Origin of the sequence: Arthrobacter stackebrandtii, from assembly GCF_017876675.1 — a bacterium.
Lineage (GTDB): Bacteria > Actinomycetota > Actinomycetes > Actinomycetales > Micrococcaceae > Specibacter > Specibacter stackebrandtii.
Window position 1 is genome coordinate 1,953,271 of sequence record NZ_JAGIOI010000001.1, and the last position, 56,361, is coordinate 2,009,631.

The window sequence follows — 56,361 nt, forward strand, 5'->3', positions numbered from 1 at the left end:
GGAGCCCAGGTAGCTGGGCACGCGGCCGCGCGTCAGGACCAGGAAAAGCAGGGTGCCGATGCCGGAGAAAAACAACGTGGTGGCCGGCGGCATGCCGGTGATCAGCGGCACCAGGAACGTGGCGCCGAACATGGCCACCACGTGCTGCAGGCCGATCCCGATGGTCCGGGGCCAGCTCAGCCGCTCATCCGGGGTGACGACCTGCCCCGGGGCAATGCTCTTGCCGTCGCCGTGAACGGTCCATTTTGTGCCCAGCAAACTCATCAATGCTCTCCGTTATCCGCCAGCGCACCTGCGCGTGGCCCGCGGATAAGAATATCGGAGTGCGTGCCGCCGTGGGTGCAGTGCGCGGCTGCCCGGGCTCCGGCCCTGCCGTGCAGCACCGTTCCCGGCTAGGATCACGTTATGTGCCGACTATTTGGACTCCATGCGGGCGCCGGGCCGGTGAAGGCAACGTTTTGGCTGCTCAAGGCCCCGGACAGCCTGTCCGAACAAAGCCGCCGGGAGCCGGACGGCACCGGCATCGGCATCTTTGAGGCGAACGGGGAACCGGCCATTTTCAGGCAGCCCATCGCAGCGTTTGAGGATGCCGCCTTTGCCGCCGAGGCGCGGGAGCTGGAAAGTGCCACGTTCGTGGCCCACGTCCGGTACGCCACCACTGGCGCCCACACGGTGGAAAACACCCACCCGTTCGAGCAGGACGGCCGCATCTTCGCCCACAACGGCGCCTTTGGCGAGCTGGGCAAGATCGACTCGCGGATTGCCGGGCTCGGCGGTTCGGGGCTGGTCCTCGGCGACACCGACAGCGAGCGGATGTTTGCCCTGATCACCCTGGAAACCAGGCGCCGCGGCGGAGACCTCGAGGCGGGCATCACCGCCGCCGTGGCGTGGATTGCTGCGAACCTGCCCGTCTACAGCCTGAACTTCATCATCACCACGGCCACCGGGCTCTGGGCGCTGCGCTACCCGGAAACGCACGAACTCCATGTCCTCGAGCGTGCCCCCGGCGGCCACCGGGACAGCCAGCCGTTGGCGGTGGACAGCCCTCGCATCAAGGGGCGCAGCCACGACCTGGCCGGGCGGGGTTCGGTGGTCATCGCCACGGAGCCCATGGATGCCGACCCCGGCTGGCGGATGCTGGCTCCGGGCGAATTGCTCCATGTGGGGCCGGACCTGGCGCTTCACTGCACCGTCCCCGTGCCGCAGGACCCGGCGCGCAGGCTGGAACTGGCGGAACCGGTGGCCGGGTCCGCGCCGTAGCTCCGGGAGGCTGCGGCCGGGATGCAGGGGGCCGGCTCAGTGGTGCGGGATGTGGTTTTCGCTGGCCAGAAGCACGACGCCGAGGAGGTCGTTGAGTGCGTGGGCCAGGTCCGGATGGGCCAATTCATACCGGGAGCGGCGGCCTTCCGGGACTGCCACGGCCAAACCGCAGTCCCGCAGGCAGGACAAGTGGTTTGAGATGCTCTGACGTGAAACGCCCAAAGTCTCGGCAAGATCCGCGGGGTAGCGGGGCTCCTTGGCCAGCGCCATGAGGATCTCTGCCCTGGTGGGATCCGAAAGTGCGTAGCCAAAGCGGGCCAGGACCGCTGCGTTGCTAATGGGCTTCATTCTCAATATGGTACATCATTTGGTTAATTCAGCGTTCGATGTACTATTGAGGCATGTCAGGTCACGATCACTCTCATTCACATTCTCATGGCGGCGCGCCCGGCGAGAGCCACCACAAGCGCATTGCCATTGCCCTGGGTATTACGCTGGCCGTCTTTGTCTTCCAGGTCATCGGGTCAATCCTCACGGGATCCCTGGCCCTGCTCTTTGATTCGGCCCACGTCCTGACCGACGCCGGCGGGCTGGCCATGGCACTGCTGGCCGCCCGGCTGATGGTCCGCCCGGCCAGCAGCAAGCGCACCTGGGGATTCGCCCGCGCCGAGGTGTTGGCGGCAACAGCGCAGGCCGCGGTGCTTCTCGCCGTCGGGCTTGTTGTCTTGGTGGAGGGCATCCAGCGGCTGTTCAACCCCACGGAAATTGCGTCGCAGGAAATGATCTGGTTCGGTGCGATCGGCCTGCTGGGCAACATCATTTCGATGTTTGTGCTGATGGGCGGGCGCAACAAGAACTTCAACATGCGCGCCGCGTTCCTGGAAGTGCTCAACGATGCGCTCGGGTCGGTGGCCGTGATCGTCGCCGCAATTATCATCTCCACGACCGGCTGGCTGCAGGCCGACGCCATCGTGGCCATGCTGATCGGCGCCTTGATCCTGCCCCGCACCGTGAAGCTGCTGCTGGAGACCATCCACGTGCTGCTGGAATCCACGCCGTCGGGCCTTGACCTGGACGAGGTCCGCAAGCACATCCTCGGCCTGGATCATGTGCGCAGCGTCCACGACCTGCATGCGAGCCAGATTGCGACCGGGCTGCCGATTCTGTCAGCGCACGTGGTGGTGGATGACGAATGCTTCCATGACGGGCACGCGCCGCAGATGCTCGACGCCCTGCAAAGCTGCGTGGCCGGCCACTTCGCGGTCAGCATCGAGCACTCAACGTTCCAGCTGGAACCGGAAAGCCACGCCGAACACGAACTCGGCGCCCACCACTGACGTTGGCTGCGCAGCGGCCTGTGCGTGTTGAGCAGGTCAAGTTATGCGCATTGTTCCGCTCTGAGCCTGCGCATAGGCCAAGGCCGCTTGGCCTATGCGCTAACGGGGCACTCGGCGCTTGCGCATAAGGCCCCATGCGCACTGTGAGCACCCTGGGCTTGCGCATGGCAAAACTCCGGATTCCCTATGCGCCCGGTTGGGCGTGGGCGTGGCGCACAATGCATGGGCGGGCTCTGTAGCCGGCGCAGAGCCGGGTGCGTTTTCGCCGCAGCGGAGCAGCAAACGAAAAGTACGCCCGTTCCCCAATTAATGCGCCCCGTAGACCGGGCGCATTAATGGGGAACGGGCGCGGAAACGGGCGTTAGGAGATGACCCCGTCCACGAGGGCCTTCGCCTCGGCCTGGACCTGGGCGAGGTGCTCGTCGCCCTTGAAGGATTCGGCGTAAATCTTGTACACGTCTTCGGTGCCGGAGGGGCGGGCTGCGAACCAGGCGTTCTCCGTGGTGACCTTCAGGCCTCCGATGGCCGCGCCGTTGCCGGGGGCCTCCGTCAGCTTGGCCGTGATGGTTTCCCCGGCGAGCGTGGTGGCTGAAACGTCGGCGGCGGAGAGCTTGCCGAGCGCGGCCTTCTGGTCCCGGGTGGCGGCGGCGTCGATGCGCGCGTAGGACGGCGCCCCAAAGCGGGCGGTCAGATCGCCGTAGTGCTGGGACGGCGACTTGCCCGTGACGGCCGTGATTTCCGAGGCGAGCAGGGCCAGCAGGATTCCGTCCTTGTCAGTGGTCCAGACGGAGCCGTCCTTCTTTACAAAGGAGGCGCCGGCGGATTCCTCGCCGCCGAACACACCCTCGCCCGAGAGCAGGCCGGGCACAAACCACTTGAAGCCCACAGGGACCTCCACGAGCTGGCGGCCGAGGTCGGCGGCCACCCGGTCAATGATGGAGGAGGACACCAGCGTCTTTCCCACGCCGGCGGTGGCGGGCCACTGCGAGCGGTGCGTGTACAGATATTGGATGGCCACGGCCAGGTAGTGGTTCGGGTTCATCAGCCCGCCGTCGGGGGTGACGATGCCGTGGCGGTCGGCGTCGGCGTCGTTGCCCGTGGCGATGTCGAAGGGAGCCCCTGCGGACAGCTTGTTGATCAGGGAAGCCATGGCCGACGGCGATGAGCAGTCCATGCGGATCTTCTCGTCCCAGTCGAGGGTCATGAAGGCCCACTGCGGGTCCACGAGCGGGTTGACCACTGTCAGGTCCAGGTTGTGGCGTTCGCCAATCTCGCCCCAGTAGTCAACGGAGGCCCCGCCCATGGGGTCCGCGCCGATGCGCACGCCGGCGGCCCGGATGGCGTCGAGGTCAAGGACGGAGGGCAGGTCGTCCACGTAACCGGAAAGGAAGTCGAACTTGCCCGTGGTGGAAGCATCCATGGCCTGCTGGAACGGCACGCGGCGCACACCGCGCAGCCCGTCTTCGAGGAGCTCGTTGGCGCGGTTCGCGATCCAGCCTGTGGCGTCTGAATCGGCCGGTCCGCCGTGCGGCGGGTTGTACTTGAAGCCGCCGTCGCCGGGCGGGTTGTGGGACGGGGTGACCACAATGCCGTCCGCGAGCCCGTCCGTACGGCCCTTGTTGTGGCTGAGGATGGCGTGGGAGACGGCGGGGGTGGGCGTGTAGCCGTGGCGGGCGTCAATGAGAACCTCGACGCCGTTTCCCGCCAACACTTCCAGCGCCGTGTTCTGTGCAGGCTCGCTCAGGGCGTGGGTGTCCTTGCCCATGAACAGCGGGCCGGTGATGCCCTGTCCGGCACGGTATTCCACGATCGCCTGCGTGATGGCTGCGATGTGGCCCTCATTGAAGGAGGACTTCAGGGAGGAGCCCCGGTGCCCGGAAGTGCCGAACGCGACCCTCTGGGCCGGATCGCCCAGATCCGGGGTCAGGTCGTAGTAGGCGTCCATCAGTGCGGTGATGTCGACAAGGTCTTGGGGAAGGGCAAGTGTGCCCGCGCGGCTGGCCATAAACCCAGCATGACAGAACACTCCATCTTTTGGCATCCGATGCCCAGCTTGTGAACCAGCAATACGCGCGGGGAAATCCATGGCTGGATTACGATGGAAGGCACCCGCCGGGTGCGAAGTGTCCGGCGGTGACAGTCCAAGGAGTCCGTGATGACCCACTTTCAGCAGCCGCCGCTGCCCCCGCAGCAGCCGCAGCAGCCGGGCCCGCAAGCCTGGCAGGAGCAGTCGACGGCGTGGCAGCAGGAACAGCCTGTGCCGGCATGGCAGCAGCAGCCAAACGGTGCCCCCGCCCAGCACGACGGCGGCCCCGTCCCTGTGCGGAAATCCGGCGAGTCTCAGCAGTTGAGCCTGGCGAGCATGATCCTGGGCCTGGGTTCGCTGTTGTTCCTGGGCTGGCTGATGTTTCCGCAAGTCATCGGGATTGTCGTGGGCCACATGGGGCTGGCAAAGGAGAGCCCGCAGGGGCGCAGCTTCGCCGTCACTGGACTTGTCACCAGCTACCTGGCCCTGGCGATCTGGGGTGCGCTGTGGGCGTTCGGCCTGTTCTTCCTCGCCGCGCTCATGGGCTCGCTGGAAAGCGACTTCACCACCTACACCTGACGCACGACGGCGGCCTGGCAAGCGCCATGGGAAGGCCGCCCGCGGAGGCGCCACCCAAGCAAAGGCGGCACCCCACCCGGCGCCATAATCGCCAGGCGGGGTGCCGCCGTCGTGCTTCAGGGGTGGAGCCCCAAAGCGTTAAAGAACGCCCTGCATCAGCTTCTTGATGGGCTTCTTGGCCAGGAACAGCAGGACACCGAAGCCGATCGAGACCAGGCCGACAACGAGGAAGTAGGGGGTCTCGTTGGCGGGGTCGTACCACTGGGCGAGCACGCCCGACATGGCCGTGCCGAGTGAGACGGACAGGAAGAACAGCGCCACCATCTGCGTCTGGAAGGCGGCCGGTGCGAGCTTCGTGGCCAGTGAGAGGCCCACGGGGGAGAGCATGAGCTCGGCGACCGTGAACAGCAGCAGGATGAACACGATGGCCATCATCGGCACGGCGGCCATGCCCGCGAACGGGATGAACGTGAGGTAGGCCAGGCCCATGACCACCAGCGCCACGGAGAACTTCACCGGCGTGCCGGGCTGGCGCGTGCCGAGCTTCGTCCAGAGCGCGGCGAATACGCCGGCCAGGATGATGATGAAGACCGGGTTGATGGAGGTGACCCAGCTGGCGGGCACCTCCCAGCCGAGGATGCTGCGGTCCAGGCGCTTGTCGGAGTACAGGGCAATCACGGTGAACTGCTGCTGGAACAGCGACCAGAACACGGCGCTCGCCAGGAACAGCGGCATGAACGAGAACACGCGGCTGCGCTCGGTGCCGGTCAGGGTCTTGTTCGCCAGGATCACGGCGAAGTAGGCGACGGCGGCGGCGATGACCACGGCGACAATGACCCACTTGAGGTTCTCGGCCGTGATGAGTTTCAGGGCCACGGCCAGGATGATAACCACGACGCCGGCAATCGCCAGGGCGGCGAACTTGCCGTACTGCGCCCGGGGGAGCGGGTTGGGGACGTTGTGTGCCGAGGCGGGAAGGTTCTTGCGGGTCAGGCCATACTGCAGCAGGCCGAAGCCCATGCCGACGGCTGCCGCGGCAAAGCCGACGTGGAAGCCCCAGGTGACCTGAAGCCAGCCAGTCACGAGCGGGCCGATCAGGCCGCCGATGTTGATGCCCATGTAGAAGATGGAGAAGCCGGCGTCGCGGCGGGGATCGTCCTTGGAGTACAGCGTGCCGACGAGCGCTGTGGCGTTGGCCTTCAAGCCGCCGGAGCCAATGCCGATCAGGATCAGGCCCACTGCCAGGCCCGCGGCGCCCGGCAGGAATGCGAGCGAGAGGTGGCCGGCCATGATCATGATGGCGCTGTAGAACAGGACCCGTTCGGAACCCATGAGGCGGTCCGCGACCCAGGCACCGAGGATGGTGGAGAGATACACGCCGCCGCCGTAGGCGCCCACGATCCCCAGGGCCGTGGACTCGTCCATGCCGAGACCGCCGTCGGTGACGGAGTAGTACATGTAGTAGGCGAGGATGCCTTGCATGCCGTAGAAGGAGAACCGTTCCCACAGCTCAACGCTGAAGAGGTTCAGCAGCATCTTTGGCTGGCCGAAGAAGGCGGTGTCGTTGGGTTTCTTGGGAGCCTGTGCCGTACCGGCGGGGCTGTTTTGTGAACTCACACCTCCAATTTTTGCACTGACGTTATATTTCGTCACATTTGCATTCTGCTGCACGGGGTGTTTGCCTCCGGCGCATGGCTCCGGCCAGCCCCCGCTTCGCTCCGCACCGGCGCGGGGACTACGCTTGAAGCAGCTAAGGACTTTTTGTGTGCAAGGAGAATGCAGATGTCAGACATCATGAACGTAAATGTCAGTGAATTGGCCGCCGACTCGGTGATCCTTGACGTCCGCGAAGACTACGAATGGGAGGCCGGGCACGTGGACGGCGCCCTGCACATCCCGCTCGAGCAGCTGCCGGAGCGCCTGGAGGAACTGGATCCGGACGTTGACGTGAATGTCATCTGCCGCACGGGCGGGCGATCCTTCCGGGCCACCAGCTGGCTGGTCCAGAACGGCTACTCCGCGTTCAACGTAACGGGCGGCATGGGTGCCTGGTTCGAGGCGGACAAGCCCATGGTCTCCTCCAACGGCGAAACCCCGCGCGTCCTCTAAATCTGCACGCCCGCAGCCCCCATAACGACAGGTTCCCCATGACTTCCGCGCCCTTTGACACCTCCCTGCCCCTGACCTTCCTGGGCCCGGAGGGGACGTTTACGGAATCTGCCCTGCTGCAGGTTCCTGGCGCCGCCGGCATGGCACGGATCCCGTCAACGAACGCCGCAGCGGCGCTGGCCAAGGTGCGTTCCGGCGAGGCATTCGCCGCGATGCTGCCCATCGAGAACTCCATTGAGGGCGGTGTCCCGGCAACCCTCGACGCCATCTCCAACGGGGTCGAGCTGCGGATCCTCCACGAGGTGGTGGTCCCGGTCAGCTTTGTGCTGCTGGCACCGGACGGCGTCTCCCTGGCCGACATCACTGCCGTGGGCACCCACCCGCATGCCTGGGCCCAGACCCGCGACTGGTTTGGGGCGCACCTGCCGGATGCCAGCTACGTCCCGGCCAATTCGACGGCGGCTGCCGCGCACGCGCTGGTGGCCGGCACCGACGCCTTCCAGGCCGCCGTCTCGGCGCCCCTCGTGGCGGAGCAGACCGGGCTGAACATCCTGGCCGCGGGCATTGAGGACAACCTGGGTGCGGTGACCCGCTTTGTGCTGGTGGGACAGCCCGGAACCCTGCCCGAACCCACGGGGGCAGACAAGACCACGCTGGCGATCCCGCTGCCGGAAGACCATCCCGGCGCGCTCATGGCCATCCTGGAACAGTTCGCCAGCCGCGGCGTGAACCTGAGCCGCATTGAGTCCCGGCCCACCGGCCAGTTCCTGGGCCACTACACCTTCAGCGTGGACGTGGACGGGCACATCCGGGACGCCCGCGTGGCCGACGCCCTCCGCGGCCTGCACCGGGTCAGCCCGGGCATCCGCTTCCTTGGCTCGTACCCGCGCGCCGACAGGCAGCCGCCGCAGATCCGCTCCTACAACGCCGACGCCGCATTCGACGAGGCGGCGACGTGGGTGGACACCCTCCTGTAGCCCCTGTTCCCCTTCGGCTCGAGGGGGTGATGCGGTTTCACGCGGTCACGCCTGCCCGCTTTTTGCACCCGAATGAATCGAGGGGAGCTGGCACCGGCGCGTCCCTTTCCCCGCGCGGCGGCCGGGCCTATGCTTGGCGTATCCCCAGAGGGATGCGAAAACGTTGGTCCCAGCAGGGAAGAGGCGAATCGGACATGGACCCGCAGGCACGAAAAAATGAAGGCCGCATTGTCAATCCCAAGCACAATGAAGGCCCTGACACGTCCGTGGGGGACGAAGGCGACGACGCCAACGAACTGCGCTTCGACGAAGAGGAACGCCTCATCCGCGAGCAGTCGCAACGCCCGGAAACGGACTAGGCTCCCCGAACGGGAACAGGCACGGGCAACGCCGGCAGGGGGCAACGCGCCTGCCCGGGCCGACCGCCGGCCTATGCGCCGGGGTTGTTTGGCGCCGACACGCGCACCAGCACGGCCTTGGGCTCCACGCTGACCTTCACCTGCGTTGCGGAACCGGACGGGTCGCCGTCAATCTGTGTCTCCACCGGCAGCACGGTCCGGATGGTCACGCCCGTGGAGCGGTAGAAGTCGATCACCGGCAGGTGGTTCTTGTGCTGCAGCACCACCTTCCCCGCCATCGCCAGCCAGCCCAGGGCACTTCGGGGACTGACCACCACAATGTCCAGCACGCCGTCATCAATCAGGGCGTCCGGCACGAAATCAATGCCGCCGGGAAGCCGGCCGCAGTTGGCAAACAGCACGGAGCGGACCTTGCGCTGCTGGGCGGGTTCGTCGTCGAGCGTGATGCTGACCTTCTTCCGCCGCCCCGCCATGTGCCGCAGCCCGGCCTCGCTGTAGGCCAGCCAGCCCACGTGCTCCTTGAGCTTGGAATTGGTGTCGCCCATGACCTCGGCATCCATGCCCAGCCCGGCAATCACCATGAAGGAATGCTTCGCCACGGCGCCCGTCACGCCGTCCTCAATCTCCATGAGCCCCGCGTCGATGTGGCGCTGGTGGCCAAAAAGGGCAATCTGCACGCTCGCCGCAATGTCCGTGACATCCAGGTCCAGGTTGCGGGCCAGCAGGTTCCCGGTGCCCAGCGGAACAATCGCCATGGGCACCTCGGTGTGCCGCAGGGTCTGGGCCACGGCGCGCACGGTGCCGTCGCCGCCGCCCACAATGACGACGTCGGCCTTCGCCTCAAGCGCAGCCGTCGCCATCGCGACGCCCGGGTCCTCCGCCGTCGTCTCGAGGAAGATGGGCGCGGGCCAGTCGGCCTTGGAGACGGAGCGCGTGATGAGAGTCTTGGCGTCCTCCGCCCCGTTTTTGGTGGGGTTGTGGATGAACACGACCTGCTGGCGGGCCAGGTGGATTTTGTGCGGGGAATCGGCCACGGCGCTGCGGGTGTGCTTCTGCGCGAGCTTGCGCACACCCAGCCAGCTGAAGACGACCGCGAGGAAAATGGCGGCCACAATGACGACGACGAGGATTTCAGTTGGCATGATTCCCTAACCTTATCCGGTGAACTTGTTTTGATTGGATAGGCTTAGCGGGTGATCGATGTACGAGACCTCTGCGAAAATCCTGAAATCTACCGTGCCAGCCAGCGGGCCCGCGGTGCCGAACCGTCCCTGGTGGACGCCATTGTTGCGGCCGACGCCGACCGGAAGTCCGCGATCACCTCCTTTGAGGAGCTGCGCGCCGCCCAAAATGCTTTTGGCAAGAAGGTGGCCAAGGCCAAGGGCGAGGAAAAGCAGGCGCTGCTGGCCGAGGTGAAGGAACTGGCCGCCTCGGTGAAGGCCGCCTCCGCCGCAGCCGATGCCGCCGCCGCCGGGCAGGACGCCCTGGTGCGCAGCCTGCCCAACCTGGTCTCCGACGGCGTCCCCGAAGGCGGCGAAGACGACTACGTTGTGGTCAAGACCGTTGGCACGCCCCGCGAATTCCCCGACTTTGAGCCCCGCGACCACCTGGAGATCGGCGAGCTCATCGGCGCGATCGACATGGAACGCGGCGCCAAGGTCTCCGGCTCGCGCTTCTACTTCCTCAAGGGTGTTGGTGCCCGCCTGGAAATGGCGCTGCTGCAGATGGCCATGGACCAGGCCATCGAGGCCGGCTTCACCCCCATGATCACCCCCACCCTGGTGCTGCCGGAGACCATGGCCGGCACCGGTTTTGATGTGGAGCACGACGCCGAAATCTACCGTCTCGCCGACGACGACCTTTACCTTGTGGGCACCTCCGAGGTGGCCCTCGCCGGGTACCACGGCAACGAGATCATCAACGTGGCCGAGCCCGTGCGCTACGCCGGATGGTCCTCCTGCTACCGCCGCGAGGCCGGTTCGCACGGCAAGGACACCCGCGGCATCATCCGCGTGCACCAGTTCAACAAGGTGGAAATGTTTGTCTACACCTCCGTTGACAAGGCCGCCGAGGAGCACCAGCGCCTGCTGGCCTGGGAAGAGGAGATGCTCGCCAAGGTGGAGCTGCCCTACCGTGTCATCGACACCGCTGCCGGCGACTTGGGCATGTCCGCCTCCCGCAAGTTTGACTGCGAGGCGTGGGTCCCCACCCAGGACGCCTACCGGGAGCTGACCTCCACCTCCAACTGCACCACGTTCCAGGCCCGGCGCCTGAACATCCGCGAACGCCAGGTTGCAGCCGACGGCGGCAAGGGAAGCACCCGGGCGGTGGCCACACTCAACGGCACGCTGGCCACCACGCGCTGGATCGTGGCAATCCTGGAACACCACCAGAACGCCGACGGTTCCGTCAACGTCCCCGTGGCCCTGCGCAAGTACCTGGGCGGGCTGGAAGTGTTCCCGGTCCTGTAGCGGCCGGCTTTCCGTTGGCCTTGGTGAACACCGGGCAAATACTCACACTGTGCAAAGGGCTGTGGGTATTTGCCCGGTGTTCACCGCTTTAACAGCCAACGGTGTGTGCCATTGCCGGCGTTGCATGTTTGACTTGGGTCATGACAATGACAGCAAACACTGCAATCACCGGCATCGACGACCGGACCAGCCAGAAAACCCAATACCTTGTGGCCCTTGACGTGGACGGCACGCTCGTGGACCACGACGGCGGCATGACCGATTCCGTCCGGGCCGCAGCCCAGGCCGTCGTCGAAGCCGGGAACCACGTCATCATCGCCACGGGGCGCTCGCTTGGCGCGGTGCTTCCCGTCGTCGAGATGATCGGCATGCGCCGCGGCTATGCCGTGTGCTCCAACGGCGGCGTGACCATCCGGCTGGACCCTGAACTGCCTGACGGCTACGAAGTGATCCACCGCGAGACGTTCGACCCGGCCCCCGCCCTGACCGCGCTGCGGGACAAGATCCCCGGTGCCCGCTTCGCCCTCGAGGACGCAGAGGGCAACTTCCTGGCCACCTCCCGATTCCAGGATGACAGCTTCGGCATCGCGGCGCGCGGGGTGGACTTCCACCACCTGCTCGAGGCCGAGGCGGTGCGGGTGGTGGTGAACAGTGCCGAGGCCAGCACCGACGCGTTCGCGGAGGCGATCGCAGCGGCCGGGCTGCACGGGGTCACCTACGCCATCGGCTGGAGCGCCTGGCTGGACATCGCGGCAGAGGGTGTCACCAAGGCCTCGGCCCTGGAGGTGCTGCGCGCCGAACTTGGGGTGGACAGGTCGCTGACGGTCGCCGTGGGCGACGGCACCAACGACCTTGAAATGCTGCAATGGGCCGGCCGCGGCGTGGCGATGGGCCAGTCGATCGACGTGGTCAAGGCCGCGGCCGACGAGGTAGCCGGATCCGTCTACGACGACGGCCTGGTCCCGGTGCTGCGCAGCCTCCTCTAGCAACGGCCGGCAGGGTTCGCCGGCCAAAAAACAAAGGCGGCGCCCCCACTCAAGGGGAGCGCCGCCGTCGTCAATCAAAAACAGTTGCTACTTGGTGTCTTCGTAGCGCTTGATGGAAGCGGTCAGCTCGGCTTCGGCGGCTGCGCGGTCGGCCCAGCCCTCGGCCTTGACCCACTTGCCGGGCTCCAGGTCCTTGTAACGGGTGAAGAAGTGCTCGATCTCCTTGACCAGGAATTCATCCACGTCGGAGAGTTCCTGGATGTGGTCGAAGCGCTTGTCGTCAACAACGCAGAGAACCTTGGCGTCGCCGCCGCCGTCGTCCGTCATGTTGAACACGGCGATGGGGCGGGCGTCCACCACAACGCCGGGGTGCAGGTCAAAGTCCTGCAGCATGACCAGGGCGTCCAGCGGGTCGCCGTCTTCGCCCAGGGTGTTGTCGAAGAAGCCGTAGTGCGTGGGGTACTGCATGGAGGTGAAGAGCACGCGGTCCAGGCGCACGCGGCCGGTCTCGTGGTCGACCTCATACTTGACGCGTGAGCCGCGGGGGATCTCAATCGTTACGTCGTGCTTCATAGTGTTACTCCTCGTAATCGGGTTTGCGCGGCCCGACAGGGCTCCGCGCAGGAATTCCGTCTACTATGAGGATATAGGCGCAATGGATGCGCTAAAAACCCGCCCGGAATCGCTGGGCATATTACTGCCCATTTCGGCGTGAGACATTGAGCCGGACCACGAGTTTGCGAAGGAACCACCTATTTCCATGGGACGCACGTCGAAAATTGTGACGGGCGGATTGCTTGTCTGTGCCCTCGTTGCCATCAGTATTCCTGTGGGCAAGGAAGTGGTTCCGGGGCTCTTTCCGCAGGACCAGTCGTCAACGGTCACCACGCCGGCCGCCCAGCTGCCCCCTGCCGCGCTGAGCCAGGTGGCGAGCGTTTCGGAGCTGAGCCCCGACGCGCCGCTGCCGGACGCCGCCGCGCTGTCGGACCAGCTGAAGGAAGCCCTGAAGTACGACGGCGCGGGCACAGTGAGCGTTTACGTCTCCGACGTCCTGACCGGGGAAGAGCTGTTCTCCGCCGACGGCTGGACCGCGCGGACCCCGGCATCAAACCAGAAGCTGCTCACCGCCGGCGCCGCACTGGCGACTCTCGGCCCCCAGACCCGCTTCACCACGCGCGCCGTGACCGGAAGCCAGCCCAACCAGATTGTGCTGCAGGCCGGCGGCGACGTCATGCTGGGCCGGGATGACAGCAAGCCCAATGAGATCATGGGCCACGCGGGCATTGCCACGCTGGCGAAGAAGACCGCCGAGTCTCTCGCCGGCGCCCCGGGACCATACACCCTCGCGATCGACGACACCATGTTCACGGGGTCGACGTTGAACCCGTACTGGCCGACCGAAGACGTGGCCGCAGGTGAAATTGCGCCGATTTACCCCATGGCCCTGTTCGGTGCCCGGTATGTTGCCGGCGAGCTGACGGGGCCCCGCCCCCACGACGCCCCGGTGGAAGTGGCCGAGGCCTTCGCCGTTGCACTTGAGCGGGCCGGCGTGGAGACCATTGGAATCATCACCCGCTCGAAGACGCCGGAAGGCGCCACGGAGCTGGGTTCCGTCCAGTCCGCAACGGTCGACGAGCAGACCCAGTACATGATGCAGTGGTCGGACAACTACGTGGCAGAGGTGCTTGGCCGCATGGTGGCGCGAAAGCTCGGCGAGCCCGTCACCAACGAAGGCGCCGTGTACGCCGTCCGCAAGTCCGTCCGGAACCTCGGCCTGCCGATGGACACGATCTGGACTGTCGACAATTCCGGCCTGTCCGTGAGCAACCGCGTCAGCCCGGCACAGCTGGTGCAGTACCTGAACATCCTCCTGAAGAACCCCGCCTCCAGCGCCGGCCAGGAACTGAAGGGCCTGCCCATAGCCGGCCTGACCGGCAGCCTGTCCGACCGCTATATCGAGCCGCCTTCCTGGGAGGCAGCCGGCGTGGTCAGGGCCAAGACGGGAACACTGAACCTGGTCACCGCGCTGAGCGGCTACGTGGTGAACTCCGACGGGCGCCTGCTCTCCTTTGCCATGATCGGCAACGGTCTCACCGACGGCCCCGCCCCGCTGCGGACGGTGTTCGACAACGCCGCGACGGTCCTCGCCAAGAGCTAGAGGCTCTCCTGCGAGCCGGGCTGCAGACAGTTGCTCAGGCCGCGGGCAGCTGCGATTTCAGGGACTCGGTGCGCTTCTGCGCGAAAGCTTTCACCGTGGCGGAACTGGTGGCGATGCTGTCGCTGGTCAGGGCGTCGCTGCTGGGGATGGATGCGGTGATCTGCTCCAGCAGTTCCAGCGCCTTGCCGCTGGAATACATCTGTGAGTACAGCTCCACGTAGGCGCTGTCGTAGAGTTTCTTGAAGCTTGCCGCGGCCAGGAACCGGCTCTTTAGTGGATTCCCGCCCCGGCCGCCGCTGCCTCCTCCGCCCATGGTCAATGACTGCTCCGGGCTGGCCGTGGCATTGCTGCTCATGGCCATGTTCAGATCCCAGGAAATGACGGTGAGCAGTTTCGTTTCCACGTTGTAGCCAAGGTAATAGTTCTGGCCCGGACCGGCCATGTCATCCGTGTTGGCAAGTAGGTTTTGCGTGGCCGTGTACCTGGCGAAGGATGGAACATCCACCCAGTTGGCCAATTGCGCCTCAAAGGTGGCGTCATCGGCCTCGCCAAGCCATTTGAGGAAGTCGATGATGGGTGCCAGATCCTGAGTATCCTCTTGATTCAGCTGCTTGAACTGCTCTTCATAGGTGGCCTTGTCGTCCCCTTGGTAGCTGAAAGACGACTCGGAGTCAGCCTTGAACAAGACGGTCTTGCCGTTGTCGAGGGCATCGGCGTAGTCTTCGGCCGGGTTTTCCAACAACAGCCGGGACTGGGTCTCGGAACCGTTGACCGAATAACTCGCGTACGCAAAGCGCTGGGAGGCCTGGCCCGTGGCCGCCGTCAGCCCCAGGGCCAGGGCCTCGTTGATCACGGGCGAACCGGGCCGCAGCGCCAACTCGGTCAGTCCCTGATACTTGGTGCCCTTGACGTACTTGTCGAAGCGGATCAGCAACGGCAGAGACTGCGGAACATCGGCCGAGATTCCGTTGGAGGCGCCCATCCCCCCACCCATGCCACCGGGGTAGTTTCCGCCGCCGCGGCCGGCAGCGCCGGTGGGCATATCGGTGGGCCGGGTTCCGCCGTTGGGTGCCCCGTCCGGGAAGTTTTTGCCGCCCATGCCGCCGGAACCGCCCAGAGTGCGCAGCGTGGAGTTGCCCTTGAGCCGGACGCCGACGTTCTTGATCAGCACACCGTCAATGGTGAGGTCTGCGCTGATCCACTCCTTGCTGGAATCGGTGCCATAGGCGTCGATCATGCCCTGGTAGTCGTCCTCGTTCCAGCTCAGGCTCAACTGATGGCTGACACCGGTGCCGAACAAGGCGGTGCCGCCATCGATGGCCGTGCCGGCGGCGGCAGTTCTCACCGCCGCGGTCTCGGTTTTGGAGCAGGCGGCCGTGGCAAGGGCAAGCCCGGCGACGGAGAAGGCCAGAAAGTGCCTGCGTGAGGGGGATTTGTGCTGTTTCATTTTTTGGGCTTCCTTTGGATGTCGGGGCGGGACCCGGCGATTCATGGGGTTTGATGGGTGGTAGTGACGCTGCGGGACCCTAGCGGCGCCCCGGGGCGGGCGCGGTGGTGTAGTCGCCGGCGGTGACAGAGGCCAGTTGGGTGGCCCCGTCCGTGGCTCCCGAGCCTCCGCTGTTAACCGTGTACTGGGCCCCGGCGGAGATGTCGGGAGAGGTGAATACCAGCGAGGAGGCGGCCTTGGCGGTGACGAAGGCGGCCACCACGGCTCCGGAAGAGTCGGTGATGTTCAGCGTGGTGCCGGACGGAATGGTGGAGTCAAATGTGAACTGGAGTCCGGACTGGCTGGAGGAGTCGCTGGGGGCCACCGCCATGCCGGCGCTGCCGACAGCGGTGAGGGTGCCGCCGGTGACGGTCAGGTCCCCGTTGACATCCAGGGCGCCATTTCCGTCAGTGGTGGGACCGTTGACCACCACTGTGCCGCCGCTGATGGTGGCGTTGCCGTTGGAATCCAGCCCGTCGCCATCGGCATTGACGGTGATGGCTCCCCCGGAAATATCCAGCGAGAAGTCTCCCACCTCATCCATGCCGCCGCCCATTCCGCGGCCCATTCCGCCGACGGGCGCGTCGGCCGGTGCCTCGGCGGTGCCGGTGCCCGTGCTGCTGCCGCCTGCGGCGTTGATGCCATCATCGCTCGAGGTGACGTTCACGATGCCGCCGGAGATGGCGATGTGGGCTGCCTCCAAACCCTCGTTGGACTCGGCGACGGTGGCGGTTCCGCCGCTGATGGTCAGCGTGGTCGCGGCCTTGATGCCGTCGTCGCCAGCTGCAACGTTGAGTGATCCGCCGGCCAACAGCAGCCAGCCACGGTCTGCATCCGTATCGTTGGTGGATTTGACGCCGTCATCGCCGGCCTTGACGGTGTAGCTGCCGTCCAAAAGCGCCAGGTAGTCCTTGCCCTTGATTCCGTCGTCGATCGCATCAACGGTGACCGTGCCCGACGCCAGCACCAGCCCGTCCTGAGAGACAACGCCATCGGCGTAGTTGCCATGGACCGTCAGGGAGCCGGGTCCGGCAATGGTCAGGTCGGCCTTGGAATACACGGCGGCGTTGGGTGCATCCGTGGCGGTGTTGGCGTAGCTGCTGCCGTCGCTGAGCGTGTTGGCGGTTCCCCCGGCCAGGTACAGAAGCACCTCGTTGGCGCTTTGGATGTCCACGACGGGGCCGGTGGCACTGCTGATGTTGGCGTCATCAAGCACGATCCTCACCACGTCGTCAGCCGCGGCCACCACAATGCTGCCATCGTCCAGGGAGCCGGAGATCCTGTACGTGCCGCCGGCACTGATGGTCAGAACCCCGGAGTGCACTGCCACGTTCGCGGCGTTCGCACCGGCTGCCGTCCCGGAGCCATTGGCCAGGGTGATGGACGTTTCTGTTGCGGCGTCCCATGCCAGGTCATCGTCATCAAAGTGTGTGGCGTCTGCAATGCTGGCGGCCAGTTCGGCGCTGGTCCCGGAGGCGGCCGCGCCGGAGGCGGCGGAAGCGTCCGTTGCCGTCCCAGCAGCGTCGGCAGCCGACGATGTTGCGCTGGAGGTGGGGACCGGCGTCGTCCCTGTTGAAGCCGACGAGCAACCGGCGAGGGCCAGGGCCAGGGCGAATGCGGCGACGGAGGTGACTTGTTTGGCCTTGGGAAGGAATTTCATGGTGTGCTCCTTGTGGGAGAAGTGGGGTGCGGCATGTGTTGGCGCAGTGTGCGATGCCAGCGGTTGGCGGGCAGGTCCGGGATAAGCAACGCCATCCCGGTGGCGAATTTGGATATGCGGCTGGGACGGATGCCTGCCCGCCACAGGTGCTTGTCCAGGCCGGAGGGTGCAGAACCGGACTTCGTTTCCACCACCACCTTCCCAGACAGGACCAGTTGCGGGCCCTCCGGAATGGTCCACGTGACGGCGAGGTCAATCGTGGCCCGGCTGTTGGACTCCGGCAGCAGCAAGGTGATGCGGTTGTATCGGGTCTCCAGCACCGGTGCCAGTGCCTCCGGGGACAGGGCTGGTGCGGTGTCGGCGAGGGTTTCGCGGATGTAGGCGGCGCCGTCGGCGGTGATCGTGGAACGGTCCGCCGGGAGGTAGGGGATGTGCTCCTTCACGGTGGCGCTGCGGGAACCCTCCGTCTTGACCTCCAGGAAGCAGATGCCGGCATCCTGGTAGCTGCGGGTGCGGATCTTGAACCGGCGACGGCGCCCGTGTGCGGCAAGGTGGTAGCTGGCCAGTTCGGGGGTGTCGAAATACACCGAATCGTAGGCGAAGGCACGGATGTCGTCCGTTTCCAGAACCCGCATCTCCTCGTTTACTCCGGCCAAGAGGCCGGGCAGCCGGTGGGCCGGGACCACGTATTTGCGGTCAATGCGGGTCTGCAAGGAGGCCAGTTCATTGAGCTCAGCCAGTGAAACGACGGGCAGCTGGGCCAGCGAAGCGGGCAGGGTGGTGGCGGCGTTGGCTGGGACGGTTGCGTGGCTCATGGTGCGGTCACCGAGTTCAGGGCCGGCAGTGACGCCCGGGCGTCCTTCGTTCCTTGGGAACCGTGGGCCGGGAGTTGCTCCTGCGCCGGCCCGTGCGGGGCAGCGGTCCGGCCGGGCAGTTCGAATCGGACGTCAACTGTGGTCTTGTCATTGACCAGGTCCAGGTTTTGCACAATGGCGGTGTGCACCCGGCTGCCCAGGACCTCCTCCAACCGGGCCTCCAAGGCAGCCGGATCACCGATGGCCTGGTCCAGAACCACGATTTGCTGGCGGTACCGGGGCAGGAGCCGCTGGTGGTCGCCGAGGAAGACCACGGTCAGGATCAGGCCCATGAGGGAGAGTGTGAGCCACACAGGTTCCACGCCGAGGCCGGCAATGAGGCCAAGGGCCAGGGCGGAGAAGTAGTAGGCCACCTCATGCTGGGACAACTCGGTGGAGCGCAGCCGGATGATGGAGAGCACCCCGAACAAACCCAGGCCCAGCCCCACTCCGGCGGCCGAGGAGGCCAGGGCCGTGGCCACCGCGAGCACGCCCACATTGATGCCGAGGTAGGAAACCAGCAGGTCTCGGCGCCGGTGGCGTCGCAGGTACATGCCAAAGGTCAATATGCTGATGGCCAGCAGGTCGGCGGCCACAAAAATCCAAGTGTTCATCGTCTCTCCAAAAATCGGGTGCGGGGGCTACTATGACCAGACTTTCGTCTGAGCCTGTGCCGAATCTGTGTCGGTGGAAAGCTGGGCTTGTGAATGTTGTGCGGTGTTCGCAGCTGGCCGGTTGCGGAAAAGGAAGCGTCTTTGCAGAGCAAAGCTGGCAAGGAACAGAACCGCCTCGGTGACCGCCTTCGCCGGCAGTGGCGTCAGCCCGGCACCCGTGAAGCTCAGCAGCAGGACATAATTGGCACCCAAAAGCCCGGCCGCCAGCAACAGGTAGCGCCCAGCCGAGCGCCGCACCGGCACGGCGCGCCCCTCCGGAAACACCAGAGTGCGGTTGACGCAGAAGTTCAACCCGGCACTGACGGCGCGGGCACCAAGCACCGCCAGCCACAAGGGGCCGCCAACCGCGACAAGGGCCACAAACGCTGCGGTGTCCACCAGGAACCCCAGGAATGAGGAGGCGGAAAACTTCAGCAGCGGGGCGTAAATGCGCGCAGAGTCCCGCACCGGCCGGAAATGTGAGGACTTGTTGCTGTTCAGGTAAATGGTGGCGATGGGCACTGATTCGAAGCCGAAGCCGCGGCTGCGAGCCTCCAACAGCACATTGAGCTCGTACTCGTAGCGGTCCCCGCGGACGGTGGCCAGCCAGGGCAGCAACTGGGCCGGATAGCCGCGCAGCCCCGTCTGGGTGTCGCTCAGCCAGGAGCCCGTGGCCAGGGCAAAGAACAGCCGGGTGGCACTGTTGCCAATGCTGCTGCGCAACGGAATCCGGCCGCTGAAATGGCGCTCGCCGAGAACCACCGTGTTCTCGGCGTTCACAGCCTTGGCTACGCGCAGGATGTCCACCACACTGTGCTGGCCGTCGCTGTCGGCGCATACCACCGGCTGGCCCGGATGGTGGGCGGCAATGTAGCTGAACCCGGTCTTCAGTGCCTGGCCCTTGCCGTGGTTGTTGGGGTAGCCAACGACGGTTGCCCCGCACTCCTTGGACCGGGCAAAGACGGAATCGAAGTCGGGGGAACTGCCGTCGTTGACTACAACGACGGGGTGGTTGGGGGCTGCCTGCCGCAGCGCCTCCACCAGGGAGGGCAGGTTCTCATCCGGTTGGTAGGCCGGGATCAAGATGATCATGGCGCGGCTACTTTCCGAGGTAGAGAATGTCGGAGGTGCCGCGTTCCTGGTCTCTGCCCAGCGGCTTGTTGACGAGGTGCCCGTTGAAGTACATGGTGGAGGAGCCGCCACCGTCGATGTTGTAGGCGGTGACGGCGCCCAAATCCAGCATGATCTGGGCCAGCTCCGTCATGGTGACCCCCGTGCTGTAGCCGGGCGCACGCCCGTCCACAACCACAAACACCAGGTGGTTGGGACCCAGGACGCCCACGGCGGTGCGCGGCTGCAGCCCCTGGATGGAGTGGTTGCCAAAGTTGGTGTCCACCTCCACCTCGGCAATGCCGTCACGGATGCTGCCGCCTTCTATGAGGGAGGGGCCAAAGGAGAGCGTGTTCCACACCCCGGCCGCCACGAGAGCCTCGGCGTTGACGGCGGTTTCGTCATACACCTCAACTGTGCCGTCCCGGTGGAAGGCAAGCCCCTCACGGGCGCCCTTGTCCCGATAGGCGACGCCATTGCGAATCACGATCCCGGTGTCGCGAAAGCCGTAATAGTCGCCGTTGATGGCAAAGACGGCTCCATTTTCCTCAGCGATGGTGGAGGTGGTGGCGGTGATGTTTTCACCAAACTTGTTCTGCGCAAACGCTGAGCGCAAAACGGTGGCATCTGTGAGCCTCAGATCGGCCGTGAAGTAGGCCAGGGCCGTGTTCCCGCTGCCGGAGGTCACCGCCTTGATGGCCAGCGTGCCCTGATCGGATGTGTAGCTGTTGGCACTTGCGACGGCGGTCGCACCGGTCCCAGCCCCGTCGCTGGCCCCCGAGAGTGAGCCTGTGTCTGCGGCCCGGCTGGATTCGTACGCGGAGACGTCGTCAATTTCCACATGCGGGACCACGAAGCGCTCCAGCGCCCAGGTGGCGGCACCGCCGGCGGACAGCAACAGGCCCAGGGCCCCGCCGAGTACCACCCGGCGGCTGGGCCCGCTCCGTGGTGTGGCCGGGGATTCCTGGGGTCGGGTGGCAGGGGGAGCGGGAGGGGGAGAAGTAGTCATGCTTCTTTTTTATGCAGCCACCCTGTGCCGTTTGCAGGGCAATCTTGTGCTGAAGCTGTGACTGACCTACACAGTGGGAAGATGCAGCGTGAAGCGTGTCCTGCCGGGGACGCTTGTCACAGTGACGGAGCCGCCGTTGGCCTGGGCCAGTGCCTCAACAATGGCCAGCCCCAGCCCGGAACTATTGCCGCTGCTGCTGGCCCGTGCAGGGTCCGCCCTGCTGAAGCGGGTGAAAATTTGCTCCAGGTACTCGTCGGGGATGCCCCCGCCGTCGTCTTCCACGGCCAGTTCTGCCACCCCGTCCGCCGCGGTGAGGCTGACCCGGACATGGGTTCCGGCCGGGGTGTGCTTGGCGGCGTTGGAGAGCAAATTGATCAGAATCTGGCGCACCTCAGACTCCACCGCGTGAACGCTCACCGGCTCCTCGGGCAGTTGCAGGGACCATCGGTGATCCAGGGAGGCGACCTTGCTGTCCTGGGTGGTTTCCATCAAAAGGTCCGTCAGGTCTGTGTCCGCAGCCTCCCCGCGCTGGCCCTCATCGAGCCGGGCCAGCAGCAGCAGATCTTCCACCAGGGCGGACATCCTCCGGGATTCGCTGTCCACCCTTCGCAGGGCGGAGGCGCCGGCCGGGGAGAGCCGCTCGCTCAGCAGCACCAGTTCGGTGTAGCCGCGGATGGAGGTCAGCGGGGTGCGCAGCTCGTGGCTGGCGTCGGCCACGAATTGGCGGACCTTGACCTCCCCGGCATGGCGGGCGGCGAAGGCCCTGGTCAGGTGGTCCAGCATGTTGTTGAATGCAACGCCCACCTCGCCGACCTCAGTGCCGGGTTGGGAGGCCAATGGCGGGATGCGCACATGGATGGCGGCCTCGCCGGACTCCAGCGGCAGGGATGCCACGGTGGTGGCCACCGCGGACAGCTCGTCCAGCGGGCGCAGGGAACGTCGGACAATGATGGTGCCCGCCAGGCCAATGATGCCCAGCCCCGCCACTGAAACCGTGGTGGTGACCAGGTTCAAGGAACGCAGGATCGAGTCGCGCTCCGTGGTGGACAGCCCTGCCACCAGCATCCCGTCCTGCACAGTCCTGGTGGTGTAGGCGGCGAGCCTGTAATGGCCGCTGGAGAGCGTGAGATCGGTGGGTTCGCCGTTCGGGTCCAGGCCCTGGACAAGCAGCAGGTCCGCGGCGGTCAGGGGAAGGGTGGAGCCGTCGTTTTGCACCACGGCCGAAGACGCATCCGCGCCATCGGCGAAGAGCGCCACAATGGTGCCGGGGCGTTGGCCGCGGGTGTCGAGCGGGTTGGGCCCGCCGCTGTCGATGGTGGTTGAAACAGAGGGGGACGGCAGCCCGGTGCTGCTGCCCGGGGGCGGGCCCTTGGGGCCGAAGGAACGCATGGCCGCCTCATGCAGGCCCGAGTCGATCTGCGCCGTGAGGTAGCTGTTCATGGCCAGATGGCTTACCACGCCCACGCTGGCGCAAATGGCGGCCAGCAGTGCCAGCATGGCCAGAATCAACTTGGTGCGCAGCCGGTGGGACCTGTGCGGTCGCTTGGCCCGGGTTGAGGGAGTGCCTGGTGTGGGGGCCGATACCGGGGCGGCGGTCATGCAACGGCCGGCTTGAGCACGTACCCCACGCCGCGGACGGTGTGAATCATGGGTTCGCGTCCGACGTCGATCTTCTTGCGCAGGTAGGAGACATACAGCTCCACAATGTTCGCCTGCCCGCCAAAGTCGTAATTCCACACTTGGTCCAGAATCTGGGCCTTGCTGACCACCCTGCGGGCATTCTCCATGAGATAGCGCAATAGCTCCCACTGGGTGGCTGTCAGCTCAATGTCCGTCCCGCCCCGGGTGACTTCGCGGGTGTCCTGGTTGAGCACCAAATCACCCACCACCAGCTCGGCATTGTCCGACGCCGCAACACCAGAACGCTGGACGAGCCGGTGCAGGCGCAGCATCAATTCCTCCATGCTGAAAGGCTTTGTGACGTAGTCATCCCCGCCGGCGGCCAGGCCCGTGATCCGGTCCTGAACGGCGTCGCGGGCGGTCAAAAACAGTGCAGGCACCTCCGGATACAGTTCACGAATCCGTCCCAGCGCCGCAATCCCGTCCATGCCCGGCATCATGACATCGAGCACCAACACGTCGGGGCGAAAGGAGCGAGCGGTGCGCACGGCCTCGTCGCCGCCGGCCGCCGTGGCCACCTCCCAATTGGCCATGCGCAGGCCCATGCTGATCAGCTCTGTCAAGGACGCCTCATCATCAACCACCAGGGCGCGGATGGGGGTGCCGTCCGGGTGGAACAGCGGGGGGAGGTCGGTGAAGGAATTCCGCGGCGGCTGGCTCATTGGCGTCTCTCTTCTCAAGTCAGGGCGGGGTGGCCCGGATCTGCTGCTTCCACCCTAGTGGCGCACGGACCCGGGCGGCAGCGATGGGCAGTGGCTGTGACTCCAGTGTGTCCGCCGTTGCCATGCCGGGGCCAGATCCTGGCTGTGCGCCAGCTGTGAAGGGTCTGCTGCCCGCGGCGCCGGAATTGTGATCTGATGGAACCATGAGCCCGCAGAAACGCCCCGCCGCCGCCCCAGCTCCGAAATCACTTGTCAATTGGGAGCTGGCCGCAAAAACAGCGGCCACCCTGGCGCCGGCCGGCCCGGACCTGAGCGGGTCGGAAATTTCCTCCGCCGTGGACAACCTTCGCCGCATGGCGGAGAAGTCCGTGCCGCACGTGCATGAAATCAGCCAGCTGGAGGCCGCCCGGGATTTGCATGACTCCGAGGTGCTCGTCGTGGACCGCGCGTCGTGGGCCCGGGCCAACACACAAAGCTTTTCCGTCATGATGGACCCGGTGCTGCGCGCCCTGGCTGCCAAGGCCGCCGAAACCGCCGAGAAGTCCCCGGGCGGTTCGGCCGCGACAGTCAGCGCCACCGTCACGGGCGCCCAGCTGGGGGGTGCGCTGGCATTCCTCTCCAGCAAGGTGCTGGGCCAGTACGACCCCTTTGCCGCACTGGCGCCCAGGGCCTCCGCCAGGGCGCAGGCGTCCGGCGGGCGCCTGCTGCTGGTGGCCCCGAACATCATCACGGTGGAGCGCGAACTCAAGGTGGACCCCTCCGACTTCCGCCTCTGGGTCTGCCTGCACGAGCAAACCCACCGCGTGCAGTTTGCCGCGGCCCCGTGGCTGCGCCACCACATGCTCGGCGAGATTGAAAAGCTGGGCACGCTGCTGGTGGGAGACTCCGAGAACTTCGGCGAACGCCTGCTGCAGTCCGCCAGGGAACTTGGCACCAAGCGGAGCAAGCCGGCGGAGCCAGGCGCAGCCGCGGAGCAGGGGCGCGGCAGCGTCCTGGACCTGCTGCAAAATCCGGAGCAGAAGGCCTCACTGTCCCACCTGACCGCCGTCATGAGCCTGCTCGAAGGCCACGCCAACGTGGTCATGGACGGGGTCGACCAGCGGATCGTCCCCACCGTGCGCACCATTCGCCAGCGCTTCAACAACCGGGGCAGGGAGCGCGGCATGATTGAGAAATTCATCCGCAATCTCATGGGCCTGGACGCGAAAATGCGCCAGTACAGCGACGGTGCCAAGTTCGTCCGCCAGGTGGTGGACATCGCCGGCATGGACGGCTTCAACAATGTCTGGACCCGGGCCGAGAACCTGCCCACCGAGCCGGAAATCCATGACGCGCGCCTCTGGGTTGAGCGGATGGGCCTCTAGATGGCGCCGGACAGCCGCCCCGTGCGCCGCCGCCTCGACCCCACCGTGGGCAAGGCCCGCGCCATGGTCGGGGCCCTCCTCGGCCTGAAAACGACCGGGAAAAACCGCGTGGTGGAAAACCCCCCGCTCATCCTGGTGGGCTGCAGCGGCGGCCCCGACTCCCTCGCCCTGGCCGCCGTGTGCGCGTTTTTCGCCCGGCGCGGCGAGGTGCGGGTGGGCGCCGTCGTGGTGGACCACCAGATGCAGGACGGCAGTGCAGAGGTGGCCCGCAACACGGCCGCCCAGTTGCGGGAGCTGGGACTGGACCCGGTCCTGGTCCGCACGGTCGAGCTGGATTACGACGGCGTTGGCCCGGAAGCTGCGGCCCGCGCCGCCCGCTTCGGGGCACTTGAGGCGGCCGCGCTCGAGGTGGGCGCCAGCAACGTCCTGCTGGGCCACACCCTCGACGACCAGGCCGAATCGGTTCTGCTGGGGCTGGCCCGCGGCTCGGGAACCCGCTCCCTGGCCGGCATGCGCGAACGCCGCGGAATCTACCTGCGCCCGTTCCTGGGCCTGCGCCGGGAGGAAACCCTGGAGATTTGCGACGCACTGGAGCTTCAGCCGTGGCACGACCCCGCCAACCAGGACCCCGCCTACCTGCGGGTCCGGGTGCGCCACGGGGTCATCCCGTTCCTGCAGGATGAACTGGGCCCGGGCATCGCCGAATCCCTGGCACGCTCGGCCGGAATCCTGGGCCGGGACGCGGACTTCCTGGACGAACTGGCCGCCGCGGAATACGGCAAACTGGCCGAACGCGGCGGTGCCGCCGGCGCGGCGGGTGCCGAAAACACGGGCGAAAAAGGTGACCTTGGCCAAATTTGGCTCCCGGAAGCGGCGCTTCGGGGACTGGCCCCGGCCCTGAGGATGAGGGTGTTGGCGCTGGCCGCCGTCGAACTTGGCGGGGTGCAGCCAAGCCTTGAACGGCTGGCTGCAGCGGAGAAACTGCTGGCCCGGGAGGGCTCGGCCGGACCGGTGCAACTGGCGGGCAAGGTCGCGGTCTACCGCCAATCCCGGAACCAGGCAGGTCCCCACGAGGGGCCCGGCTATGGGAAGCTTGTCCTTAGACGCAACACATAAGCGCCAAAAAAGTACTACAACCTTCACAACCAGGAGCCATGGGTGGATTCACAAGACGTCGCAGCCGACCTGAAGCATGTTCTGTACACCAAGGAGCAAATCCAAACACGCGTCGCCGAACTGGCTGCGCAGATTGATGCCGACTACCAGGGCCGCGATGTCCTGCTGGTGGGTGTCCTCAAGGGCGCCGTCATGGTCATGGCCGACCTGTCCCGGGCACTCCACAGCCACGTAACCATGGACTGGATGGCTGTCTCCTCCTACGGCTCGGGCACCCAGTCCTCCGGCGTTGTCCGGATCCTGAAGGACCTCGAGACCGACCTCATGGGCAAGCACGTGCTCATCGTTGAGGACATCATCGACTCCGGCCTGACCCTGTCCTGGCTGCGCGCGAACCTCATGTCCCGCGGTCCGGCATCGGTGGAAATCTGCACGCTGCTGCGCAAGCCCGCCGCCGCCAAGGTTGAGATTGACGTGAAGTACGTCGGCTACGAGATCCCCAACGAATTTGTTGTGGGCTACGGCCTGGACTTCGCCGAGAAGTACCGCAACCTCGACTTCATCGGCACCCTGTCCCCGCACGTTTACGAGTAAACGGCGCTCAGGCGTTTTCGGACGGCGTTTGCGGGTTCGGACACAGGCATGCCGGTGTCCGAACCCGCAAACGCCGTCTTTTTTGCCCGCACAGGGCAATTCGTTATGCCCTCAGGGAACTAATGGCCCCTGCTGTACGTGTACTAAGGCGAACGGTGTAAAGCTAGTACTTGGGGACGTGGCGGACGCGTCCGGGACGAGCACGAATTGGTTGAGCGGGAGGGACGAGGCCTGGCCTCGAACACATGAAAGTTAAGAAACTCTTCAAGGGTCCATTTGTCTGGATCGTTGTGGTGGTGGTGCTCATTGGTGCTGCGCTCTTCACCCTGACGGGCACCGGGCAGACCCGCATCGGCACTTCCGAGGCCCTGGGCCTGCTCCAGAACGACAAGGCCGTCTCGGTCAAGGTCTTCGGCTCCGAAGGCCGCGTGGACATGGTCCTCAAGGACGACTACACCACGGCCGACGGCGTGAAGGCCGGCAAGAACGTCCAGTTCTACTACGGCGCCTACCGTGCAACCACACTGCCGGAAATCATCGACAACGCACAGTTGAAGTCCTTCGACGACCAGCCGGCCACCAACAACTTCTGGTCCAGCATGCTCTCGCTGCTGATCCCGTTTGTCCTGATCGGGCTGATCTTCTGGTTCCTGTTCTCCCGCATGCAGGGCGGCGGCTCCAAGGTCATGCAGTTCGGCAAGTCCAAGGCCAAGCTGCTCACCAAGGACCACCCGCAGGTCACCTTCAGCGACGTGGCAGGTGCCGACGAGGCCGTGGAGGAGCTCCACGAGATCAAGGACTTCCTGCAGAGCCCGGACAAGTTCACGGCCGTGGGTGCCAAGATCCCCAAGGGCGTTCTGCTCTACGGCCCTCCCGGCACCGGCAAGACCCTGCTGGCCCGCGCCGTCGCAGGCGAGGCCGGCGTGCCGTTCTACTCCATCTCCGGCTCCGACTTTGTTGAAATGTTCGTCGGCGTGGGCGCCTCCCGTGTCCGCGACCTGTTCGAGCAGGCCAAGGCCAACTCCCCGGCCATCATCTTCGTTGACGAGATCGACGCCGTGGGCCGCCACCGCGGCGCCGGAATCGGCGGAGGCAACGACGAGCGCGAGCAGACCCTCAACCAGCTGCTCGTGGAAATGGACGGCTTTGACGTCAAGACCAACGTCATCCTGATCGCCGCCACCAACCGGCCCGACGTCCTGGACCCGGCCCTGCTGCGCCCCGGCCGCTTCGACCGGCAGATCCCCGTCGAGGCCCCGGACCGCCTGGGCCGCGAACGGATCCTGAAGGTGCACGCCAAGGGCAAGCCCATGGCGCCCGGCGTGGACCTGAACGCCGTCGCCAAGAAGACGCCCGGCTACACGGGTGCCGACCTCGCCAACGTCCTGAACGAGGCCGCCCTGCTGACCGCCCGCTCCAACGCGCAGCTGATCGATGACCGCGCCCTGGACGAGTCCATCGACCGCGTCATGGCCGGCCCGCAGAAGCGCACCCGCGTCATGAAGGAACTCGAGCGCAAGATCACCGCGTACCACGAAGGCGGCCACGCCCTGGTTGCCGCGGCCATGCACAACACGGCCCCGGTCACCAAGATCACCATCCTGCCCCGCGGCCGCGCCCTGGGCTACACCATGGTGGTCCCCGAGGACGACAAGTACTCGATCACCCGCAACGAACTGCTGGATCAGATGGCGTACGCCATGGGCGGGCGCGTCGCCGAGGAAATCGTGTTCCACGACCCCTCCACCGGCGCCTCCAATGACATTGAAAAGGCAACGGCCACGGCCCGCGCCATGGTCACCCAGTACGGCATGAGCGAGCGCATCGGCGCCGTGAAGCTGGGCCAGGCAGCCGGCGAGCCCTTCCTGGGCGGCAGCGCCGGCCACGACCGCGACTACTCCGAAGCCGTCGCCTCCGTGGTGGATGAGGAAGTCCGCAAGCTCATCGACCAGGCCCATGACGACGCCTACGAGGCGCTCATCATGAACCGCGACGTCCTGGACCGGCTGGCCCTGGAACTGCTGGAACGCGAGACCCTGAACCAGGCCGAGATTGCCGAGATCTTCACCGACCTTCGCAAGCCGGCCCAGCGCAAGGTGTGGCTGTCCAAGGACTCCCGCCCCGTCTCGGACCTGCCCCCCGTCGTCACGGAGAAGGAGCGCCTCGAGGCACAGGCCGCCGGCGCCCCGGACCCCTCCACCGTCTCACCCCAGGACCAGCTGGCCAACGCCAACCTGGACGGGGAGGTTGACGCCCCCGCCAGCAAGCCCGGCATCGACCTGGGCAAGGGCGACGCCCCGGAACTGCCCGGCCAGTAGCGTCCCCGCGATAGGATCACTTCCGTGACTGATTACGACGACGAACCCGGCTTCGCGCCCGGCGGCACCCCTGGTGCCGCCGGGGCAGGCGACGGACACAAGGTGGACCTGCCCCGCATCGAGGCCGCCGTCCGTGAGATCCTGCTGGCCATCGGCGAGGACCCGGAACGCAGCGGACTGCTGGACACGCCCAAGCGGGTGGCCAAGGCCTACGGCGAAGTCTTCGCAGGCCTGCACCAGGACCCGGCCGATGTTTTGGGCACCACCTTTGACATCGCCCACGAGGAAATGGTGCTCGTCAAGGACATCCCGTTCTACTCCACCTGTGAACACCACCTTGTCCCGTTCCACGGCAGTGCGCACGTGGGCTACATCCCGTCGTCGGACGGCCGGGTGACAGGGCTGAGCAAGCTGGCCCGCCTCGTGGACATTTTCGCCAAGCGCCCCCAGGTCCAGGAACGGCTCACCAGCCAGATCGCCGACGCGCTGATCGAACATCTCAAACCTCGCGGCGCCATTGTCGTTGTCGAGTGTGAACACATGTGCATGTCCATGCGTGGCGTGCGCAAGCCAGGGGCCAAGACAGTCACCAGTGCTGTCCGCGGCCTGCTTCACGAGCCCGCCACCCGGGCCGAAGCCATGAGCCTGATTCTCGGAAGGTAACTAGATACACCATGGATTCCCTCGCAGCCGCACCCGGCACGGGCCCGGCCACCTCGCCCCTGCCCGTGCTCCGCGCACGCAAGTCAATGACCACCTTTGCCTCCCTTCCCACGGACCGCATGGTGGTCATGGGAATCCTGAACTGCACCCCTGACTCCTTCAGCGACGGCGGCGACTACAACTCCACCGAAACCGCCATCGCCCACGGCCTGCGCATGTACTACGGCGGTGCCGACATCATCGACGTCGGCGGCGAATCCACCCGGCCCGGCGCCGAGGACGTGGACGAGGCCGAGGAGCAGGCACGGATCCTGCCCGTCATCGCCACCCTGGCCAAGGCCGGCGCGCTGGTCAGCGTGGACACCCGCCACGCCTCCACGGCCGAACTGGCGCTCGACGCAGGTGCCGGGCTCATCAACGACGTCTCCGGCGCCAACGTCCACGAGGACATGATCACGCTCATCGCCAAGCGCCAGGTCCCCTATGTGCTCATGCACAGCCGCGGCGACTCCCGCCACATGGACTCCCTCACGCAATACACGGACGTGGTGGAGGACGTCGTCGCCGAACTCGGCGAGATCCGCGAACGTTTCTACGCGGCCGGCGTCAAGGCCGAAAACCTGATCCTGGACCCGGGCATCGGCTTCTCCAAGAACGCCGAGCAGAACTGGGAACTGCTGGCCAACCTGGACCGCGTGGCAGAAATGGGCAACAAGATCCTGGTGGGCACCTCCCGCAAGCGCTTCCTCGGCTCGCTGCTGACCAGTGCAGGTAAGGCCGCCGCCCCCAAGGAGCGCGACGACGCCACCTCCGCCACCTCCGCCCTCGCCGGTGCGCAGGGCATTTGGGGCGTCCGCGTGCACGACGTCGGCGCCAGCCTTGACGCCGCCAAGGTCGCCGCACGCCTGCGGGCCGGGCGGAAGAGCCGCGACGCACGGCTGGCCGCTGCCGGACAGGCCCGGGACGCACAGTGACGCGCCCCGACACCATCACGCTCAAGGGCGTCACCGCCATCGGCTACCACGGCGTCTTTGACCACGAAAAGCGCGACGGGCAGCCGTTCATCACCGACGTGGTGCTGCACCTGGACATCGCCGCCGCGGCCGCAACGGACGACCTCTCCAAGACCGCGGACTACGGCGCCGTGGCCGAGGCCATTGTGGCCCTGGTGACCGGCGACCCGCACGACCTCATCGAGACGCTCAGCACCCGCATCGCGGAGAAGCTGCTGGCGGACTTCCCGGTGCTCGACGCCGTCGAGGTCACCGTCCACAAGCCCAAGGCGCCCATCCAGGTGCCGTTTGGCGACGTCGCCATCACCGTGTTCCGCAGCCGCAGCGCCGCCGGGGAAGCAGTGCCGGCATGACTGCCCCGCAGCCACACGTCCGGGCCGTCCTGGCGCTGGGCAGCAACCTGGGCGAGCGCGAGGGCACGCTGCAAGGTGCCGTCGCAGACCTGGTGGACCGGCCCGAGGTGCGCCTGCTCAACGTCTCTCCCGTGGTGACCACCAAGCCCGTTGGCGGGCCACCCGGGCAGCCGGACTTCCTGAACATGGTCATCGCGGTCGAGACCACTCTGGAGCCCCTGGACCTGCTGGCCCACTGCCAGGCCGTGGAACTGGCGCACCACCGCACCCGGGAGGTGCGCTGGGGTGCCCGCACCCTGGACGTGGACATCATCAGCTACGGCTCCGTGACAAGCGCGGACCCCGTGCTGACGCTGCCGCACCCGCGGGCGGCCGGGCGGGCCTTTGTGCTTTACCCGTGGTCGCTCATGGACCCGCAGGCAACCCTGGCCGGGGAGTCGGTTGCCGCCCTTGCGGCGGCGGCACCGGACATGGCAGGCATTGCCCACGTGCAGGATGTGCCGCAGGGCCAGGAGCCCTAGCGCCCCGAATTCCGGCCGCGGACCGCGCACAGCAACTTTGGCGCGCCGGGGCCAGTGCATTCCTGCAAAAACCCAGTACGGTTAAATATGTAGTTCCCGGCAAAGCGATGAGGCAGCAATGAGTAACACGATGCGGACCATCAGGCCTGCATGGCTGGTGGCCGTGGCCGTGGTCACGGCGGCGGTCGGATGGCTGGTCACCGAACTGACCTCCAGGGCCAGCATGGCCCTGCCCGTCCTGCCCCTGAGTTCGCTGATCACCATGGGCTTGATCGTTGTTGTGTGCCTGATCCTCGGGTTGAAGGTCCGCCGCTGGCGCGACGGCAACCGGAACAAACACCTCGACCCGCTGCTGGCCGCCCGCACCGTGGTGCTTGCCCAGGCGTGCGCCTATGCAGGGGCAGTGCTGTTTGGCTGGCATGCCGGCATTATGCTGGACCAGCTCCCCACCGTCGCCATGCGCGCAGACCTTGCCGTCATTTGGCAGATCGTGGCACTTCTGGCCGGCGGGCTGGTCATGGTGGCAGTAGGCGTCATGGTTGAACGGTTCTGCAAGCTGCCGCCGGAGGACAATGATCCGGCAGCGAAAACCCGGCCCAAGCACGAGGGCCGCGGGGAGGAAGAATTTGCCTAAGGCACACCGCAGTCCCATCGACCCCGCCGGCGTGGATTTCCTGCCGGTTTCAGAAAACCTCATCACCGCCCGGTTGATCGAGCGCGGCCTGACAGGCCTGGTGATTGCCGCACTCACGGCCATCCCGCTCGTCCTGATGCTGGTGGGCGTGTGGGAAGGCTACCCCGCATGGCTCGCCTGGCTGCTGCCGGCCGCCGTCGTGGTGGTCACGGTTTGGGAGATGGCCATCGTCCCGCGCCAGGTGCGCGCCATGGGGTACGCCGAACGCGACGAGGACCTCCTCCTGCGCAGCGGCATCATGTTCCACAAGGTCATGGTGGTCCCCTACGGGCGCATGCAATATGTTGACGTTTCCATGGGCCCGCTGGAGCGCATGCTGGGGCTGAGCACCATTCACCTGCACACCGCCTCGCCGGGCACCAACGCACTGCTCCGGGGGCTGCCGGCGTCGGAGGCATCACGACTGCGCGAGCAGCTGTCCTCCCGCGGTGAGGCAAAATTGGCCGGGCTGTGAGCGGGAACCTGGTGGGTGAAGAGCCCGCCCTGACCACCGACCCCGTGGACATCTGGCACCGGGTCCATCCCATTTCCCCGCTGGTCCGAGGCTGGGTTGCCGTTGCCGCGATCGTGTTTGTCCTTGGCCGAAACTCCCTCGAGGAGCTGTTCTACGCCACTGACAACGGCATCGGCGTGAAGGGCCCGGACCTGGCCGAATTGCGGGTCCTGTTCGCGGTGACGGGTGTCGCCGTCCTGGTATTCAGCATCGCCTTCTTCCTGCAATGGCGCTTCACCCGCTACCAGGTCACAGACGAGCACGTGCACATCAACTCCGGGGTGATTTTCCGCCAGCAGAGGCGGGCCCGGATCGACAGGGTGCAGGCCATTGACGTGGTGCAGCCGCTGCTGGCGCGCGCGTTTGGCCTGGCTGAGCTGAAGTTTGAGGTGGCCGACGGCGGCAAGTCGGCCCTGAAATTGTCCTTCCTGAAGCTTCGGGAGGCCAAGCGCCTGCGGGCCGCCATCCTGGCCCGGGCCGCCGGCGTCCACGTTGATCCGGACGCGCCGACGGAAGTGCAGGAAGCTCCGGAGGTGCACGCCCTGGCGCTGCCGCCCGCGCGAATCTTTGCGGCCGCAATTTTCAGCGGCACCTCCGTGTTTGCGCTGCTGGTCATTGCGGGCGCGGCAGTGGCATGGATCTGGACGGGGGAATGGGCAGTGATGGTGGCCGCCGTACCCTTCTTCATCGGCATCTTTGCCAGTTACTGGCAGTCCGTCACCACCGACTTCAACTTCCGGATCGCGGTGTCCCCGGACGGTGTGCGGCTGCACTACGGCATGCTGGAAACCCGCTCCCAGACCATTCCACCCGGCCGCGTGCAGGCCGTGGACATCAGCCAGGGGCCCATGTGGCGGCCGCTGGGTTGGTACAAGGTGCGGGTCAATGTGGCCGGCTACGGTTCAGACAGTTCGGACAACGGAACCCGCACCGTGCTGCTGCCGGTCGGCACCCTCGACGAGGTCATGACCGTTCTGGGCCTGGTCTTCCCCAACCCCGGCGTGGAGAACCCGTTTGAGGTGTTCACGGCAGGGCTCAAGGGGCCTGCGGACGCCCACGGCTTTGTGCACTCGCCGCGGCAGGCGCGGTGGATCGACCCGCTGACCTGGCGCCGCAGTGCCTACCGGGCCACGGACACAGCCCTGCTGTGCCGCCATGGCCTGGTCTTCCGAAGGCTCCAGGTTGTCCCGCACGAGCGGACCCAGTCGCTTGCCCTGCGGCAGGGCCCCATCATGAAGGCACTGGGCCTGGCCAACTTTGAACTGCACTCCACCGTGGGCCCCATCCACCCCCTGGTGCGGCACATGTCCACGGCCAATGCGCTGGCCCTGTTTGACCAACAGGCCTTCCGCGCAGCAACGGCCCGGCGCCTCCACCGCAAGGAAAAATGGCTCTCGCAGGACGAGCCCCCGGCGCCCCCTGCACCGGACGCCCCGGCGACGCCCAGCCCGGAACCCGCAGCTGCGGCGCACCAACCACTGAAGGAGAACCACCATGGCGATTAAGCCGGGCCGCCTCGGCATTGGCATCATTGGCGCCGGGAAGGTGGGCGCCGTCCTGGGCGCGGCTCTGCGCGGTGCCGGGCACGCCGTCGTCGGGGTTTCCGCCGTCTCCGACGCCTCGAAAGACCGTGCCGAACTCCTGCTTCCCGGCGTCCCCGTCCTTGAGGTGGCCGACATTGTGGAGCGCTCCGAACTGGTGCTTCTCGCCGTCCCTGACGACGCCCTTCCCGGCCTTGTCACGGGCCTGGCCGCCATGAACGCCTGGCAGGTGGGCCAGTTGGTGGCGCACACCTCCGGGCGCTTCGGCATAGGCGTGCTGGCCCCGGTCAAGGCCGCCGGCGGCATCCCGCTCGCCCTGCACCCGGCCATGACGTTCACCGGCATGAGCCTGGACCTGTCCCGGCTCACGGACGCCAGCTTCGGTGTCACTGCCGAGCCCGCCATGCTGCCCATCGCCCAGGCCCTCGTCGTGGAGATGGGCGCCGAGCCCGTGGTCATCGCCGAGGCCGACCGCGTCCTCTACCATGCAGCCCTGGCACATTCTGCGAACCACATGGTCACGCTTGTGGCGCAGGCGGCGCAGATCCTGGGCGACATCGGCGTCGAGGCCCCCAACCAGCTGCTGGGACCGCTGCTGCGCGCATCGCTGGAGAACGCGCTCACCGCGGGCGAGTCCGCGCTCACCGGCCCGGTCGCCCGGGGCGATGCCGGCACCGTCGCGGCGCATGCGGAAGCCCTGCGCGAGCACGCCCTGGACACCGGAGCCGGCGACATCATCGACGCCTACCTGGCCATGTCCGGGGCCACCGCCACGCGCGCGGCCCGCCGCCGGCTGCTGTCCGCGGAGGCGTACCTGGCCGTCCAGGCGGCCCTGATGCCCGACGGCGAACCCGGCACCGGGGCTGGCGGCAGCTAGGATGGTGGCCCGCCGGGAGACGGCGGGCGGCGTGCGGGCGGGCACTTGCCGGGCGCAGGCGTCGTGACGTATTAAAGATGTGCAGGAGTGGAATGCACGGCATTGGGCCAAGGTTCGATGCGTGCAGATGTGGACGCGCACAGCATTGGGCCAAGGCCCGGTGCGTGCAGGAGTGAAAGTGGGTAGAGACCATGGGCATTGAACTTGTCGGCACCATTGCGGAATTGCAGGCGAAGGCGTCTATGCTGCTGCAGGCGCGGGCGGGGCAGGCGCACCTGGTGGGCCGCGCGGGCACGGACGTGCTGCCCGGAACCCTCGGCCTGGTCCCCACCATGGGCGCCCTGCACCACGGGCATGCCACTCTGGCGCGGGCCGCCGTGGCCGAGAACTCCGTGGTGGTGGCCACCGTGTTCGTCAACCCGCTGCAGTTTGGCGACCCTGCCGACCTCGACCGGTACCCGCGCACCACGGAAGCGGACCTGGCACTCCTGGAGGAGGCCGGCGTCGACTTCATGTTTGCGCCCTCGGTGGCGGAGATGTATCCGAACGGCGAGCCCGCCGTGCGCATCACGGCAGGAAAACTGGGGGAGCTGTACGAGGGCGCCTCGCGGCCCGGCCACTTTGACGGCGCCCTGACCGTGGTGTCCAAGCTGCTGCACGTGGGGTTGCCGAGTGTTGGCCTGGCCGCCCCGGATGCCGCCGGACGCCCGGCCTACCGCGCCTATTTCGGGCAGAAGGACGCCCAGCAGCTGGCCCTGGTGCGCACCATGGCCGCGGACCTGAACTTCCCCGTGGACATCGTGGCCGTTCCCACCGTGCGGGACGAGGACGGCCTGGCCTCGTCGAGCCGCAACCGCTTCCTCTCGGAGGAGGAACGCGACTCGGCGCTGGTCCTCTCGCGGGCGCTGCGCCTGCTCAAGCGCCGGGCCGACGCCCACGAACCCCTCGACATTGCATCCGCCGAGGAGCTTGTGCGCAGCGCCCCGGGCGTGGAGCTGGACTACCTCGAAGTGGTGGACCCGCAGACCCTCGCCGTGCGCGCCGAGAACTGCCAGGACACCCCCTTCACGGGCGAGGCGCTGGCGCTCATTGCCGCCAAAGTGGGCCCCGTCCGGCTGATCGACAACATGCCGCTGGGCTCCTGAGATCAGGGCGCAGTGGGTGCACAATTTTGAGCGCACCGGGAATCTAAGCAGCAGCACCTGCGATTCGCCGCGTTGAAGCAGCAGATAATGCGATGGATTGACTGATTTCATCGCATGACCTGCTGCTTCGACGGGGAATTTCGCAACTTCTGCTGCTTCGACGGGGAGTTGCGCATTATCGGCTGCTTCAATGACCGAGATGGACCTACGGCTGGGCTGCCACAGCACCCGTGACGGCACCGCCTGCCGGGTCCGGCTGATCAACAACATACCCCTCGGATAAATCTGCAACATCGGGCTCCTGAGAGCAAAAATGACGCCGATCCCGCCTTGTGCCACCGGGATTCCGGGATCAGAAAGCCGGATCGGCGTCATTCTTTGCCGAGTGGGTCGCGCTGGGTCGCGCTGGGTCGCGAGCGGGTCGAGCCGGGGCCGTGTGGGACCGCGGCAGGGTGCTACAGGCGCGCGGCCACCTCGCCGGAGGACGGGTATGCCGCCTGGGTGCCCTTCTTCGTTGCCGCAAGTGCTGCCGCGACGGACGCGTAGCGGGCGGCGTCAACCAGGGAGTCACCGGCGGCCAGCCGGGCGGCCACCGCACCGGTGAAGGCGTCGCCGGCGCCTGTGGTGTCCACGGCCTGGACAACGGTCGGGGCAATCCGCACCACGGGCGCGGCGGAGTTCGTGGCGTCGAGCACCACGGAGCCGTCGGCGCCCAGGGTCAGCAGCACCTTGTTCAGTCCGTGCCGCACAAACTCCTCCAGCGCCCCGTGCCAGGCGTTGGCGGGGGCGTCGGCGGCCGGCATGTCATAGCCGCCCAGGAACTGCGAACCCTCATGTGCATTGACCAGCAGGACATCTGTCAGCCGCGCCAGCTCCTGCGCAACCGGCGCAAAGGGCGAGAGGTTCAGCAGAACTGTTGCTCCGGCGTCGTGCCCGGCCTGTGCGGCGGCCTGGACCGTGTCGAGGGAGACCTCAAGGCACAGGCTGACCACGGAGGCGCCGGCAAACAGCGCCGGGTCCATGTGTTCCGGGGCGAGGGTGGCATTGGCGCCGGCGGAGATGATGATGCTGTTTTCGCCCGCGGTGTCCACGGAAATCACGGCGACGCCGGTGGGCCGGGACACGCGCGCCACGTGGCTGACGTCCACGCCGGCACCCGCGGTTGAGGCCACGAGCATGTCGCCGTTGGGGTCCGCGCCCACGGCGCCGAGCAGGGTCACCTGGCCGCCGAGGCGGGCCGCCGCAACGGCCTGGTTGGCGCTCTTGCCGCCGGGGTTGACGGCGAAGTCGTTCCCGTGGACGGTCTCACCGGGGCTTGGCAGGCGTTCACAGTAGATGGTCAGGTCCGCGTTGAGCGAGCCGGCAACAACAATCCTGCTCATGGGGCAACCTCCGCGTTGACGGGTTTGGGGACAAGCAGGGACGCGGCGAATGCGGCGCCCGTGACGGCCAGGGCCACGATGACAACGGTCAGGTAGGAGGCGTGCGCCCCGAGCGGAGCGGTCGCAACCAGGATGGCCGGAAGCACCAGGAAGCTCAGCCCGGCGCCCAGGTTGAAGGCGCCCGCGTTCATGCCGGGCAGGAAACCGGGGTTGCCCTCGGGGGAGAGGACCACGCCAAGGCCGTTGAGCATGATGTTCACTGTACCTGCGTACATGATGCCCAGCAGCACCGTGCCCGTGATCATCCAGCCCAGGCTGTTCAGGCCCAGGAAGCCGATGATGGCCAGTGCCGCAATGCTCCCGAGGAGGCCGATCCGCAGCATCTTCGTGTAGCCGAAGACCGGGGCCAGGCGCCCCGTGATGGGGCCGAACAGCCAGCCGAGCAGTGCGTACGGGGTCAGGATGAGCAGGCTCATCTGGGTGGCGCCGATGCCGAAGCCGGGGTCGGCCGCCTGCACAAACGCCGGGACGATGCCGTTGATGACGGCGAAGATGCCCGTCATGGTCAGCGTGGTGGTCAGCAGCGGGGCCCATGTGGAGCGGTTGCGCAGGTGCACAATTTCCACCATGGGTTGTGCGGAGCGCTTCTCCACGGCCCAGAATGCCATGAAGGCGACGACGGCGAGCACCGCCAGTCCCAGCGAGGTCACCAGCGGGGCGGTCGTGATGCCGCCCACCAGCTTGGTTGCCTCGTTCAGGGCGGTCAGCAGGGCGCCGACCGCGATGACGATGAAGAATACGCCCAGCCAGTCCATCCGGGTGCCTTCGCCGGGCTTGCTTTCCCCGGCGAGCAGCACGATCAGCAGCACTGCAATGGCGGCGATGACAACCATGAGCCAGAAGATGCTGCGGAAGCCGAAGTGCTCGGCGAAGTAGCCGCCCACGAAGGAGTCAATGCCGGCGATGCCGCCGTTGACGGCGGTGATCAGGCCCATGAGGGCGCCGTAGCGCTTGGGGTCCTTCACGGCCGAGCGGAGCATGATCAGGGCCAGCGGCACGGTGGGCCCGCTGACGCCCTGGATGATGCGGCCGATGAAGAGCCAGGTGATGTCCGGAGCCATGGCGGAGATGACCGAGCCGACGCCCATCAGGATCATCATGCCCAGCAGCACCTTCTTGCGCCCGATGATGTCGCTCAGGCGCGGCAGGAACAGGGAGAAGACTGCTGCAGCGGTGAAGAACCAGGTCTGCGAGAGGCCGATTGCGGCCTGGCTGGCGTTGAGTTCCTCGCCCATCGTGACCAGGGCGGGGCTGAGCATTGAGGCGTTGAGCTGGAAGGCGACACAGGCGGCCAGCAGGGCCACCATGAGGGCGGTGATGTTGCCGCCCCTGACGGTTTTTACTGCGGAAAAGCTCACGCCTCGACCTCGCCAATGTTCACGAGGGCATCGGTGACCATGTTCCAGAACTTCTTGTGGTCCAGGGTGACGGCAACGCTGGTCTTGCAGTCGGCGGGGGCGGGGGCGCGGAAGTCGGCCACAGTCATGCCCAGGGTCAATGTGCCGGTGAGCTCGATGTCAACGGGGACCTTCTGCGTGGTCATGACGGTGGGGTCAATGACGTAGGCGACGGCGCACGGGTCATGGACGGGCGGGTAGTCGAAGCCTTGGGCGTCCTTGTAGGTCTGGGTGAAGAACTCCATGAGTTCCATGACGAACTTGGCCGGCTTGGTGCCCACTGCCTCGATTGCGGCAACCACCTCGGGGGTGGCCAGCGCCTGGTGGGTCAAGTCAAGGCCCACCATGACAACTTCCCAGCCGGCGTTGAACACTATGTGCGCCGCTTCCGGGTCGATCTTGATGTTGAATTCGGCCACGGCGCTCCAGTTGCCCACGTGGTAGCCGCCGCCCATCAGGACAACTTCCTTCACGCGCTCCACGATCCGCGGTTCCTTGCGGGCCGCCATGGCGATGTTGGTCAGGCCTGCCGTGGGCACCAGGGTGATGGTGCCGGGCTCGTGGGACATGATGAGTTCAATGATGAGATCGACGGCGTGGCGCGGGTCGAGCTCGATCGCCGACTCGGGCTGTTCCGGGCCGTCCATGCCGGAATCGCCGTGGATGTCGGGAGCAGTTTCGATGTTGCGCACCAGCGGGCGGTCGCAGCCGGCGGCAAAGGGGACGCCGGTGATGCCGGCAATGGTGCCCACGCTCAGGGCGTTGCGGGTGACCTTCTCCAGCGTCTGGTTGCCCACCACCGTGGTCACGGCCAGAAGCTCGATGTTGGGGTTGCCGTGTGCCAGCAGCATGGCCACGGCATCGTCATGGCCGGGGTCGCAGTCAAGGATGATCTTGCGGGGCCCGCCGGCATCAACCGGGGCGGCGTTGGCGGGGGCGGAAAGCTGTTCCATGTTCACGTTTTCTCCACGTCGTTGGGGCGTCTCCGGGAATTCCGGTGGTGCACGGTAACTTATTCTGGCACCGCACCGCGGAGGACGTCAAGCGCTTAACGTGAATTGCGTCAAGCGCTTGACCCATTGGGGTTGCGGGGTCCGCCCCCTGCGCCGGTACGATCGATCCATGCAACAGCCACCAGCACCCCCGGCCCGCAGCGCCGGCCCTGCCCGCGTCACGGCTGCCATGGTTGCAGCCCGGGCGGGGGTATCGGCGGCCACGGTGTCCCTCGTGACCAACGGCAAGACGGCCGGGCGCGTGTCCGCCGAGAACATCGCCAAGGTGGAGCAGGCGGTGGCCGAGCTGGGCTATGTGGTGGACGGTCTCGGCAGTTCCCTGGCCAAGGGCCGCAGCAACATCGTGATCATGGTGGCCCCGGACGTCTCCAACCCGTTCTTCGCCAACGTGATCGCGGGCGTGCGCCGGGAAATCGGCCAGGACTTTGCACTGCTGCTGTCCGTGACCGACGCCGGCCGGACCCCCGAACCCGCCGACGTCCGCCGCCTCCTGGCCCTGCGCCCCGCCGGGCTTCTGATCGACGCCCCCAGTGCCCGGTTCCTGGCGGAACTGCGTGCCACCGAACCCACCGTGCTGCTCGACGCGGCCGGCATCGCCAGTGAAACCCCGTCGGTTAACTTTGACATTGCCGGCGGTGGGCGGCTGCTGGCCGCCCACCTGGCCGAACAGGGCCACCGGAGAGTCGCCTACCTCGACAGCACCACCGGAACCGAGACGTTCCGCGTGCGCCGCGAGGCCTTTGCCGCCGAGGCCGGGCGCCTGGGCCTGGACGTTGTGGACATGCAGGCCACCACCATCGACGTCGGCACGGCTGCCATGGAATTTGCCCGGGCCTGGCCGGGCCTGTCCGCCCGCGGGGCCACCGCCGTCGTGTGCGCCACCGACACCCAGGCGTACGGAGTGCTGCAGGAGGCGCGGGTGGCCGGCGTCGAAATTCCCCGGGCCCTTGCCGTGACCGGCTTTGACGACCTGCCCTATTCCGAGACGTCCAATCCGGGCCTCACCACCGTCCACCTGCCCGCACTGGAGATGGGGCGGCTGGCCGGCCGCCGCCTGCTGGAACTCATGGACGGCGGCGCCGGAGGGGGAGCGCTCACACTGGATTCGAGCCTCGTGGTGCGCGGCTCAACCCTCGCATAGATCAATATCGGGTGCGCAGTTGTGGTGCACCGCGGGTGTTTGCTTCTGCCGAATCGCCCCAATATCCGTGCGACCCAAATAAGGGCGGAAGGTGCCGGGGAGAGCCTCACGGCCGGCACGTAGGGTATACACAGATTCACCATCTAAACTATTAACTCGTGAGCGCAGAAAATAACTTTACCCCTGAACCCAGTGACGTCTCCGAGCAGATGCTGGTCCGCATGGACAAGCGCGCCAAATTGCTTGAACGGGGCGAACAGGCCTATCCGGTGGGGGTGGAGCGCACCCACACCATCGAGGAAATCCGCGCCAAGTACCCCGATTTGGAAGCCGACTCCACCACCGGGCAGATTGTCGGCATCAGTGCCCGCGTCGTGTACGTGCGCAACAAGGGCAAGCTGTGCTTCGCCACCCTTCAGTCGGGTGAGGGCGCCCGCCTGCAGATCATGTTGTCACTTGCCAATGTTGGCGAAGAGGCGCTTGCGGACTGGAAGTCCCTTGTCGACCTGGGCGACCACGTGTTCATCAAGGGCGAGGTCATCAGCTCCCGCACCGGTGAGCTGTCCGTCATGGCCACCGAATGGGCCATGGCGTCCAAGGCACTGCGGCCGCTGCCGGTCCTGCATGCCGAACTCTCAGAGGAAATGCGCGTCCGCCAGCGCTATGTGGACCTGATCGTCCGCGACAAGGCCCGCGAGCAGGTCCGCACCCGCTCCGCCATCATCAAGGCCATCCGGGACACCCTGCACGGCGAAGACTACATCGAGCTCGAAACGCCCATCCTGCAGCTCATCCACGGCGGCGCCTCCGCCCGCCCCTTCCACACACACCTGAATGCCTTTGACCAGCCCATGACGCTGCGCATTGCCATTGAGCTGTACCTCAAGCGCGCCGTGGTTGGCGGCATGGACAAGGTCTTTGAAGTCGGCCGCATTTTCCGCAACGAAGGCGTCGATTCCACGCACAGCCCGGAATTCACCATGCTTGAGGCATATGAGGCCTACGGCGACCAGTTCACCATGGCCCAAACAATGCAGCGCATTATTCTTGCAGCAGCCGATGCAACCGGGTCTCGGACTATTACCACCGACCGCGGGGAAATCAACCTCGACGGCGAATGGCCGTGGCTTCCCGTATACGAGGGACTCTCCAATGCAGTGGGCAGCGAAATCACCCCGGACACGTCTGCCGATGAATTGCGGACCATTGCGCAAAAGCATGACGTCGGCGTTGACCCGGCATGGGATGCAGAGAAGCTCGTCGTCGAATTGTTTGGCGAAATTGTTGAACCCACACTTATCCAGCCCACCTTTGTGTGCGACTATCCGCCGTCGGCCCAGCCGCTGGCGCGCCCGCACCGCGACAAGGACAACCTCATTGAGGCGTGGGACCTGATTATCGACGGCCGGGAAACCGGAACCGCCTTCTCCGAGCTCATTGACCCCGTCATTCAGCGCGAACGGCTTACCCAGCAGTCCCTCGCAGCAGCCGCGGGCGATCCCGAGGCAATGCAGCTTGATGAAGACTTCCTGCGCGCCCTGGAATACGGTGCCCCGCCCATGGGCGGGCTGGGCCTTGGCATTGACCGGCTCGTCATGCTGTTTACGGGTGTGGGCATTCGTGAAGCCATTCTCTTCCCCCTGATGAAGCCAGAGCAGGAGTAGTACAGATATGGAATATGTTGCAGTTATCCTGCCGTCGCTTGGTGTGGGCGTGCTTTTCTACTTCGCCATGAAAGCTATATTCAACGCGGATAAGTCAGAGCGCGATGCATATTCCCAGGCAGAGCATGAAGCTGATGCAGGTGGAGAAGTTAAAAACTGAGACCCATTAGCAGGCAACCTTTGACGCGGCTGGCTTTTACCTACATAATTTGACATGAAGTATTCATCAAATCTATGTGAGGCGATTATCAATCATGGCACAGAAAATCCACATCACTCTCGTTGACGATCTCGACCAGAGCCCGGCGGACGAAAACGTCAACTTCGGACTCGATGGTATCAATTACGAGATTGATCTTTCCGCCGACAACGCACAGGCCCTGCGGGACGCTTTGAGCAAGTACGTTGGCGCCGGCCGCCGTGTTGGCGGACGTGCAGTCCGCGGCCGCGGCCCCGTCGCAGCGCCCAAGGGCAACAGTGATGTTGCGCAAATCCGTGCATGGGCCCGTGACAACGGCTACACCGTCCACGAGCGCGGCCGAATCCAGGCTGAAATCCGCGAAGCTTACTACGCGGCACAGGGCGGCAACGCCTAGCAGCCCCGGCCCCGGCTGGCACCTTTGACGGCGGGACTCCCCACACGGGGCTGTCCCGCCGTCGTGCTTTAACCACCTGCGGAAATGGCGCCGGCGGCGATTTGCTATTTCCCCTGTGGCGAACAAGCCCCCACGGCACCCCGGCACTGCGTAGCATCAAAGTACGCAGTAAAAGGAGTGTGCGAAATGTTTGAGCGATTTACCGACCGAGCCCGACGCGTTGTTGTGCTGGCCCAAGAAGAGGCCCGCATGCTCAACCACAATTACATTGGCACAGAGCACATTCTGCTCGGCCTCATCCATGAGGGTGAAGGTGTTGCCGCCAAGGCCCTTGAATCCTTGAACATTTCGCTGGACGGCGTGCGTGAACAGGTCCAGGAAATCATTGGACAGGGCCAGCAGGCACCCAGCGGGCACATCCCGTTCACTCCGCGCGCCAAGAAAGTCCTGGAACTTTCACTGCGTGAGGCGCTGCAGCTGGGCCACAACTACATCGGCACTGAGCACATCCTGCTCGGGCTGATCCGTGAAGGCGAAGGCGTTGCCGCGCAGGTGCTGGTGAAGCTGGGTGCAGACCTGGGCCGCGTGCGCCAGCAGGTCATCCAGCTGCTCTCCGGTTACCAGGGCAAGGAACCCGTCGCCAGCGGCGGCCAGCAGCCCGAAGGCACCCCTGCCGGATCGGTTGTGCTGGACCAGTTTGGCCGCAACCTGACCCAGGCAGCCCGGGAAAACAAGCTTGACCCCGTCATTGGGCGCGAGCACGAGATGGAACGCGTCATGCAGATCCTCTCCCGCCGCACCAAAAACAACCCCGTCCTGATCGGTGAGCCCGGCGTGGGCAAGACCGCCGTCGTCGAGGGCCTGGCCCAGGCCATTGTGCGCGGCGACGTGCCGGAGACCATCAAGGACAAGCAGCTCTACACCCTTGACCTGGGATCCCTCGTGGCAGGCTCGCGCTACCGAGGCGATTTCGAAGAGCGCCTGAAGAAGGTCCTCAAGGAAATCCGCACCCGCGGCGACATCATCCTCTTCATCGACGAAATCCACACCCTGGTGGGTGCCGGTGCCGCCGAGGGTGCCATCGACGCCGCCTCGATCCTCAAGCCCATGCTGGCCCGCGGAGAGCTGCAGACCATCGGCGCCACCACGCTGGACGAGTACCGCAAGCACATCGAGAAGGACGCCGCGCTGGAGCGCCGCTTCCAGCCCATCCAGGTGCAGGAGCCAACGGTTCCGCTGACCATCGAGATCCTCAAGGGCCTGCGCGACCGCTACGAGGCGCACCACCGCGTCTCCATCACCGACGGCGCCCTGGCTGCCGCCGCAACGCTGGCGGACCGCTACATCAGCGACCGCTTCCTGCCGGACAAGGCCATCGACCTGATCGACGAGGCCGGCGCCCGCCTGCGCATCCGCCGCATGACCGCCCCGCCGGAGCTGAAGGAAATGGACGGTGAAATTGCGGCAGTCAAGAAGCGCAAGGAAGACGCCATTGACGCCCAGGACTTCGAAGGCGCGGCAGCGCTGCGCGACGACGAGCAGAAGCTCATCAGCGCGCGCGCCGAAAAGGAGCGCCTGTGGAAGTCCGGCGGCATGGATGAGATTTCCGAGGTCGACGACGAGCTCATCGCCGAAGTCCTCGCGAACTCCACCGGCATCCCGGTCTTCAAGCTGACCGAGGCCGAGTCCACGCGACTGCTGAAGATGGAAGAGGAACTGCACCGCCGCGTGGTGGGCCAGGACGAAGCCATCAAGTCCATTTCGCAGGCGATTCGCCGCACCCGTTCCGGACTCAAGGATCCCAAGCGCCCCGGCGGCTCGTTCATCTTCGCCGGCCCCACCGGCGTCGGCAAGACCGAGCTGGCCAAGGCCCTGGCCGAGTTCCTCTTCGGCGACGAAGACGCGCTCATCACCTTGGACATGTCCGAGTACTCCGAGAAGCACACGGTCTCGCGGCTCTTCGGTGCCCCTCCAGGCTACGTGGGCTACGAAGAGGGTGGCCAGCTGACCGAGAAGGTGCGCCGCCGTCCGTTCTCCGTGGTCCTGTTCGATGAAGTTGAGAAGGCCCACGCGGACCTCTTCAACTCGCTGCTGCAGATCCTGGAAGACGGCCGCCTGACCGACAGCCAGGGCCGCGTGGTGGACTTCAAGAACACCATCATCATCATGACCACCAACCTGGGCACCCGCGACATCTCCAAGTCGATCGCGACAGGATTCCAGTCCGGCACGGACACCCAGACCGGCTACAACCGCATGAAGGCACGCGTCTCGGAGGAGCTCAAGCAGCACTTCCGCCCCGAGTTCCTGAACCGTGTTGACGACGTCGTGGTGTTCCCGCAGCTGACGCAGGATGAGATTATCGAGATCGTGGACCTCATGGTTGCACGCCTTGAGACCCGCCTGGCGGACAAGGGCATGGGCATCGAGCTCACTCCGGCCGCCAAGGTCCTGCTCGCCACCCGCGGCTACGACCCCGCCATGGGTGCCCGGCCGCTGCGCCGCACCATCCAGCGCGAGATCGAGGACCACCTCTCTGAGAAGATCCTCTTCGGCGAGCTGAAGGACGGCGACATCGTCTCGGTGGACGTTGAGGGCGAGGGCGATGACGCAAAGTTCACCTTTGTGGGCACCGCCAAGCCGAACATTCCGGAAGCCATCACCGCCTCCGCGTAACCGTTCGACGCCGGCTGGCCGGCTCTGCGGGGCGCGCAACCTTTACAGGTTGTGCGCCCCGCTTTTTTGTGCGCGGTTCTGGCGCGCCGACTCCTCCGGCCTTAGTGTGGGGACATGTTTCCCTTCCGGAACCGCACCGCCGATCCCCTTCTGGTCCGGGCCCGCCGGCTGCAATCCGGCACGGCGACGGACCGGACAATGTTCTTCAGCGACGCCGTGTTTGCGATCGCCATGACGCTGCTTGTCCTTGACCTGAAGCTCCCGGCCGTGCCGCCGGACACCACGGCGGAGGAGCTGGCAACGCTGCTTGCGGGCCAGTTGGGGCCCCTGGCCGCCTTTATCCTGAGCTTCGTCCTGATAGGCAGGCTGTGGATGAACCACCACCGCAGGTTCACCGCCGTCGAGCGCTATGACAGCGGACTGCAGGGCCTGAACCTGGTGTGCCTGTTCTTTGTCGTCTTCCTTCCCGTGCCCACCTCACTGCTGTTCCAGGCGAACGGACAAAGCCCCTGGCCGCCGGTGCTGTATGCACTCACCGTCGCCGGCGCGTTCCAGAGCCTTGGTTGGCTGTGGACCCACGCGAACAAGGCCGGGCTCATGGCCGACTGGCTGGACCCCGCCCTGTACGGGCTGGTCCTGCACGGCACGGATCCGGTGTGGGTCGTGTTCCTGCTGTCGATCCCGGTGGCCTTCGTCAGCCCCGTGTGGGCCATGTATTCCTGGGTCCTGATCCTGCCGGCGTCCCTGCTGCACGGCCGGTGGCAGCTGGCCCGGCTTGCCCGTGGCGGCCGGCCGCCCGCACCCGCTGCCAAGAATGCGGCCGGGGAGCCATAGACTGAAAAGGTGACTTCAGCACCCGCCACCTCCGCCATTGTCCTTCGGCCCGCCCGCACCTCGGACGTGCATGCCATCAAGGAACTGGTGGCGCCCCTGGCCGAGCGGCGCATCCTGATCTCCAAGGAGTCGGTCACATATTTTGAGTCCATCCAGGAATTCCTCATTGCGGAGGTGGACGGGCAGGTTGTTGGCTGCGGAGCGCTGCACGTGATGTGGGAGGACCTCGCCGAGATCCGCACGCTTGCCACGGCCGATTCCTGGCGCGGCCACGGCGTGGGCCGGGCGCTCGTGGCCCGGCTGCTGGAGAATGCAGAGGTGCTGGGCGTCAGCCGCGTGTTCTGCCTGACCTTTGAGGTGGACTTCTTCGTCCGCAACGGCTTCACGGTGATGGCTGACCAAAGCGCCGTGGACCCCGCCGTCTACTCCGAGCTGCTGCGCTCCGCCGATGAGGGCATCGCCGAATTCCTGGACCTGGCCCGCGTCAAGCCCAACACCCTCGGCAACACGAGGATGATCCGCCAGCTCTAAAGAGGCGCCGAGTCAGCTGCAGAACAGGTCTGGACATGTTCCAGACCTGTTCTGCATGGCGCCAGCCTGTTCTTTGCCGTCTGATGGCGGTTTGCCCGGCGGGCGGGCCTGCCTGGCCCGGCACTCAACCCTTGCTTTGCGAGCGGTAGCGCAGCGGGGTGGTGCCGTGGACGGTGCGAAACTGCCGGGAGAAGTAGAAGGCGTCCGCATAGCCAACGGCGGCCGCGATTTTCGCCACCGGCAGGTCAGTGGTGTCCAGCAGTTCCCTGGCACGGGACATCCGCAGCTGAGTTTGGTACTGCAGGACCGGCAGGCCCACTTCCTGGCGGAACAGCGTGGCGAAATGGGAAGGGCTCAGCCGCGCCATGGCCGCCAAGTCGGCAACGCTGGCCCGTTCGGCAAGGTGGCCCTGCAGGTAGTCCCTGGTCCGTTCCACCACGCCGCTGCGCTGGCTGCCGCCGCCCGCTCCTGAGGCAAGCATCGCCAGGAAATGCCACGCAGCGGCTGAGGCGGCGAACAGGATCGCGGGGCTGGTGTCGCGCTCCATGTGCTTGACGACCTCCTCCAGCAGCGCGACCGCCCGGAAAAGGTTGGCCACGGTGCGCACAGGCGCCGGCCCAACGGCGCCCGCCGCGTCCAGCAGTTCCGGCAGCTCGCTGCCGTCAAGGTGCATCCACCACAGCGTCCATGGATCGTCCTGTTCGCTGCCATAGGAGTGCGGCACCCCCGGCGGGATGACAACCACCTGCCCGGCAGCCACCGGATGCCCGATGCCGTCCACCGTGCACCAGCCGCGACCTGCCGTGCACACCAACACCACGGCCTGCCGGATGGGCGCGTCCCGCTCGAGCCCGTGGGCCTGGGCCTGTGGGAAGTATCCGCAATCCGTGACCAGCAGCGCGCGGGTCCCTGCCCGCACCAGCGCCTTCTCGGCCATGGGTCGGGGGAGCACATGCAGGCGCTGGCCGGGGAATCCTTCTGCAACTGACATGCCACAAGATTTGCCGGTAACAGTTGTTTTGTCCAGTTTTTCAGTTGAAACCGCTATTCCTGCGGATCTTGTGAGTGCCTAGGCTTTGACTATGAGCCACGAATCATCCATTCCTTCGCGTATTAACCTTCCGCCGGTGCCCGCCGACCAGGCCGCAAAAGCCGTCGCCGCATGGGCCGAGCCGCTTGTCATTGACACCTACATGCCGCTGGCCCCGGACAGCAAGCCTTCCTTCTTTGAGCAGCGTGTCTACCAGGGCTCCACGGGCAAGGTTTTCCCGCTGCCGTTCCATGAGCGGGTCAGCCAGGAGAAGAAGCCGCACGCCTGGCAGGCAGTGCACATTGAGAACGAATGGGTGCGCGTGGTGATCCTGCCCGAGCTGGGCGGGCGCGTCCACATCGGCTACGACAAGGTGGCCGACTACGATTTCTTCTACCGCAACAACGTCATCAAGCCGGCCCTGGTCTCCCTGACCGGCCCCTGGATCTCCGGCGGCATCGAGTTCAACTGGCCACAGCACCACCGCCCCGGCACCTTCTTGCCCACAGACTTTGAGATTGAGCACGAGGACGATGGCGCCGTCACTGTCTGGTGCTCAGACCACGACCCCTTCACCCGCATGAAGGGCATGCACGGCATCCGCCTGCGCCCGGACAGCGCCGCCATTGAGGCCCGCGTTCGCCTGTACAACCGCACGGATGAAACCCAGACGTTCCTGTGGTGGGCAAACGTTGCCGCCGCCGTCGATGACAACTACCAGGCCTTCTTCCCGACGGACGTAGACCAGGTTGCCGACCACGCAAAGCGGGCCACGGCCAGCTACCCCGCACCTCTGCCCGGCCAGACCTACTACGGCGTTGACTATTCCGCCCAACGTACGGAAGAGGTGCCCGACGGCGACGGCCTCGACTGGTACCGCAACATCCCCGTGCCCACCTCCTACATGGTCACCGCCACCGAGGATGACTTCTTCGGCGGCTATGACCACGCCCGCCGTGCAGGCTTTGTGCATTGGGCCGACAAGCACTACGCCCCCGGCAAGAAGCTGTGGACCTGGGGTGACGCACCCTTCGGCCATGCCTGGGATGCGGCGCTGACCGACAGCGACGGCCCCTACATCGAACTCATGGCAGGGGTCTTCACCGACAACCAGCCCGACTTCACCTTCCTCACCCCCGGTGAAACAAAGACCTTCAGCCAGTTCTGGTACCCCATCCACCAGATCGGCCCGGCCCACCAGGCCACCACCCAGGTCGCCGTCCGACTGGACGTCAACGGCACCCAAGCAGTCCTCGGGGCCTCCGCGGCTGAGCAGTTGCCGGGCAGCGCCGTCGAACTCCACACGGCAGCAGGGGAGGCGCTGTTCTCCCAGCAGGTGGAACTGCTCCCGGGCGAGCCCTTCATTCACACAGTTGAGCTGGGACGCAGCATCGACGCCACCGAACTGGTCCTGACCGTTCGCCAGGGCGAGACCGAGTTGATCCGCTGGCAGCCGCGCCCGCAGACCGTCGCCACGGGCGAGATCGCGGACCCGGCCACCGAACCTCCGGTGCCGGAGGACGTGGGCAGCGTTGACGAGCTGTTCTTCATTGGCCAGTACCTGCGCCAGTACCGCCACGCCACCCGCCTGCCCGAGCCGTACTGGCGCGAGGCGCTGCGCCGCGACCCGGGTGAGGTGCGCTCCAACATCGCACTCGCCGAGCGCTGCATGTGGGCCGGTGACTTCGTTGCAGCAGAGGCATTGCTGCGCACCGCCATATCCCGCATGGTGGCGCACGTTTCCAACCCGGCCGACGGCGAGGCGCACTACCGCCTGGGCATCGTCCTGACCAAGACCGGCCGCGACGCCGAGGCAGAGCGCTTCCTGAGCAAGGCAGCATGGAACTCCGCTTGGCGTGTTCCGGCCCGCTTCGCCATGGGCCGCCTGAAGGCACGCGCCGGCCAGTACGTCGCCGCCATCGCCGAACTGCGAGAGGTCCTCTCCCTTGACGCCGCACACCTGCAGGCCTCTGATCTGATGGTCCGCGTGCTCCGTGAAAAGGGCCGTACCGCTGAGGCAAAATCGCTGCTGGGCGGCACGCTGCAGCGAGACCCGCTGGACATGTGGGCACGCGACCTGGCGGGGCTGCCGCTGACCGCAGACGCGCCCACCCTGCTCGATGTCGCCGTAGAGTACTCCACCGCCGGCTTTGTTGATGATGCGCTGCGCATCCTTGACCTCGCCGCAGTTGCGGCCCGGGGCAACGCGCTGGGCCAGGTCCAGGTCGCGCCGCTCGTGGAATACCACCGGGCGCTGCTGCTGGACGCCAAGGGCCTCACGGATGAGGCACAGGCTGCGCTGGCCCAGGCCCGGAAGGTTGACCGCACGCTGTGCCAGGCCTCCCGGAGCACCGACATTGCGGCCCTCGAAAATGCCTTGAAGCACGACGGCAGTGACGCCCTCGCCGCCATGCTGCTGGGCAACTGGCACTACGACAAGCGCCGCTACGCTTCCGCCATCGAGCTGTGGGAGTCCGCTGAAGCGTCCCTGCAGGCCCTTGGCGCCGAAGCGTTGGGTGAGCAGGAGCGCGACTCACTCGTGATTGTGCTGCGAAACCTGGGCATCGCCGCGTACAACGTGTTGGGTCAGGGCGCCCGTGCCCTTGACGCCTACAAGCGGGCACGCGTCCTGGCCCCGGACGACTCCAAGCTGTTCTTCGAGTACGACCAGCTGGCCATGCGCCTCGGTGCCACCACGGGCGAGCGTCTGGAACTGTTTGAGAAGCTGGGCGGGCTGGTGGAGGTCCGCGATGACCTCAGCGTTGTGTTCGCCAACCTCTTGATTGAGGCCGGCCGTGCACTCGAGGCCCGCAACTGGCTCATCTCCCGCGTCTTCCAGCCGTGGGAAGGCGGCGAGGGCCAGTCACTCGCGGCCTGGGATGCGGCCAACATTGTCCTGGCCGAGGAGGCCCTTGGCGCCGGAGATCCTGCTGCGGCCCTCACGTGGCTGGACTCTGCCATGGACAGCCCCGCAAGTCTGAGCGAAGCCCGCCACCCGCTGGCCAACTCAGCCCGCCTCCAGCTGCTTCGTGGAGACGCGCTCGCAGCCCTGGGCCGGGACGATGAAGCCACGGAGGCATGGGAACACGCCGCCTCGTTCCGCGGCGACTTCCAGGCCATGAACGTGCAGAGCTACAGCGAGCAGAGCTACTACTCGGCCATGGCGTTGCGCCACCTGGGCCGCGCGTCGGAGGCTGAGCAGATTGCAGACGGCGTGGCCGGCTACATCGCAGAACTTGAGGCGAGCCGGGCCACGATCGACTACTTTGCCACCTCGCTGCCCACCATGCTGCTGTTCAACGAGGACCCGCAAAATGGGCGGGAGCGCACCATTGCCCGGTTGCGCAGCCAGCTGGAGACACTTCGCGGCTTGCCCGTATGAAGCATGTTGTGAGGGGCCCCGGCCTGCGTGCGGAAGTGCACGCAGGCCGGGGCGCCCGCATTTCCAGCCTGCGCAGCGACGACGGTTTTGAATGGCTGCTGGCAAGCCGGCCCACCGTTTCGGCAGGCCCCGGGCAGCCATTTGTCCGGGAAGGCATGGGCGGCTGGGATGAGGTCGCCCCCACGGTGCAGGCCGATGCGGGCCTGCTGGACGAACAGGGGAAGCCGGTGCCGGCACTGCCCGACCACGGTGACATCTGGAACGTTCCGTGGACCGTGGGGCGGGCGGCTCCGGATGAGCTCGAGATGTCCGTTGACCTGGGCAGCCTGCCCATCAGGCTCGAGCGGAGGATATCCGCCACGGGCACGGGGCTGCGACTGGACTACCGGGCCAGCACGGAATCCCCGCTGCCTGTTCCGCTTCTGTGGTGTGCCCACCCGCAGTTCGCCGCTGGGCCGGACACCACGGTGGCATTGGAACTGTCCGGGAAGCCCGTCACGCCGCTGCTTGTGGAGATGTATCCTGGCCAAGGCGCCGTCCGCAGCTTCCCAGTGGAACCGGTCCACGGCACGCTTGGCCCCGGCACGTCCTTGAAGGTTTTAGCAGCCGCGAGGACAACGGTGGACGCGGCGGTCCTGTGCCACGGAGGCGGCCGCAGCCTGAGGATCGGCTGGGACCCGGCCGCCCTGCCCTATCTGGGACTGTTTTGGGACAATGGTGAGTTTGCCCGGGAACCCGTGCTCGCCGTCGAGCCATCAACTTCCTGGGGGGACCGGCTCTCCGCTGCAGTGCGGCAGGGCATGGCCCTGACCGTTGCTGCCGGCGCACCACTTGAATGGGCCCTGGACGTGTCCAGCACAACCGTATTGAAGTGATGCTGAACCGGCACCGCGGCGGGGGCGGGCGGCAGCCAAGCGCCAGAGCCTGCAGCCCGCCCACAAAATCATGCCACCGGCCGCGCGTCCCTACCTTCTCCCAGCCCCCGCGGGTAGGGTTCTAAAGGGGGCGCAAAGAGGCAGCCTCCGCCAAGTGCAGTGTGATTTCGAAGGGTTTGCCATGAAAAAGCTCATCAACGATCCCAAGACTGTTGTCAACGAGTCCGTGGAAGGATTTGGCCGGGCCCATGCGGGCCACGTCAAGGTGAATCCCGAACCGTTGTACGTCACCCGCAAGGAGGCCCCGAGCGAGGGCAAGGTGGGCCTGGTCTCCGGCGGCGGCAGCGGGCACGAGCCCCTGCATGCCGGGTTCGTGGGCTTCGGCATGCTTGACGCCGCGGTGCCCGGCGCCGTGTTCACGTCCCCGACACCCGACGCCATCATCCCGGCGACGATTGCCGCAAACTCAGGCGCCGGCGTCGTGCACATTGTCAAGAACTACACCGGCGACGTCCTCAACTTTGAGACGGCCGCGGAGATGGCAGAGGCCGAGGGCGTGAATGTGCGCACCGTCCTGGTGAACGATGATGTGGCGGTGGAGGATTCGCTGTACACGGCGGGGCGGCGCGGCGTGGCCGGAACCGTCCTGGTGGAGAAGATTGCCGGGGCAGCCGCCGAGCGCGGGGACGACCTCGACGCCGTCGCCGCCATTGGCAACCGGGTCAACGAGAACGTCCGCAGCATGGGCGTGGCGCTGTCCGCCTGCACCGTCCCGCACGCGGGCGTGCCGAGTTTTGAGCTGGCCGAGGATGAAATTGAGATCGGCATCGGCATCCACGGCGAACCGGGCCGGCACCGCATCCCCATGGAAAATGCGGACGGCATCACCGACCGGCTGCTGGAACCGATCCTCGCCGACCTGGCGCCCGCCGCCGGCGACAAGGTGCTCCTGTTCGTCAACGGCATGGGCGGCACCCCGCAGAGCGAGCTGTACATTGTGTACCGGCACGCCGTGGCGGTGCTTGAGGCAGCCGGGCTCGTGGTGGAGCGCTCACTCGTGGGCAACTACATCACGGCGCTGGAAATGCAGGGCGCGTCCATTTCGGTGCTGCGCCTGGACGATGAAATGACCGAACTGTGGGATGCTCCGGTCAATACGCCGGCACTGCGATGGGGGATGTAAATGGGACAAACACTTGACACTGCCTGGGCCGTTCGCTGGCTGCGCGCCTCTGCCGCCGTGATCGCGGAGAACCGCGTGGCCCTGATTGAGCTGGACCGGGCCATCGGCGACGGCGACCACGGCGAGAACATGGACCGCGGCTTCACCGCCATTCTTGAGAAGCTCGACGGCGAACAGCCCGCCACCCCGGGTGCCGCCTTCAAGCTGGCCGCCATGACCCTGATGTCCAAGGTCGGCGGGGCCGCGGGGCCCCTTTACGGGACCGCGTTCCTGCGCGCCGGCACGGCCGTGGGCGACGCCGCCGAACTGGATTCCGCCACGCTGGTTGCCGCTCTGACGGCCGCCCGCGACGGCGTGGTGGCCCGCGGCAAGGCCGAGGTGGGCGACAAAACCATGATCGACGCCTGGACCCCCGCCGTTGATGCCGCCGCCGCTGCGGCAGCATCGGGCGAGGATCCCGCGGCAGTCCTGGCCGCCGCCGCGTCGGCTGCCGAGGCCGGTGCCGAGTCCACTGATCCGCTCATCGCCCACAAGGGCCGGGCCAGCTACCTGGCGGAGCGGGCCATCGGGCACCGCGACCCCGGTGCCGTTTCCTCGGCGCTGCTGCTTCGCGCCGGCGCCCAAGCCGCGGAGGTGGCGGCATGAGCGTGGGACTCGTGATTGTCTCGCACAGCGCCCAGCTGGCCGCCGGTGTGGTGGAACTGGCCGCCCAGATGGCCCCGGACGTAGTGCTTGTGCCCGCCGGCGGCATGGACGACGGCGGCATCGGCACCTCCCTGGAAAAGGTCATGACGGCCCTGGGGCTGGCCGACACCGGCGACGGCGCCGTAGTCCTGGCCGACCTCGGCTCCGCCGTCATGACGGCCGAATCCGCCCTGGAGTTCCTGGGCGGTCCTGAACTGGTTCGGCTGGCCGACGCACCCCTTGTTGAAGGTGCTGTGGCTGCCGCTGTGGCCGCCCAATCCGGTGCATCCGTGGACGTGGTGTGCAAGGCCGCCGAGTCGGCGCTCAATCCGGGCGGCGTTCCTGCTGCCGGCGGGGCACCCGCTCAGGACGGGGCAGCGGCGGCGGGTGCGCCATCTGCCGTCGAACCCCAGGGCATGGAAGCGGTGGAGGCAGTGCTGACCCTCATCAACCCGATGGGCCTGCACGCCCGGCCGGCCGCGGCGCTGGCCGGCGAACTGGGCGCCATGGACGTGGAGATTGAGATCAACGGCGTGGACGGGCAGTCGGTCATGATGCTCATGACGCTCGGCGCGGCGCAGGGCACGGAACTGGCCGTCTCCGCCACCGGCCCGGATGCGAAGCGCGCCGTCGACCTCGTTCGGCGCGAGGTGGAGGCCGGCTTCGGCGAGATCTGACGGCGGCGAGGGGGCCGGCGGCTGCCGGCTCCCTCGCGGGCAGTAGGATTTTTCGCCCGTTCCTCCTTCGTCGGACCGTGCGGTGAAAATCCAACCACGCTCCCGGAGCCGGACGCCGCCGGACAGGGCTCAGGCGGGCAGCTGGTAGCCGGCGTCGGAAAGCTGGGCCAGGCCATCGGCCACGAGCCCGGCCAGTGCACGCTCCAGCTGGGGTGCGTGCGTGTTGAGCTCGTGCAGCTTGCCCAGCTCCTTCGCGACTTCAGGGTGTCCCTGCGCCTCGGCCGCGTTCCAGAGCAGGTCCGCGTGGACGGGCGAGCTGGCCGCGCGCAGCACGGCCATGACGGCCCCGCGCACCTGCCGGTCGGTGCCGGCCCACGGTTGGCCCTTGGGGATGTAGGTGGGTTCGGGCTGGCCCGCGGCAATCCAGGCGCACTGCTCCAGCACGGGGCATTCGCCGCACTTGGGGCTGCGGGCCGTGCAGATGAGCGCCCCCAGTTCCATGACACCGGCATTCCACTGGACGGATTCGGCCGTGTCCTCCGGCAGCAGGTCTGCCGCCAGCGCCATCTCGGCTGCCGTCAGCGCGGGTGCGGGCAGCGCCTGGCCGATGACAAGCCGGGCGTGGACCCGGCGGATGTTCGTGTCCACCACGGTGGTGCGCCGGCCAAAGGCAAAAGCGGCGACGGCGGCCGCGGTGTAGGTGCCGACGCCCGGCAGCGACAGCAGTTCCTCGTAATTGTCGGGGACGGCGCCGCCGTGCCTTTCAACGATCTCCCCGGCGGCGGCGTGAAGGCGCAGTGCGCGGCGCGGATAGCCGAGCCGGCCCCAGGCGCGCAGCACCTCGGCGGCGGGTGCTGCGGCGAAGTCGGCCGGGGCGGGCCAGCGTTCCAGCCATTCCTCCCAGACCGGCTGCACCCGGACAACAGGGGTTTGCTGCAGCATGATTTCGCTGACGAGGATGCCCCAGGCGGAACAGTCCCGGCGCCACGGCAGGTCCCTGGCTTCCGCTGAAAACCATTCCTGAATTTCGCTGTACACGCATTCCCCTTGTCCACCGCACCTTGCGGCCCTTCAACTCTAGAACAACACCCGCCCCGCCCTGCGCCCCGCCACCCAGCGACTTCACAGGCGTCATTCGCACTATTGCGCCCAGGGAATTAGATAGGCT

Annotated in this window: 53 protein-coding genes (1 of these 53 only partly in view); 34 read left to right on the forward strand and 19 right to left on the reverse strand. The window is 66.5% G+C overall.

Translation table 11 applies throughout. The features are described from left to right. A protein-coding gene (locus tag JOF48_RS08180) for a uracil-xanthine permease family protein (protein WP_209679378.1) crosses the window boundary here: on the reverse strand, positions 1-264 show its start. 1,056 nt of this gene lie to the left of the window's left edge; the window shows 264 of its 1,320 coding nt (coding positions 1-264); its start codon is at positions 262-264; its stop codon lies off the left edge, out of view. Positions 265-405: 141 nt separating this feature from the next. Between JOF48_RS08180 and JOF48_RS08185 the strand changes: the two genes are divergently transcribed. After that, on the forward strand, positions 406-1,260 hold the full coding sequence (locus JOF48_RS08185) for a class II glutamine amidotransferase (RefSeq protein WP_209679380.1): 855 nt from the start codon (positions 406-408) through the stop codon (positions 1,258-1,260). A gap of 36 nt (positions 1,261-1,296) precedes the next feature. On the opposite strand, the gene JOF48_RS08190 is transcribed toward JOF48_RS08185, so the two are convergent. After that, on the reverse strand, positions 1,297-1,608 hold the full coding sequence (locus tag JOF48_RS08190) for an ArsR/SmtB family transcription factor (RefSeq protein WP_209679382.1): 312 nt from the start codon (positions 1,606-1,608) through the stop codon (positions 1,297-1,299). 53 nt (positions 1,609-1,661) lie between these two features. On the opposite strand from JOF48_RS08190, the gene JOF48_RS08195 reads away from it, so the two are divergent. Beyond that, complete coding sequence (locus JOF48_RS08195; protein ID WP_209679384.1) at positions 1,662-2,597, forward strand: cation diffusion facilitator family transporter; 936 nt, start codon at positions 1,662-1,664, stop codon at positions 2,595-2,597. A 361-nt stretch (positions 2,598-2,958) separates the two neighbouring features. Here the strand turns inward: JOF48_RS08195 and pgm are convergent, their stop codons facing one another. Next, complete coding sequence (gene pgm, locus JOF48_RS08200; RefSeq protein ID WP_209679387.1) at positions 2,959-4,602, reverse strand: phosphoglucomutase (alpha-D-glucose-1,6-bisphosphate-dependent); 1,644 nt, start codon at positions 4,600-4,602, stop codon at positions 2,959-2,961. 150 nt (positions 4,603-4,752) lie between these two features. On the opposite strand from pgm, the gene JOF48_RS08205 reads away from it, so the two are divergent. Further along, a complete protein-coding gene (locus JOF48_RS08205) occupies positions 4,753-5,202 on the forward strand; it encodes a DUF4190 domain-containing protein (protein WP_209679390.1) in 450 nt (149 codons plus the stop codon). A 138-nt stretch (positions 5,203-5,340) separates the two neighbouring features. Here the strand turns inward: JOF48_RS08205 and JOF48_RS08210 are convergent, their stop codons facing one another. Further along, a complete protein-coding gene (locus JOF48_RS08210; RefSeq protein WP_342591195.1) occupies positions 5,341-6,819 on the reverse strand; it encodes a peptide MFS transporter in 1,479 nt (492 codons plus the stop codon). Between the two features lie 165 nt (positions 6,820-6,984). Between JOF48_RS08210 and JOF48_RS08215 the strand changes: the two genes are divergently transcribed. The 3 genes from JOF48_RS08215 to JOF48_RS08225 all read left to right on the forward strand — a co-directional run bounded on the left by JOF48_RS08215 (position 6,985) and on the right by JOF48_RS08225 (position 8,647). Continuing rightward, on the forward strand, positions 6,985-7,311 hold the full coding sequence (locus JOF48_RS08215) for a rhodanese-like domain-containing protein (RefSeq protein ID WP_209679393.1): 327 nt from the start codon (positions 6,985-6,987) through the stop codon (positions 7,309-7,311). A 38-nt stretch (positions 7,312-7,349) separates the two neighbouring features. Then, on the forward strand, positions 7,350-8,288 hold the full coding sequence (gene pheA, locus JOF48_RS08220; protein ID WP_209679396.1) for a prephenate dehydratase: 939 nt from the start codon (positions 7,350-7,352) through the stop codon (positions 8,286-8,288). 194 nt (positions 8,289-8,482) lie between these two features. Continuing rightward, complete coding sequence (locus tag JOF48_RS08225; protein ID WP_209679399.1) at positions 8,483-8,647, forward strand: hypothetical protein; 165 nt, start codon at positions 8,483-8,485, stop codon at positions 8,645-8,647. Positions 8,648-8,718: 71 nt separating this feature from the next. Here JOF48_RS08225 and JOF48_RS08230 read toward each other — a convergent pair whose 3' ends face one another. Next, the gene (locus tag JOF48_RS08230; protein WP_209679402.1) at positions 8,719-9,789 is read right to left on the reverse strand and encodes a diacylglycerol/lipid kinase family protein; all 1,071 of its coding nucleotides are present in this window, start codon (positions 9,787-9,789) and stop codon (positions 8,719-8,721) included. 51 nt (positions 9,790-9,840) lie between these two features. Between JOF48_RS08230 and serS the strand changes: the two genes are divergently transcribed. Then, the gene (serS, locus tag JOF48_RS08235) at positions 9,841-11,118 is read left to right on the forward strand and encodes a serine--tRNA ligase (protein WP_209679405.1); all 1,278 of its coding nucleotides are present in this window, start codon (positions 9,841-9,843) and stop codon (positions 11,116-11,118) included. A 140-nt stretch (positions 11,119-11,258) separates the two neighbouring features. Beyond that, positions 11,259-12,104: an HAD family hydrolase gene (locus JOF48_RS08240; protein WP_209679407.1), complete on the forward strand. Its 846-nt coding sequence runs from the start codon at positions 11,259-11,261 to the stop codon at positions 12,102-12,104. An 87-nt stretch (positions 12,105-12,191) separates the two neighbouring features. On the opposite strand, the gene JOF48_RS08245 is transcribed toward JOF48_RS08240, so the two are convergent. Further along, a complete protein-coding gene (locus tag JOF48_RS08245; RefSeq protein ID WP_209679410.1) occupies positions 12,192-12,677 on the reverse strand; it encodes an inorganic diphosphatase in 486 nt (161 codons plus the stop codon). Between the two features lie 187 nt (positions 12,678-12,864). Here JOF48_RS08245 and dacB point away from each other — a divergent pair, with 187 nt between their 5' ends. Next, positions 12,865-14,262 (forward strand): D-alanyl-D-alanine carboxypeptidase/D-alanyl-D-alanine endopeptidase, encoded by a 1,398-nt coding sequence (gene dacB, locus JOF48_RS08250; RefSeq protein ID WP_209679412.1) that lies wholly within the window; start codon positions 12,865-12,867, stop codon positions 14,260-14,262. 34 nt (positions 14,263-14,296) lie between these two features. On the opposite strand, the gene JOF48_RS08255 is transcribed toward dacB, so the two are convergent. The 8 genes from JOF48_RS08255 to JOF48_RS08290 all read right to left on the reverse strand — a co-directional run bounded on the left by JOF48_RS08255 (position 14,297) and on the right by JOF48_RS08290 (position 23,376). Beyond that, the gene (locus JOF48_RS08255) at positions 14,297-15,709 is read right to left on the reverse strand and encodes a CotH kinase family protein (protein WP_209679415.1); all 1,413 of its coding nucleotides are present in this window, start codon (positions 15,707-15,709) and stop codon (positions 14,297-14,299) included. A gap of 79 nt (positions 15,710-15,788) precedes the next feature. Then, entirely contained in the window at positions 15,789-17,408 is a 1,620-nt protein-coding gene (locus tag JOF48_RS08260) for a carbohydrate-binding domain-containing protein (RefSeq protein ID WP_209679417.1), read from the reverse strand. Next, positions 17,405-18,223 carry a polyphosphate polymerase domain-containing protein gene (locus JOF48_RS08265; RefSeq protein WP_209679420.1) on the reverse strand — a complete coding sequence of 273 codons (819 nt, stop codon included), beginning with the start codon at positions 18,221-18,223 and terminating at the stop codon, positions 17,405-17,407. Before JOF48_RS08265 ends, JOF48_RS08260 begins: the two co-directional genes overlap by 4 nt. Continuing rightward, positions 18,220-18,876 (reverse strand): DUF4956 domain-containing protein, encoded by a 657-nt coding sequence (locus tag JOF48_RS08270; RefSeq protein ID WP_209679423.1) that lies wholly within the window; start codon positions 18,874-18,876, stop codon positions 18,220-18,222. The genes JOF48_RS08265 and JOF48_RS08270 overlap by 4 nt, the downstream gene beginning before the upstream one ends. A gap of 30 nt (positions 18,877-18,906) precedes the next feature. Next, positions 18,907-20,007, reverse strand: coding sequence for a bifunctional glycosyltransferase family 2/GtrA family protein (locus tag JOF48_RS08275; protein ID WP_209679426.1), 1,101 nt, complete (start codon positions 20,005-20,007; stop codon positions 18,907-18,909). Positions 20,008-20,014: 7 nt separating this feature from the next. Then, positions 20,015-21,034, reverse strand: coding sequence for a phosphodiester glycosidase family protein (locus JOF48_RS08280; protein WP_209679429.1), 1,020 nt, complete (start codon positions 21,032-21,034; stop codon positions 20,015-20,017). Positions 21,035-21,100: 66 nt separating this feature from the next. Beyond that, positions 21,101-22,531 carry a sensor histidine kinase gene (locus JOF48_RS08285; RefSeq protein ID WP_245346455.1) on the reverse strand — a complete coding sequence of 477 codons (1,431 nt, stop codon included), beginning with the start codon at positions 22,529-22,531 and terminating at the stop codon, positions 21,101-21,103. 98 nt (positions 22,532-22,629) lie between these two features. Next, on the reverse strand, positions 22,630-23,376 hold the full coding sequence (locus JOF48_RS08290; protein WP_209679436.1) for a response regulator transcription factor: 747 nt from the start codon (positions 23,374-23,376) through the stop codon (positions 22,630-22,632). A gap of 203 nt (positions 23,377-23,579) precedes the next feature. Between JOF48_RS08290 and JOF48_RS08295 the strand changes: the two genes are divergently transcribed. From JOF48_RS08295 to panC, 13 genes are all read left to right on the forward strand, one after another. Then, entirely contained in the window at positions 23,580-24,740 is a 1,161-nt protein-coding gene (locus tag JOF48_RS08295; RefSeq protein WP_209679439.1) for a zinc-dependent metalloprotease, read from the forward strand. Next, complete coding sequence (gene tilS / locus JOF48_RS08300) at positions 24,741-25,856, forward strand: tRNA lysidine(34) synthetase TilS (protein ID WP_209679442.1); 1,116 nt, start codon at positions 24,741-24,743, stop codon at positions 25,854-25,856. 42 nt (positions 25,857-25,898) lie between these two features. Beyond that, positions 25,899-26,450, forward strand: a complete 552-nt coding sequence (gene hpt / locus JOF48_RS08305; protein ID WP_209679446.1) for a hypoxanthine phosphoribosyltransferase — start codon at positions 25,899-25,901, stop codon at positions 26,448-26,450. Positions 26,451-26,695: 245 nt separating this feature from the next. Beyond that, a complete protein-coding gene (gene ftsH / locus JOF48_RS08310) occupies positions 26,696-28,768 on the forward strand; it encodes an ATP-dependent zinc metalloprotease FtsH (RefSeq protein ID WP_209679449.1) in 2,073 nt (690 codons plus the stop codon). A gap of 24 nt (positions 28,769-28,792) precedes the next feature. Next, positions 28,793-29,431 (forward strand): GTP cyclohydrolase I FolE, encoded by a 639-nt coding sequence (folE, locus tag JOF48_RS08315; RefSeq protein ID WP_425353709.1) that lies wholly within the window; start codon positions 28,793-28,795, stop codon positions 29,429-29,431. An 11-nt stretch (positions 29,432-29,442) separates the two neighbouring features. Then, the gene (gene folP / locus JOF48_RS08320) at positions 29,443-30,405 is read left to right on the forward strand and encodes a dihydropteroate synthase (protein WP_209679452.1); all 963 of its coding nucleotides are present in this window, start codon (positions 29,443-29,445) and stop codon (positions 30,403-30,405) included. After that, positions 30,402-30,797 carry a dihydroneopterin aldolase gene (folB, locus tag JOF48_RS08325; RefSeq protein WP_209679455.1) on the forward strand — a complete coding sequence of 132 codons (396 nt, stop codon included), beginning with the start codon at positions 30,402-30,404 and terminating at the stop codon, positions 30,795-30,797. Before folP ends, folB begins: the two co-directional genes overlap by 4 nt. Then, entirely contained in the window at positions 30,794-31,318 is a 525-nt protein-coding gene (gene folK, locus JOF48_RS08330) for a 2-amino-4-hydroxy-6-hydroxymethyldihydropteridine diphosphokinase (protein ID WP_209679458.1), read from the forward strand. The genes folB and folK overlap by 4 nt, the downstream gene beginning before the upstream one ends. A 118-nt stretch (positions 31,319-31,436) precedes the next feature. Next, positions 31,437-31,952: a DUF3180 domain-containing protein gene (locus tag JOF48_RS08335; RefSeq protein ID WP_245346456.1), complete on the forward strand. Its 516-nt coding sequence runs from the start codon at positions 31,437-31,439 to the stop codon at positions 31,950-31,952. After that, positions 31,945-32,466, forward strand: a complete 522-nt coding sequence (locus JOF48_RS08340; protein ID WP_245346457.1) for a PH domain-containing protein — start codon at positions 31,945-31,947, stop codon at positions 32,464-32,466. The genes JOF48_RS08335 and JOF48_RS08340 overlap by 8 nt, the downstream gene beginning before the upstream one ends. Further along, positions 32,463-34,010 carry a PH domain-containing protein gene (locus tag JOF48_RS08345; protein ID WP_342591196.1) on the forward strand — a complete coding sequence of 516 codons (1,548 nt, stop codon included), beginning with the start codon at positions 32,463-32,465 and terminating at the stop codon, positions 34,008-34,010. The genes JOF48_RS08340 and JOF48_RS08345 overlap by 4 nt, the downstream gene beginning before the upstream one ends. Continuing rightward, the gene (locus tag JOF48_RS08350; protein WP_209679465.1) at positions 34,000-34,923 is read left to right on the forward strand and encodes a Rossmann-like and DUF2520 domain-containing protein; all 924 of its coding nucleotides are present in this window, start codon (positions 34,000-34,002) and stop codon (positions 34,921-34,923) included. Before JOF48_RS08345 ends, JOF48_RS08350 begins: the two co-directional genes overlap by 11 nt. A 191-nt stretch (positions 34,924-35,114) precedes the next feature. Further along, positions 35,115-36,068, forward strand: coding sequence for a pantoate--beta-alanine ligase (panC, locus tag JOF48_RS08355; RefSeq protein WP_209679469.1), 954 nt, complete (start codon positions 35,115-35,117; stop codon positions 36,066-36,068). A gap of 455 nt (positions 36,069-36,523) precedes the next feature. On the opposite strand, the gene JOF48_RS08360 is transcribed toward panC, so the two are convergent. From JOF48_RS08360 to uriH, 3 genes are read right to left on the reverse strand one after another with little or no spacing between them, the layout of a single operon-like run. Continuing rightward, positions 36,524-37,450 carry a ribokinase gene (locus JOF48_RS08360; RefSeq protein ID WP_209679472.1) on the reverse strand — a complete coding sequence of 309 codons (927 nt, stop codon included), beginning with the start codon at positions 37,448-37,450 and terminating at the stop codon, positions 36,524-36,526. Next, on the reverse strand, positions 37,447-38,817 hold the full coding sequence (gene uriT, locus JOF48_RS08365) for a uridine transporter UriT (protein WP_209684330.1): 1,371 nt from the start codon (positions 38,815-38,817) through the stop codon (positions 37,447-37,449). Before uriT ends, JOF48_RS08360 begins: the two co-directional genes overlap by 4 nt. Positions 38,818-38,864: 47 nt before the next feature. Then, positions 38,865-39,860, reverse strand: coding sequence for a uridine-preferring nucleoside hydrolase UriH (gene uriH / locus JOF48_RS08370; protein ID WP_209679475.1), 996 nt, complete (start codon positions 39,858-39,860; stop codon positions 38,865-38,867). A gap of 169 nt (positions 39,861-40,029) precedes the next feature. On the opposite strand from uriH, the gene JOF48_RS08375 reads away from it, so the two are divergent. From JOF48_RS08375 to JOF48_RS08405, 7 genes are all read left to right on the forward strand, one after another. Then, positions 40,030-41,061 carry a LacI family DNA-binding transcriptional regulator gene (locus JOF48_RS08375; RefSeq protein WP_245346458.1) on the forward strand — a complete coding sequence of 344 codons (1,032 nt, stop codon included), beginning with the start codon at positions 40,030-40,032 and terminating at the stop codon, positions 41,059-41,061. A gap of 209 nt (positions 41,062-41,270) precedes the next feature. Next, complete coding sequence (gene lysS, locus JOF48_RS08380; protein WP_209684334.1) at positions 41,271-42,725, forward strand: lysine--tRNA ligase; 1,455 nt, start codon at positions 41,271-41,273, stop codon at positions 42,723-42,725. A 7-nt stretch (positions 42,726-42,732) separates the two neighbouring features. Next, positions 42,733-42,885, forward strand: coding sequence for a hypothetical protein (locus JOF48_RS08385; protein ID WP_209679477.1), 153 nt, complete (start codon positions 42,733-42,735; stop codon positions 42,883-42,885). A gap of 94 nt (positions 42,886-42,979) precedes the next feature. Then, the gene (locus tag JOF48_RS08390; protein ID WP_209679481.1) at positions 42,980-43,321 is read left to right on the forward strand and encodes a histone-like nucleoid-structuring protein Lsr2; all 342 of its coding nucleotides are present in this window, start codon (positions 42,980-42,982) and stop codon (positions 43,319-43,321) included. Between the two features lie 186 nt (positions 43,322-43,507). Further along, entirely contained in the window at positions 43,508-45,997 is a 2,490-nt protein-coding gene (locus JOF48_RS08395; protein WP_209679484.1) for an ATP-dependent Clp protease ATP-binding subunit, read from the forward strand. 114 nt (positions 45,998-46,111) lie between these two features. Next, on the forward strand, positions 46,112-46,831 hold the full coding sequence (locus tag JOF48_RS08400) for a TMEM175 family protein (RefSeq protein ID WP_209679487.1): 720 nt from the start codon (positions 46,112-46,114) through the stop codon (positions 46,829-46,831). 9 nt (positions 46,832-46,840) lie between these two features. Further along, positions 46,841-47,362, forward strand: a complete 522-nt coding sequence (locus JOF48_RS08405) for an amino-acid N-acetyltransferase (protein ID WP_209679490.1) — start codon at positions 46,841-46,843, stop codon at positions 47,360-47,362. Between the two features lie 124 nt (positions 47,363-47,486). On the opposite strand, the gene JOF48_RS08410 is transcribed toward JOF48_RS08405, so the two are convergent. After that, positions 47,487-48,353: an AraC family transcriptional regulator gene (locus JOF48_RS08410; protein ID WP_209679493.1), complete on the reverse strand. Its 867-nt coding sequence runs from the start codon at positions 48,351-48,353 to the stop codon at positions 47,487-47,489. Positions 48,354-48,444: 91 nt separating this feature from the next. On the opposite strand from JOF48_RS08410, the gene JOF48_RS08415 reads away from it, so the two are divergent. From JOF48_RS08415 to dhaM, 5 genes are all read left to right on the forward strand, one after another. Then, entirely contained in the window at positions 48,445-51,774 is a 3,330-nt protein-coding gene (locus tag JOF48_RS08415; RefSeq protein ID WP_209679496.1) for a DUF5107 domain-containing protein, read from the forward strand. Then, positions 51,771-52,649 carry an aldose epimerase family protein gene (locus tag JOF48_RS08420; RefSeq protein ID WP_209679498.1) on the forward strand — a complete coding sequence of 293 codons (879 nt, stop codon included), beginning with the start codon at positions 51,771-51,773 and terminating at the stop codon, positions 52,647-52,649. The genes JOF48_RS08415 and JOF48_RS08420 overlap by 4 nt, the downstream gene beginning before the upstream one ends. Positions 52,650-52,830: 181 nt before the next feature. Beyond that, on the forward strand, positions 52,831-53,832 hold the full coding sequence (gene dhaK, locus JOF48_RS08425) for a dihydroxyacetone kinase subunit DhaK (protein ID WP_209679508.1): 1,002 nt from the start codon (positions 52,831-52,833) through the stop codon (positions 53,830-53,832). Next, entirely contained in the window at positions 53,833-54,477 is a 645-nt protein-coding gene (dhaL, locus tag JOF48_RS08430) for a dihydroxyacetone kinase subunit DhaL (RefSeq protein ID WP_209679510.1), read from the forward strand. After that, positions 54,474-55,193, forward strand: a complete 720-nt coding sequence (gene dhaM / locus JOF48_RS08435) for a dihydroxyacetone kinase phosphoryl donor subunit DhaM (protein ID WP_209679520.1) — start codon at positions 54,474-54,476, stop codon at positions 55,191-55,193. Before dhaL ends, dhaM begins: the two co-directional genes overlap by 4 nt. Positions 55,194-55,322: 129 nt before the next feature. Here the strand turns inward: dhaM and JOF48_RS08440 are convergent, their stop codons facing one another. Beyond that, positions 55,323-56,231 (reverse strand): HhH-GPD family protein, encoded by a 909-nt coding sequence (locus JOF48_RS08440; RefSeq protein WP_342591197.1) that lies wholly within the window; start codon positions 56,229-56,231, stop codon positions 55,323-55,325. Between the last annotated feature and the right edge of the window lie 130 nt (positions 56,232-56,361).

Excerpts from the sequence above, each read along its gene's own strand:
- JOF48_RS08185 (WP_209679380.1), top strand. The coding sequence starts at position 406 with ATGTGCCGACTATTTGGACTCCATGCGGGCGCCGGGCCGGTGAAGGCA.
- JOF48_RS08190 (WP_209679382.1), bottom strand. The coding sequence starts at position 1,608 with ATGAAGCCCATTAGCAACGCAGCGGTCCTGGCCCGCTTTGGCTACGCA.
- JOF48_RS08195 (WP_209679384.1), top strand. The coding sequence starts at position 1,662 with ATGTCAGGTCACGATCACTCTCATTCACATTCTCATGGCGGCGCGCCC.
- pgm (WP_209679387.1), bottom strand. The coding sequence starts at position 4,602 with ATGGCCAGCCGCGCGGGCACACTTGCCCTTCCCCAAGACCTTGTCGAC.
- JOF48_RS08205 (WP_209679390.1), top strand. The coding sequence starts at position 4,753 with ATGACCCACTTTCAGCAGCCGCCGCTGCCCCCGCAGCAGCCGCAGCAG.
- JOF48_RS08215 (WP_209679393.1), top strand. The coding sequence starts at position 6,985 with ATGTCAGACATCATGAACGTAAATGTCAGTGAATTGGCCGCCGACTCG.
- pheA (WP_209679396.1), top strand. The coding sequence starts at position 7,350 with ATGACTTCCGCGCCCTTTGACACCTCCCTGCCCCTGACCTTCCTGGGC.
- JOF48_RS08225 (WP_209679399.1), top strand. The coding sequence starts at position 8,483 with ATGGACCCGCAGGCACGAAAAAATGAAGGCCGCATTGTCAATCCCAAG.
- JOF48_RS08230 (WP_209679402.1), bottom strand. The coding sequence starts at position 9,789 with ATGCCAACTGAAATCCTCGTCGTCGTCATTGTGGCCGCCATTTTCCTC.
- JOF48_RS08240 (WP_209679407.1), top strand. The coding sequence starts at position 11,259 with ATGACAATGACAGCAAACACTGCAATCACCGGCATCGACGACCGGACC.
- JOF48_RS08245 (WP_209679410.1), bottom strand. The coding sequence starts at position 12,677 with ATGAAGCACGACGTAACGATTGAGATCCCCCGCGGCTCACGCGTCAAG.
- dacB (WP_209679412.1), top strand. The coding sequence starts at position 12,865 with ATGGGACGCACGTCGAAAATTGTGACGGGCGGATTGCTTGTCTGTGCC.
- JOF48_RS08255 (WP_209679415.1), bottom strand. The coding sequence starts at position 15,709 with ATGAAACAGCACAAATCCCCCTCACGCAGGCACTTTCTGGCCTTCTCC.
- JOF48_RS08260 (WP_209679417.1), bottom strand. The coding sequence starts at position 17,408 with ATGAAATTCCTTCCCAAGGCCAAACAAGTCACCTCCGTCGCCGCATTC.
- JOF48_RS08265 (WP_209679420.1), bottom strand. The coding sequence starts at position 18,223 with ATGAGCCACGCAACCGTCCCAGCCAACGCCGCCACCACCCTGCCCGCT.
- JOF48_RS08270 (WP_209679423.1), bottom strand. The coding sequence starts at position 18,876 with ATGAACACTTGGATTTTTGTGGCCGCCGACCTGCTGGCCATCAGCATA.
- JOF48_RS08275 (WP_209679426.1), bottom strand. The coding sequence starts at position 20,007 with ATGATCATCTTGATCCCGGCCTACCAACCGGATGAGAACCTGCCCTCC.
- JOF48_RS08280 (WP_209679429.1), bottom strand. The coding sequence starts at position 21,034 with ATGACTACTTCTCCCCCTCCCGCTCCCCCTGCCACCCGACCCCAGGAA.
- JOF48_RS08285 (WP_245346455.1), bottom strand. The coding sequence starts at position 22,531 with ATGCTGGCACTGCTGGCCGCCATTTGCGCCAGCGTGGGCGTGGTAAGC.
- JOF48_RS08290 (WP_209679436.1), bottom strand. The coding sequence starts at position 23,376 with ATGAGCCAGCCGCCGCGGAATTCCTTCACCGACCTCCCCCCGCTGTTC.
- JOF48_RS08295 (WP_209679439.1), top strand. The coding sequence starts at position 23,580 with ATGAGCCCGCAGAAACGCCCCGCCGCCGCCCCAGCTCCGAAATCACTT.
- tilS (WP_209679442.1), top strand. The coding sequence starts at position 24,741 with ATGGCGCCGGACAGCCGCCCCGTGCGCCGCCGCCTCGACCCCACCGTG.
- ftsH (WP_209679449.1), top strand. The coding sequence starts at position 26,696 with ATGAAAGTTAAGAAACTCTTCAAGGGTCCATTTGTCTGGATCGTTGTG.
- folP (WP_209679452.1), top strand. The coding sequence starts at position 29,443 with ATGGATTCCCTCGCAGCCGCACCCGGCACGGGCCCGGCCACCTCGCCC.
- folK (WP_209679458.1), top strand. The coding sequence starts at position 30,794 with ATGACTGCCCCGCAGCCACACGTCCGGGCCGTCCTGGCGCTGGGCAGC.
- JOF48_RS08335 (WP_245346456.1), top strand. The coding sequence starts at position 31,437 with ATGAGTAACACGATGCGGACCATCAGGCCTGCATGGCTGGTGGCCGTG.
- JOF48_RS08350 (WP_209679465.1), top strand. The coding sequence starts at position 34,000 with ATGGCGATTAAGCCGGGCCGCCTCGGCATTGGCATCATTGGCGCCGGG.
- panC (WP_209679469.1), top strand. The coding sequence starts at position 35,115 with ATGGGCATTGAACTTGTCGGCACCATTGCGGAATTGCAGGCGAAGGCG.
- JOF48_RS08360 (WP_209679472.1), bottom strand. The coding sequence starts at position 37,450 with ATGAGCAGGATTGTTGTTGCCGGCTCGCTCAACGCGGACCTGACCATC.
- uriT (WP_209684330.1), bottom strand. The coding sequence starts at position 38,817 with ATGGTGGCCCTGCTGGCCGCCTGTGTCGCCTTCCAGCTCAACGCCTCA.
- uriH (WP_209679475.1), bottom strand. The coding sequence starts at position 39,860 with ATGGAACAGCTTTCCGCCCCCGCCAACGCCGCCCCGGTTGATGCCGGC.
- JOF48_RS08375 (WP_245346458.1), top strand. The coding sequence starts at position 40,030 with ATGCAACAGCCACCAGCACCCCCGGCCCGCAGCGCCGGCCCTGCCCGC.
- lysS (WP_209684334.1), top strand. The coding sequence starts at position 41,271 with ATGCTGGTCCGCATGGACAAGCGCGCCAAATTGCTTGAACGGGGCGAA.
- JOF48_RS08385 (WP_209679477.1), top strand. The coding sequence starts at position 42,733 with ATGGAATATGTTGCAGTTATCCTGCCGTCGCTTGGTGTGGGCGTGCTT.
- JOF48_RS08390 (WP_209679481.1), top strand. The coding sequence starts at position 42,980 with ATGGCACAGAAAATCCACATCACTCTCGTTGACGATCTCGACCAGAGC.
- JOF48_RS08395 (WP_209679484.1), top strand. The coding sequence starts at position 43,508 with ATGTTTGAGCGATTTACCGACCGAGCCCGACGCGTTGTTGTGCTGGCC.
- JOF48_RS08400 (WP_209679487.1), top strand. The coding sequence starts at position 46,112 with ATGTTTCCCTTCCGGAACCGCACCGCCGATCCCCTTCTGGTCCGGGCC.
- JOF48_RS08410 (WP_209679493.1), bottom strand. The coding sequence starts at position 48,353 with ATGTCAGTTGCAGAAGGATTCCCCGGCCAGCGCCTGCATGTGCTCCCC.
- JOF48_RS08415 (WP_209679496.1), top strand. The coding sequence starts at position 48,445 with ATGAGCCACGAATCATCCATTCCTTCGCGTATTAACCTTCCGCCGGTG.
- JOF48_RS08420 (WP_209679498.1), top strand. The coding sequence starts at position 51,771 with ATGAAGCATGTTGTGAGGGGCCCCGGCCTGCGTGCGGAAGTGCACGCA.
- dhaK (WP_209679508.1), top strand. The coding sequence starts at position 52,831 with ATGAAAAAGCTCATCAACGATCCCAAGACTGTTGTCAACGAGTCCGTG.
- dhaL (WP_209679510.1), top strand. The coding sequence starts at position 53,833 with ATGGGACAAACACTTGACACTGCCTGGGCCGTTCGCTGGCTGCGCGCC.
- dhaM (WP_209679520.1), top strand. The coding sequence starts at position 54,474 with ATGAGCGTGGGACTCGTGATTGTCTCGCACAGCGCCCAGCTGGCCGCC.